Raw genomic sequence first — 55742 nt, forward strand, 5'->3', positions numbered from 1 at the left:
TGGGAGACCCGCACCGAAGCCGCCGCCATGATTGGCAAGGTTGGCCTGTCCATCACCGCTTACAACGAGCGTACCGGCTCCAAGGAGAGCCAGGCACCCGCCGGCCGTGCCGTGCTGCGACACAAGCCCCATGGCGTGGTGGCGGTGTTTGGTCCCTACAACTTCCCCGGCCACCTGCCCAACGGCCACATAGTGCCGGCGCTGATCGCCGGTAACACCGTGGTGCTCAAGCCCTCGGAGCAGACCCCCAAGGTGGCGGAGCTGATGCTCAAGCTGTGGCTGGAAGCGGGCCTGCCCGCCGGAGTCATCAACCTGGTTCAGGGTGAGCTGGAGACCGGCAAGGCCCTGGCGTCCCACCAGGAGATCGACGGCCTGTTCTTCACCGGCAGCTCCCGCACCGGTCACCTGCTGCATCAGCAGTTCGGTGGTGAGCCCGGCAAGATCCTGGCCCTGGAGATGGGCGGCAACAACCCGCTGATCGTTCGCCAGGTGGCGGATGAAGCGGCGGCGGTGCACGACATCATCCAGTCCGCCTTCATCTCTTCCGGCCAGCGCTGCACCTGCGCCCGCCGTCTCTACCTGCCCCGCACCGGGCAGGGAGACGCCATTCTGGCCCGTCTGGTGGAGGCCACCAACAAGATCCGTGTCGGCCAGTTCGACGCCGATCCTCAGCCCTTCATGGGGTCGATGATCTCCGCCGCTGCCGCCCAGGCGATGGTGGAGGCTCAGACCAAGCTGCGTGAGCTGGGGGGCGAGCCACTGGTGGTGCTGCGTCAGCTGGAGGCGGACACCGGTCTGGTGAGCCCTGGCATCATCGACGTCACCGCCATCGGCGAGCTGCCTGACGAGGAGTACTTCGGTCCCCTGTTGCAGGTGATTCGCTACGACGAGTTTGATCAGGCCATTGAGCTGGCCAACCGCACCCGCTACGGCCTCTCCGCCGGCCTGCTGTCTGACAGCAGGGACGAGTGGGAGTACTTCCTGGCGCGCAGCCGCGCCGGCATCGTCAACTGGAACAAGCAGATCACCGGCGCTGCCGGCTCCGCCCCCTTCGGTGGCATCGGCGCCAGCGGTAACCACAGGGCCAGTGCCTACTACGCGGCGGATTACTGCGCCTACCCGGTCGCTTCCGTGGAAGCGGATCAGGTTGCCATGCCTGCCACCCTGGCCCCGGGCCTGGAGATCTAAAAGGAGCAAGATGGAAATGGATATTCAACACCTGTTTGGCCAGCTTTGGCAGGACTACCTGAAGCAGTGCCCCAGCGCCGACAAGGTACACCAGCTGCTGGGTCGTGGTGAGACCATCATCAACGACCACGTGGCGTTTCGTACCTTCCGTGCCCCGGGCCTGGGGATCGACAACCTGGCCCAGCACTTCCTGGCTCTGGGGTACGAGCAGAAGGGGGAGTACCAGTTCGAAGCCAAGAAGCTGTATGCCCGCCACTACGAGCACCCGGACAGCACCCAGCCCAAGGTGTTTATCTCTGAGCTGAAGCTGGAGGAGTGCAGTGCCCAGCTGCAGGAGATCGTGGCGTCTTTGGTGGCGCAGATGCCCCAGGGGCTGACCCAGGATGTGGCTCACGCCTACGGTGGCGCCCCCTGGAAGGCCACTCAGGAGCAGTACCGCACCCTGCTGGAGGAGAGCGAGTACGCCGCCTGGCTGGCGGCCTTCGGTTTCCGCGCCAACCACTTTACCGTCAGCGTGAACCACTTGAGCGAGTTTGGCACCCTGGAGAGCGTCAACCAGGCGCTGAAAGAGGCCGGTTTCGATCTCAACAGCTCCGGCGGTGAGATCAAGGGCAGCCCGGAAGTGCTGCTGGAGCAGTCCTCCACCCTGGCAGACAAGGTGGCGGTGAGCTTCGCCGACGGCGAGATGACCATCCCCGCCTGCTTCTATGAGTTTGCCCTGCGCTACCCCATGGCAGACGGTGAGCTCTACACCGGCTTTGTGGCAGCGTCGGCGGACAAGATCTTCGAGTCCACCAACGTACGCTGACCGGCAGGCTGAAACGAGAAAAGGGCGCCCAGGCGCCCTTTTTTATTTCTCAAATCTCAGCCATTAAAAAACCCCGCATTGGCGGGGTTTTTCGATTCTGAGCTAAGTCCTTAACGGGTGCCGTAGACCACGATGGTCTTACCGTGCGCCTGGATCAGGTTTTGCTCTTCCAGCATCTTCAGGATGCGGCCCACGGTCTCACGGGAACAGCCAACAATCTGGCCGATCTCCTGGCGGGTGATCTTGATCTGCATGCCGTCTGGGTGAGTCATGGCGTCGGGCTGACGGGCCAGGCTCAGCAGAGTCTGGGCGATGCGGCCAGCCACATCCAGGAAGGCCAGGTCGCCCACCTTCTGAGAGGTGTTTTGCAGGCGGTTGGCCATCTGAGCGGACAGCTTCATCAGAATGTCAGGGTTTACCTGGATCAACTGACGGAATTTCTTGTAGGAGATCTCGGCGATTTCACAAGGAGACTTGGCACGAACCCATGCGGTCCGCTCAGGCTGCTCTTCGAACAGGCCCAGCTCTCCAATGAAGTCACCCTGATTCAGGTAGGACAGGATCATCTCCTTGCCCTCTTCATCCTTGATCAGTACCGCGACGGAACCCTTAACGATGTAGTACAGGGTATCGGACTCTTCACCGGCGTGGATCAGAGTGCTCTTGGCAGGATACTTGTGGATGTGGCAATGGGAGAGGAACCACTCTAGAGTTGGATCCGGTTTTGGCTTGCCGATTAGCGCCATAAGTGCTGTCCCTCAGTTTGGTAAGGAAAAGATAAACAACTCAGAATTCTAGGTTCAAATGTTAAATAGGTCTAGCCCAAAGCTCTATGACCTTGATCCAAGTTTTTTATATCCGCAGAAAAAAAAGCTCGGATAAAGAGGATGATCTGCCCGAAAAGACCCAATTTGGTCAAACAAAATTACTGCTGACGGGATCCTGGGTTATTTCAGGTTAGCTCAGCTCTCCGTTGTTGCCCTGTTCAAATTGTTCCTTGATCAGGGTTTGTTTACGCTGCTGTATCAATTTTTTGATCACCGGCGTCAGAATCAGCTCCATGGCCAGGCCCATTTTGCCGCCTGGCACCACCAGGGTGTTGATCCTGGACATAAAACTACCCTGAATCATCCTCAAATAGTAGGGGAAATCCACATCTTTCAGTCCCCGGAAGCGGATCACCACGAAGCTTTCGTCATCGCTGGGAATATCCTTGGCACTGAAGGGGTTGGAAGTATCTACCGTGGGCACCCGCTGGAAATTGATGTGGGTGCGGGAGAATTGCGGGGTCATGTGATTCACATAGTCGTCCATGGAGCGGACGATGCTGCCCATCACCTTCTCCCGGCTGTGGCCCCGGTCACCGGTGTCGCGGATGATCTTCTGAATCCACTCCAGGTTGACGATGGGCACCATGCCGATCAGCAGGTCCACCTTCTTGGCCACGTTCACCTCATCGATCACCACCCCGCCGTGCAGCCCTTCGTAGTAGAGCAGGTCGGTGTCTGTCTCCAGGGGTTGATAGGGGGTAAAGGTGCCGGGCATCTGGTTGAAGGGCACCGCCTCATCAAAGGTGTGCAGGTATTGCCTTACCTGGCCCTGACCGGACTGGCCATAGGTCTCAAACAGGTCGCCCAGGGCGGCGAAGTCGTTGGCCTCGGGGCCGAAATAGCTGATGCTCTTGTTCTCTTCCCTGGCCCTGCGGATCGCCAGTTCCATCTCCGCCCTGGTGTAGCGGTGGAAGCTGTCCCCCTCCACCAGCGCTGCCTTGACGCCCAACTGGCGAAAGATGTGCTTGAAGGCTTTGGTGGTGGTGGTGGTGCCGGCGCCACTGCTGCCGGTGACCGCGATGATGGGGTGCTTGGCTGACATATCCTTTGGCCCTTCCCTGTAATTGATCTTTTGTTATAAGAGTGTTGACCCCGCCGGGTCAAGCGGCAGGGTCATTCGAAGGCGCTGGCGGTCACCTGATCCGCCGGGCGGATCGCCACCGATTCCTCCTCCTCGCTGAACTCCACCACCAGCTCGCCCCGTTTCAGGGCGGCCTCCACCTGGGGCAGCGCCTGGGACAGGGCCTGGCTGTCGGTCTGGTCAAATCCCTGATCGGTGATCTGCTGCAGCAGGAACTCCCGCATCAGGTTGGTCAGAGCCTCGGCGGAGAGACTCTGCTTCAGTTGGTCGTAGGGGATCAGCATGATCAGAACTTATATCGAATCTTGGCCACCAGGGCCACGTCGGCACTGTTGTCCGGGTACTTGATGTTCTCCATGATAACCCCTTCCAGGGCCAGATTGCGAACCTGGTAGCGGTAGCCCAGGCTGATCTCGTGAACCGATTTGGCGAACTCCCCCAGGTCCGGCAGTATGCCGTCGGCGGCGTTGTACTCCAGCAGAAGCTGGTGACGATCACCGAACTGGCGGCGGTAGCCCAGGCCCCAGTGCCAGCTCGAGGTCTCCAGCTCGAAGCCGAACAGGGCGTCGCCGTCGGTCCAGGCCATGGCCCCCATCAGGTAGGCGGTGTTGCTGCCCCAGGCATACTGATAGTCCAGCTGGACACTGCCGTCCCAGCCACCACCGCTGCGGGGGTTGGTGTCATCCTCGTAGGCCAGCACCGCCGTGGTGCTGAGATCATGGCGGTGGTGGCGGTAGAGGGAGTAGCCCACAGAGAGTTCCAGCTGACGGCCGATGGCCTGGCCGCTGAAATCTTCGATGAGCAGGTCCGCTTTGGGGATCTCCAGGTAGCTGCGATGCTTGGGGACCTTGGTTCGGCCGTTCTGGTCGATGCCAAACAGCTTGTGGAAGGAGAGGGTCAGCTGGTCCAGGTGGGCGTCGTCTGTGGTGTGGCTGGCGATGGAGGCCCCCAGTTGCCAGCGGTCCGACGGACTCCACAGCAGGCTGAAGCGGTATTGGACCGTGTAGTAGTCCATCACATACTCATCGTCGATGGCCCAGATGCTGGCGGCGTAGATGGCGGCGTCGGCGATAACATCGCCCTGGGTGTAGCTGGCCGGCCGGAAGATGGGGCTCAGAACCAGGGACTTCAGCGGCGCCTGGGAGCGCACCATCATCGGCCCGTCGGCCCAGTAACGGCCATGAGCCGGGGCCGCTGCCAGCATCAGGCCTCCGAGGATCCAGACAACTTTCATCTCCACCTCCCGCACACACTCTCAAAGTCTCAGTGTAGGAGGCACCAGGGCAAAGTGCCGGATTTATAAGGATTCGTTCAGGAAGTTGATTGCCCTGGGTTCCAGATAGAAGGCCGGTCGCCACAGGGGGCCGCCACTGATAAAACCCACATGGCCGCCGTAGGGACAGAGCTCCAGGGTGACGCTGCTGGCCAGCTCATGGGGGGCGGGGATCACCGCACCGGTCATGAAGGGATCGTCGGCGGCGTGCAGCACCAGCAGGGGACGGCGCACCCCCTTGAGGAACTGCTTGCCGCTGGCGCGCCGGTAGTAGTCGTCGGCACCGTCGAAGCCGTGCAGGGGGGCGGTGACCCTGTGGTCAAACTGATAGAAGGTGGTGAGCTTGTTGCACTCTCCCGGCCCCACGGGCATGGCCCCGGCGTGGGGGCCGGCCAGCTTCTGATGAATCTTGCCCCTGAGGCGGGTCAGCAGGTGGCGCTGATACACCCGTGAGAAGCCCCGTTCCATGCGCCGGGCACAGGCGGCCAGATCCAGGGGCGGAGAGACCGCCACGGCGCGCTGAATCAGGCTGTTGGCGCCCTGTTCGCCCAGATACTTGCACAGCACATTGCCGCCCAGGGAGTAGCCGATGGCCAGGATGGGCCGGCCGGGGAAGCGTTGGGTCAACTGGCTGAGCAGCTGGCCCAGATCGGCGGTTTCGCCGCTGTGGTAGGTGCGGGGCAGGGCGTTCATCTCACCGCCGCAACTGCGCTGATGCATCACCACCGCCGCCGCACCCTGCTGGTCCAGGCGATGCAGCATCCGCCTGACATAGTGGGAGTCGGAGCCGCCCTCCAGGCCGTGCAGCAGCAGGTAGAGGGGGCCCTGTTTCTCCGGGTTCAGCCAGTCCAGGTGCAGGTGGTCGCCATCGCTGAGGGTGAACCTCTCCCGCTTCAGGGGCGGGGCGGCGGGTTTGACCATCAGCGGCCAGATGGTTTGCAGGTGGGGGTTGCGCCACCAGCGGCTGGGGGAAAAGCGGGTCGTCATCCGTGTCATCAATGTCCGTGGGAATGAGGCTTCAGGGTAGCGGAACTTTTCCCTTTGGGGAAAGGGAAAGAGAAAGGGCCCCGAGAGGGGCCCTTTGTGACTCAGTGGTCCTGGGTTATTGCACCGCCCGCAACTGGGGCTGGTTGATCATCTGGCTGGCCAGGTCGAACAGCTCCGACAGCTGACCCAGAAGCTCAGAGGGCAGGTCCCCGGGATTGAGGTCATGGGCCTGCAGGCAGGCGGTGAGGTTGTCCCCCTCCTGCTCCACCTTGAGGTGTTGCAGGGCCTTGACCATCAGGCGCTGGCTGCGTTTCTCCATCACCAGCTCCACCTCCAGCATCTGCCGGTAGCTGTCGTCCGGCAGGCTGGTTTTGGCCAGCTTGCGCAGCTGGCGGTAGGGGCCAACCATGCGCTCTTCCCACTCATCCTTGGCCTTGCGCAGCGTGGTGAAGCGCTCGCCATCCAGGAACATGTGCTCATGCTCCATCAGGATGGCCAACAGCAGCAGGTTGGGATCGATGCTGTACTGATCCTGCATCAGCAAACAGATCTGGCGGGCTTGTTCCTGCTGCCAGATTTTGTCGCTGAACTGCCACAGGCTCTCGTGACTGATCATCTTGTTATTGCTCCTTCGCGGCGTCCCGAATGGCTTCCATCTGCTCCTGGATATCCAACCACTCCAGCTCAAACTCTTCAAGCTGGGATTGCAGTTCGCCTCTCTCCATCAGCAGGCCATTCAGTTCTGATTTGCACTCATCGGTGTAGAGGCGACTGTCAGACAGCGACTCTTCAATGATGGTCAGACGAGTGTGCAACTTTGACATCCGTTTATCGATGTCAGTTTCGATTTTTTTGAGGGGGGACAGCTTTTGGCGAAGTTCCGCTTCCAGGCGCTTGCGGTTTCGCTTCTGTTCTGACTGGGAAGGACCACTCTCTTCCGATTCGCTGGTTCTGGCTTGCTGAATCAGCCACTGGTGGTAGTCCTCCAGGTCCCCTTCGAAGTCGTTCACCCGGCCACCGTCCACCAGGTAGAACTCACTGCAGGTGGCCCGGAGCAGGTGACGGTCGTGGGACACCACCACCATGGCGCCGTCGAACTGCTGCAGGGCCAGGGTCAGGGCTTCCCTGAGCTCCAGGTCCAGGTGGTTGGTGGGTTCATCCAGCAGCAGCAGGTTGGGGCGCTGCCAGATCAGCAGGGCCAGCACCAGCCGGGCTTTCTCCCCGCCGGAGAAGGGGGCGACCACCTCCTTGGCCTTGTCGCCGCTGAAGCCGTAACCGCCCAGGTAGTCCCGCATCTGCTGCTCGGTGGCGTCCGGGGCGATCAGCGCCAGGTGCTGCAGCGGGCTCTGCTCCGGATGCAGGGTCTCCAGTTGGTGCTGGGCAAAGTAGCCGATCTGCAGGGCAGGGTTGGGGGCCAGCTCACCGCTCATGGGCTGGAGCTCTCCCGCCAGCAGTTTGATCAGGGTGGACTTACCGGCGCCGTTGCGCCCCAGCAGGCCGATGCGGCTGCCGGGCACCAGGTTGAGCTTTATCTGCTCCAGCACCGTCTTGTCACCGTATCCCCCTTGGACCTGATCCATCTGGATCAGCGGGTTGGGCAGGGCCTGGGGCTCACGGAAGCGGATGTTGAAGCTGTTCTGGGCGTGCAGGGGGGCCAGCTCGGTGAGCTTCTCCAGGGCCTTGAGCCGGCTCTGGGCCTGACGGGCCTTACTGGCCTTGTAGCGGAAGCGATCCACGAAGGACTGCATATGGGCCCGCTGGCGTTGCTGCTTCTCGAACTGGGCCTGCTGCTGGGCCAGTTGCTCGGCACGCTGGCGTTCAAACTGACTGTAGTTGCCCTTGTAGTGGTTCAGCTTCTGGTGCTCGATGTGCACCACCTCGCCGGCCACCTGATCCAGGAAGTCGCGGTCGTGACTGATGAGGATCAGGGTTCCCGGGTAGCGTTTGAGCCACCCCTCCAGCCAGATCAGGGTGTCCAGATCCAGGTGGTTGGTGGGTTCATCCAGCAGCAGCAGATCCGAGGGCACCAGCAGGGCCCGGGCCAGGTTGAGGCGCATGCGCCAGCCACCGGAGAAGCTCTTGACCGATTGCCCCTGGGCGCTCTGGTCAAACCCCAGGCCGTCCAGCAGTTCGGCGGCGCGGGCCGGCACCTGATAGCCATGATAGGCCTCGAAGGCGTCGTGGGCGGCGGCGATCGCCTTACCCTCGCCGGACTCCTGAGCGCGCCCCAGCTCCTGCTCCAGGGCACGGAACTGGCGGTCTCCGTCGAGTACATAATCCAGGGCGCTGACCGTCAGGGCCGGGGTTTCCTGGTCCACGGTGGCCATGCGCCACCCTTTGGGCAGGCTCAGATCCCCCGCATCCGGGCTGACCTGACCGGTGAGCATGGCCAGCAGACTGGACTTGCCGCTGCCGTTGGCGCCCACCAGGGCCACCTTGTGGCCGGGATAGATGGTGAGTGAGGTGTTATCCAGCAGCCGCTTGGCGCCGCGGATGAGTTGCACCTGATTTAGCGTTATCATGGGTTCGATAGTCAGATAGGAAGTGGCCGAAGTGTACCACAGGCCAAAGGAGAAGATTGATCATGGAAGCAACCCGCAAGAAGCGGTTTATTGCCGGGGCCAGCTGCCCAGAGTGTCAGGCGATGGACAGCATCATGCTGTTCGCCGAGAACGGCGTTGAGGTGATGGAGTGTGTGGAGTGCGGCCATCAGCAGAGGCAGGCTGAAGCGCCTGCCCAGAAGCAGGCAGGCGCCGGTCAGATCATCGGAGTGTTTACCCCGGAATAATCCTGTTTCTTAGAGCCCCAGGAAGGAACGGTTCTTCTGTTTGCGGATCTCTTTCTCGTCCGCCCACTCAATCAGCCCGCTCTCCAGATCCATCAGGCGCATGGTCATCTTGTAGTAGACATCCTTGGTGGAACCGTCCTGCTTCACGATGCTGGAGAGGTTGCCGTACAACATGTACTGGGCGCCGATCTGGCGGCCGAACTGGATGGCGGTCGCCGGATTCACCAGGCCACCGTTGTTCTGGAAGTCCAGCTGTTTGCGTACCGACTCCACCTTGGTCATGTCCACGAAACGGAACTGGCCGCTGCGCAGCAGGCGGGTGCTGATGGTGTCGGTGATGGACTCGGTATCGATGTGCTCCGAGGTCTTGTTCTTGATCTTGTCAACGAACACCACGGGACGGCTGTCGCCGGTGAGGCGGATCACCGAGGGGGTGGTCAGCATGGAGTCCACCATCTTGGCGGCCACGGACTGCAGATCCGAAGAGCCAAAATCTACGGTGACGGTCTCGGTTTCTGTGGCATCCCGGTACTCCACCTTGGACTGACAGCCGCCGAGCAGGGCGATGGCCGCAACGGCCACGATCAGTTTTACGCTTTTCATCTTGGGTCTTCCTCTTACAAAATCACTGAGTGCATCCGGATCCCCGGGCCGGTCTTCACCGCCCAGACCAGGGTGGTTCGTCCCGCTTTGACTTCCACCGGCTGCGGGGGGCCGTCGATGGCCAGCTGATACTGGCCCGGAGTGACCGCCTTGGGCCACATCCACGCTTGGCGGGGCAGGGTCAGCCAGCTGCGCCGGTCCGCCTGCTCCGTCAGGGCATTGAATATCTGCATGGCGATGGCACCCACGTCACCGCCCTTCTTTTCCGCCCACTCGTTGGTGCCCGCCTTGGCGGCCACCCTCAGCGCCTGGCGCAGGACGATGGCGGGATACTGCTCCTGCAGGGCGCGCACCGCCAGGGTGTCGATCTCCCCTATCAACTGGGCTTCCCCCTGATAGGAGTCAGCTCCCTTCAGGCTCAGCTTGACCCCTGAGTTGGACGCAGGCAAGCCCCGGTAGGTAGGCAGAGAGATCTGCTGATAGTAGCCATCGATGGTGAAGGGGATGGTGACCGACTCCCGGGCGGGCACATAACCGGTTTCCAGCAGGACGATGACCCGCCCCTGGTCCGGGGCAAATTCGGCCGGGGCACCAAACTGGCGACGGGCGCCTTCGCAGTCGATATCCAGCTCGCAGGAGAGGCGCACATACTCGGCCCCCAGCAGGCTGTTGTCCGGGTAGGCCTGCAGCGCCTTGCGCAGGTCGATGAGGGCGTCGTTGTCCTCTCCCTGAGCTTCAAACAGAATGGCGTTCTGATACAGGGTGTAGCTGTTGATGAAGGAGTTGGTGGCGTTGCCTCCCAGGGAGTCCAGCTTGGCCAGTTCCCGGTTGAGGCCGGCGCTGCGCAAGGTCTTCACCTCATCCCTGTCTTCGTAGGCCCTCAGGGCCAGGGTCTGGGCCTGGTCGGCCCGCCTCGCTTCCACCGTGGCCCCGGTGAGATCGCCACTGAGCAGGTAGTTCAGGGACTGATACTGGTGAACCAGCACCCGCTCGTAGGCCTGGCCCCGGTAGGGGATCAGGTTGTCGGAGATGGTGGCAGCGGCGGCCTGGCTGGTGAGGTCGCTCAGGCTGACCAGGGCCTTCCAGTCGCGCTGATCATACTGGCTCAGGGCCTGTTCAAAGTAGCGGCGGCTGGCGTCGAAATTGCCTTGCAATTGGGCGACCCGTCCCGCCTCCTGGGCGTACAGCAGCCGGTCCTGACCCTCCAGTCCGGCCTCCAGGGGTTTCAGAGCCTGGCCCTTGCCGTTGTCCAGCTGGGCCTTCACCTCCCCCATCTGCGCCGGATAGGGCAGGAACAGTGAGTTGGAGGCGCAGCCAGCCAGAATCAGGCTGGCCAGGGCGGCCATGGCGATGGGTTTCATCATCGCTGTCCCTCCCTGAGCCACACCTCGGTGGCCATCAGCTGGCGGTTGTCCTCGACCCGGTCGAGGAAGGTCAGGCCGCACAGGTGATCAAACTCGTGGCAGAAGATGCGCGCCACGAACCCCTCGAGGCGACGCCGGTGTCGTTGGCCAGCGAGATCATCGAAGCTGACCTCCACCCACTGTGGGCGGGCGACCTGTCCGCGAATGCCAGGTACCGACAGGCACCCCTCCCATCCCATCTCCAGGTTTGTGGACTGGGCCTCGATGCTGGGGTTGGCCATCACCACAGGATCCATCTGCGGGGCGTCCGGGTAACGGGCGTTGGGCCGTGAGGCGATGATCATCAATGCCAGGCTGTGGTGTACCTGGGGGGCGGCGATGCCGACCCCTCCCAGCTCATCCATCTTCTGGCGCATGGCCTGGGCCAGCTGCTCTGTTTGTGGATCCGGCAACCGGACAGCGCCGGCGTGCTGGCGCAGCACCGCCTCGCCCAGCAGGGCGATGGTGAGAGAGTCCGGGGAGAGGGTGGTCTGGCTCATATCAGTAATGGGGTGGTGGGGTCTCTTCCGCCTGAGAGGCGATCTGGCTGGGGCCGGTGGCCATCACCTTGTCCGCCAGCTGTTTGACCTGGCGTTGCATCAGGTCCAGCCGCTGGTTCAGTTCCACCACGGTCTGGTTGAGGCTGTCGATGGTCTCCTCCTGGAACGCCACCTTGGTTTCCAGCTCGCTGATTCTTTGTTCGGTTAGGGACATACTGCTGTGCTCAATAAGAGATGACTCACTATCATAGAGGAATGCCCCCTGGGTTTCATGTGTGGATGCGCAGGGATTGGACTGCGGCCCCCGGCACCCTGGGTTACACTTTAGGTCGCGATTCTGAGATTAAGACCCTGATATGGAATATGAGTTCAAACACGGCCTCACCGGAGAGCGGGAGGCAAGGCTGTCCATGGGCCATGAGGCCTTTGGTCAGCTGTTGACGGAGGAGCTGGGCCGGCGTGAACTGGTTGACCAGCTGCTGGGTCAGTTGCGTCAAGCCAACGGGCTGGCGGAGCGCCGTTTCGGCCTGGGGGAGTGGACCCTGGTCCTGGAGCAGGGTGAGGTGATGCTGAGCCACAATGCCCTGGGCATGGAGCAGGAGCAGGAACTGGATCCGGACGTGGAGCTCTACGACCAGGAGAGTGAGTCCAGCTGTGGCCTGGAGGATCTGTGCCAGCTGCTGGAGAGCTGGCACCAGTTTCTGGGGCGCTAGGGCCCACAGAGTATCAACCTGCCCAGGCGTGTTTCAACCGGGCAGGGAACCCTGGGATTACTTCTGCAACACCTTCACCGCCAGCTCCACCCGGGAGCGGCAATCGGTTTTTCTCAGCAGGTTCTTCACATGCACCTTGACGGTGCCCTCACTGATGAACAGTTTTTCCGCCAACAGCTTGTTGCTCATCCCCTCGGCGATCAGCCGGGCGATCTCCTGCTCCCTGGGGGTGAGTTCCTGCCACCAGCTGTCGTCCTCATCTCCTGAGCTTTGCAGGTAGGATTGCAGACGCTCGGTGATCACCTGCTTGCCGGTGATCACCTGTTCCACCTGATCCAGAATCTGTTCCGGTTCACTGTCCTTGAGCAGGTAGCCGTCGGCACCGGCCTGGATCAGGGTGCGCACATCCTCGGCGGCGTCGGACACGGTCAGGATGACGATGTGGCTGGTGACCTCCTCCTGGCGCAGTGCGTTGAGGGTATCCAGACCCGACATCCCCTTCATATTCAGATCCAGCAGGATCAGGTCAGGCTCATCGTCGGCCACCGCCGCCAGGGCATCCACGCCCGAGCCAACTTCGGCAAACAGGTCGTAGCGCTCATCCAGGGTCAGCAGCTGACAGATGCCTCGTCGCAGCAGGGGATGGTCATCCACGACCATCACGCTCCAGGGCTTACTCATGCTTATCGTCCTCTTGTGGTCTGAATATTACCTTCACGCACAGGCCGCCGCCGGGGTTGGAGATGAATTCCAGCTCGCCGCCCAGCTTGCGTGCACGCTCATGCATGATACCAATTCCGAAATGGTTTTCTCTCTCTTTCACGTTTTCGATACCTATGCCCGTATCGCACACGCTGAGCTCGATGCGGTCATCCTCCAGGGAGAGGGCACTGAGGGTGATGGTGTCGGCCCCGGAGTGCTTGATGGCATTGAGTACCGCCTCCCGGCTCAGCTGCAGCAGGTGTACATGCTGCTGAGGGGATAGGGACGGGGTATTGAGCTGGTAGTTGAGCACCAGTTTGCTCTCTGACCTGGACTCCAGCTGCTCCAACATCTGCTCCAGACTGGCCTTGAGATCCTGTTCGGAGATGGTGAGGCGGAAGGTGGAGAGCAGCTCCCTCAGCTGCTGGTAGGCCTGGTTGGTGCCGGAGACGATCTCCTCCATCGCCTGGTCCCTCAGTTCCTGATTGTTGGCGGCGATGGCCCGCTTCAGCAAAGAGGTCTGAATCTTCATGTAGGCCAGCACCTGGCCCATGGAGTCGTGCAGCTCCCGGGCGATGGTGCCCCGCTCCTCCATCAGGGTCAGCCGCTCCCGCTGTTGGCTGGCGCGGTTGAGCAGCACCGCCCGGGCGACGATGATGGCGAAGTTGTGCAGCATCTGCGGTGGCAGCGGACCGTGGCCAATCAGCGACAGGGTGCCCAGGCGCTCATGTTCAAACACCAGGGGCTCGGCGGTGGAGATGGGGGTGTTGCGGCTGGGATCCCCCAGGGTCATGGTCAGGTCTTTGCGGCCGTCGATGGTCAGGGTGACCCCATTGGCGCCGGTGTGTTTCTGCAGGCGCTCCAGGGCCTGTTGCATGGTGTCTGACCCCAGGCGGTCCCGGTGGAACCACAGGGAGGTCTGATACAGCAGCAGCAGACCGGCGTTGGCCTGTTCCAGCTCCCGGGTCTTCTCTTCTACCTGTTGCTCCAGGTTGCTGTAGAGGGCTTCCAGCTCGGCGGCGGTCTCCTTGAAGGTGTCACTCAGGGTCTGCAGTTCGTGGTATTCACTGTCTGGCAGATCCAGATCGAACTTGCGCCGGCTGATGGAGAGGGCGGCCTCCTCCAGTTGATGCAGGGGCCGCAGCACCCGCCCGCCCACGGCCCGCATCAGCAGGAAGCCCATGGCCATCACCGTCAGCAGCCCCAGCAACTGGGTGGCCAGCAGCAACATGGTCTTCTTCTCCGCCTGGCTCTCCAGCATATCCACCAGCATGTCGATCTCATCCACAAACTGGCGCACCTCATTCACATAGGCGCGGGAGTTGCCGTTGAGGGCATAGAGTTTCATCTGGTGCCAGTTGGCGATCACCTGATCGTACTGCTGATGGGTGGAACCCGGGTTGTACCAGCTGCGCGCCTTACCCAGTTCGTCGGAGTAGAGGATCTCCTCAAATTCGGCGATCTTGCGGTCCACCACAGTGCTGCCGGCGTTGGCCAGGAAGATCAGCTGGTAGGAGCGCATTCGCAGGGAGCCGGAGGCGTTGATCGCCTTGGCGTCATCCACGCTGTACATCAGGGTGATCACCGAGAAGACCGCCAGGCCGCCAAAGATGAAAATCACACTGACAATCAGTGACAACACTGTGGTGGATAGGCTTTTGTTACGGCGCATGACGGGCTCTGTTCCTGAGGTTTGTTGCAAGCCTATCGCCAAGCTCCGGTGGATGACAAGAGAAGTGAGTGATTCGCGGGCGAAATCGGTCAGGTTATCTATCCTTAGATGGCAGCCTTAGGGTGGGTTGGCCTTTGGTGTGAGCAACATCGTTGCCGAATGACCGAGCTGCCCCGGTTGCCATCTAAAACAGCAATAATGGAGCGCAATCGTGAACAGGATGAAACTCATTGCAGCACTGTTGTGTCTGGCCGCGCCTTTGACCATCGCCAAAGAGGTGACCGAAGCGGACAGCAGCAAATTCGCCAAATTCAAGAAACAGTATGCCAGTTGGCAGCAGACCGAGGAGAGCAAGGAGCTGGTGGATGCCCTGGCCGAAGACCCCAGACTGGTGGTGCTTTGGGCGGGCTACGGCTTCGCCAAGGATTACAACAAGGCCAGGGGCCACCACTACACCATCACCGACCTGCGCAACACCCTGCGCACCGGTGCGCCCACGGGCAAAGAGGATGGTCCCATGCCCATGGCCTGCTGGTCCTGTAAGAGTCCGGATGTGCCCAGGCTGATCGATACCCTGGGTGAGAAGGAGTACTTCCACGGTAAGTGGGCCAAGCGGGGTGATGAGATCACCAATGAGATCGGTTGCGGCAACTGTCACACCAACAAGGGCAAGCTGAGGATGTCCGTTCCCTTTGCCGAGCGTGGTTTCGCCGCCATCGGCATGGACTGGGAGTCCGCCTCCAAGTCGGACCGTCAGAACATGGTCTGTGCCCAGTGCCACGTGGAGTACTACTTCTCCAAGCCGGACATCATGGTGACCTTCCCCTGGAACAACGGCACCTCGGTGGAGGATATGGAAGCCTATTATGATGCCCTGGAGTTCAAAGACTGGACCCATGGTGTGTCCAAGGCACCGATGCTGAAGGCGCAGCACCCAGGTTTCGAGACCGCCCGCACCGGCCCTCATGGCCGCAATGACGTCTCCTGTACCGACTGTCACATGCCCCGGGTGACCAATGCCGAGGGTAAGAAGTACACCGACCACAATGTGGGCAACCCCTTCGATCGCTTCGAGTTCACCTGCGGCAAGTGTCATGAGCAGAGTAAAGAGGATCTGGAGAAGGTGGTGGCTGACTACAAGAAGATGGTCACCGACCTGAAGATTCAGGCGGAAGACCAGTTGGTCAAAGCCCACTTCGAAGCCAAGGCGGCCTGGGATGCCGGGGCCACCGAGGCGCAGATGAAGGACGCCCTGACCGCCATCCGTCACGCCCAGTGGCGTTGGGATTACGCCATCGCCTCTCACGGGGTGCATGCGCACAACCCGGCCGAGGCGATGCGGGTGCTGGGCACCTCCCTGGAGCGCAGCGCCGAGGCGCGAGCCATGTTGGCCCGCATCCTGGCGGTGAACGGTGTGACCGCCGAGGTGAAGGTGCCGGACATCTCCACCAAGGCCAAGGCCCAGGCGGTGGTGGGACTGGACATGGATAAACTCCGTGCCGACAAGGAGACCTTCAAGAAGACCCTGGTGCCCGAGTGGGACAAGAACTACCCGGGTAAGACCGAGTAGCCGGTACACACCCAGACAAGCCCCGCCCTCTGCGGGGCTTTTTTTGTGCTGCTTTTTTGCGCACCAAAACAGGGCGAAACCGGAATAAAAGCGCACCTAATGGTGCATGGTTAGTCAGTGTGAATGAGCGGCTTTTGGTTAAGGGCATGATTTAAAAGAACAATAAAAATTGGCACAAGAGTTGAATTAGCTATGCCATCAGCACTGGATGAGGGATTGGGAAGATGAAATTGGTAAGCGTCATTATCAAGCCGTTCAAACTGGACGATGTCCGGGAAGCGATCGCAGACCTGGGGGTGGATGGACTGACGGTCACCGAAGTGAAGGGCTTTGGCCGCCAGAAGGGGCACACCGAACTCTACCGTGGCGCCGAATACCAGGTGGACTTCCTGCCCAAGGTGAAGCTGGAGATCGCCACCGCCGCGGACAAGGTGGACCACCTAATTGAGGTGATCAGCCAGGCGGCCCACACCGGCAAGATCGGCGACGGAAAAATCTTTGTATATGACCTCGAGCGGGCGGTGCGGATTCGTACCGGTGAGCTCGACGCAGAAGCGATTTAAGGGGGACGAGAGATGGAAGAGTTAACCAAACTGGGCACCACGGTGTCGGAACTGAGATTTGCCCTGGACACCTTTTACTTCCTGATGTCCGGCGCCCTGGTGATGTGGATGGCGGCGGGGTTCGCCATGCTGGAGGCGGGCCTGGTCCGCTCCAAGAACACCACCGAGATCCTCACCAAGAACATCTGCCTCTACGCCATCGCCTGCGCCATGTTCCTGCTGGTGGGTTACAACATCATGTACGTGGATAACCCGGAAGCGGGCTGGCTGCCCAGTCTGGGCGGGCTGATTGGCACCCAGGCCTCTGACGCAGACCACGCCCTGGAATCGGACTTCTTCTTCCAGGTGGTGTTTGTGGCGACCGCCATGTCCATCGTCTCAGGTGCCGTGGCGGAACGTATGAAATTGTGGGCATTTCTGGCTTTTGCTGTTGTCCTTACCGGCTTCATCTATCCAGTTGAGGGATATTGGACCTGGGGGGGTGGCTTTGTTTCTGAGCTGGGCTTTGTGGACTTCGCCGGATCCGGCATCGTACACATGGCCGGTGCGGCAGCAGCAATCGCCGGGGTGCTCCTCTTAGGCGCCCGTAAGGGCAAGTACGGTGCCGACGGCAGCGTGCACCCCATCCCGGGTTCCAACATGCCGATGGCGACCCTGGGAACCTTTATCCTGTGGCTGGGCTGGTTCGGCTTCAACGGTGGCTCTCAGCTGATGGTGTCTGACGCCGAGAACGCCACCGCCGTGGCCAAGATCTTCGTCAACACCAACTCCGCGGCCGCCTTCGGTGCCATTGCGGCCCTGATTGTGTGCAAGCTGATGTGGGGCAAGGCGGATCTCACCATGATCCTCAACGGCGCCCTGGCCGGCCTGGTGGCCATCACCGCCGACCCGCTGTCGCCCTCTCTGGCCCTGGCCGGGGTGATTGGCCTGGTGTCCGGTGGTCTGGTGGTGTTCTCCATCGTGGCCATGGACAAGGTGAAGATCGATGACCCTGTGGGAGCCATCTCGGTACACGGCGTGTGTGGCTTCTTTGGCCTGATGGCGGTGCCTCTGTCCAACGGCGACGCCAGCTTCGGCACTCAGGCCCTGGGCGCCCTGATCATCTTCGCCTGGGTATTCGCCACCAGCCTGGCGGTGTGGTACCTGCTGAAGAAGACCATGGGCATCCGGGTCAGCGAAGAGGAGGAGTACCGCGGTATGGACATTGCGGATTGTGGCATCGATGCCTACCCTGAGTTTGTCACCGTCAAGGGAGCGAACTGAACTCCATAATAAGAACTACAACTCTCTCTACTGCAGTTGCGCCCTCCATCGGAGGGCGCTTTTTTATGAGTGGCTGATATTCATCCTTTTTCACTCAAGGCATGAGGCAGAGCAAGATCTCAGGCCCTGCCTTGGGGCAGACTGATGGGCGGCGATTGCACCATGGGAGATCGCCGGGTATTTTGTATTGTTATCGGAGTTCGGAGTCATCATGACCACAGACACAGGGAGCGCTATGCCTCGGGAGCAAGCAGGGGTATGTGCAGAGGGCAACCTTCATGGGTTGTATCTGCTGTTTAACGCAGAGGAGCAGGCGGAGCCCGCCCTGAGAGGGGTGCTGGCGGAGATCGCCGCCTGGTTGCAGGCCTCGGTGGATCAGAACGCGGACAGTGCCTTTAACGGCTTTGTGGCCGTCGGCGCCAACTACTGGGATACCCTCTACCCCGATGCCCGTCCCGCCAAGCTGCGTCCCTTCCCCAGCTTCGAGCAGGACGACCGCAAGGCGCCGGTGCAGCCGGTGGACCTGTTTATCCACATTCGCTCCGACCGGGTAGACATCAACCATGTGGCCGCCATGGAGGTGTGTCACCGCCTCAGGGGGCTGGTGCAACTGGTGGAGGAGGTGCGCAGCTTCCGCTACCTGGACAACCGGGATCTGACCGGCTTTGTGGACGGCACCGAGAACCCTCAGGGGGTGCACCGCCGCGAGGTGGCCCTGGTGGGCGACGAGGACACCTCCTTCCGCGGTGGCAGCTACATCCACATCCAGCGTTACCAGCACAACATGGACCGCTGGAACGGCATCAGCCTCAAGCAGCAGGAGGACACCATTGGCCGTACCAAGATGGAAAACGTCGAGTACGCCAGCCAGGACAAGCCCCTGACCTGCCACATCAAGCGCACCAACCTCAAGGATGACCAGGGCAAGTCCATGGAGATCCTGCGTCAGAGCATGCCCTACGGCACCATGAAGGAGCAGGGTCTGTTCTTCATCAGCTGCTGCAGCACCCCGGTCCACTTCGAAGCCCAGCTGAAGTCGATGATCCACGGTGACGGCCATGGCCACTATGATCACCTGCTGAACTTCACCCAGGCGGTCACCGGCGCGGCGTTCTTCGCCCCCTCTCTGGACTTCATGGAGTCCGCCGTCGGCTAAACAGCCTGACAATAAAAAAGGTTCTTCGCACATTAGCGGGAACTAGATACGAAAACGGCTGGAAAGGTTATTGTTTAGTCGCCAAACACAAACAATCACCACCAGCCGTTCTCGATGCAAAAGCTTACCTTGCCTATCTTACCGTGGGAAGGGTTTTCCCCCACTCATACTGAGCTCCACCACGATACTCTTACCATCCATTTAACCCCCACGGGCCCCGGTCAATGTCGCTGTGGCCAAGCTGTCAGTCGGGTTCACGATGTCACTCTCCGCACTGTTCAGGAGCGTGATATTTTTGGCTACCAGACTTTGCTGTCTGTACCACTGCGCCGACTACGCTGCCCTGACTGTGGTGTGGTCACTGAGTGCCTTTCCTGGCTGGAGCCCCATGCTCGCCAGACCAACCGACTTATCCTGTACGTCGAGCAACTGCTTAAGCGGATGCCCATCAAGCACGTTAATGAGATGACCGGTTTGCACTGGCACACCCTCAAACGACTGGATAGACGGCGCCTGGCTCGGGAAGTCACCGAGCCGGACTGGAGCAAGGTACGACGGCTGGTGATGGACGAATTTGCCCTGTTCAAGGGCCACCGCTACGCCACGGTCATCGCCGATGCCGACACCCACCAGGTGCTGTGGGTTGGCGAGGGCCGTAGTCGAGAGGCGATACGACCGTTCTTCCTGACGTTGGGAGAGCACTGCCAGCATATCGAAGCGGTAGCCATGGACATGAATACCGCCTTCGACCTTGAGGTGGTGATGCATTGCCCCAATGCCGCAGTGGTCTACGACCTTTTCCATGTGGTGGCCAAATATGGCCGGGAAGTGGTGGACCGGGTGCGAGTGGACCGAGCCAATGAACTGAGGCAGGACAAACCGGCGAGACGAAGGGTGAAACGAGGTCGCTGGGTGCTGCTGAAGAACCGGGAGAACATGACCGACAAGCAGCATGCCTATCTGGAGGAACTGCTGGCCGAGAACCGGTCGCTGATGGTGGTGTATCTAATGCGGGAACAGTTGAAAGAGTTGTGGTATGCCGACTGTCCCGATGCAGCGCTAAGCCAGTGGCGGTTATGGTGGCAACAGGTCACCGAGAGCGGCATCGAGCCGCTGATTCGCTTCGCAAAGAAGCTCAAACCCTACCTCAAAGGCATTCTCGCCTCGGCTACCTACCGGCTGCACACCTGTAAGCTCGAGGGAATGAACAACAAGATAAAGGTCATCAAACGCATGGCTTACGGATACCGGGACAGCGACTACTTCTTCTTGAAGATACGAGCCGCTTTTCCCGGTAATGCGCGATGAACCATAAAAAAGGCCCGCTCAGTGCGGGCCTTTCTGTTTTCTGCGACTGGGTATCAGCCCTTGTAGTTGAACAGGTCCTTGACCGTCTGCAGCGCCTTATCGATGTTGTCCGCCTTGGTGGGGGCAATAAAGATGGTGTCGTCACCGGCGATGGTGCCCAGGATCCCTTCGGGCTTGCCGATGGAGTCCAGCAGGCGGGCGATCAGCTGGGCGGCGCCCGGGCTGGCCTTCACCACGATCATGGCGCCGTTGTGGTCCACGTCCAGCACCAGGTTCTTCAGGGGGCTGGTGGCGGTGGGGACACCCAACTCGGCGGGCAGGCAGTAGACCATCTCCTGCTTGGCGTTGCGGGTTCGGACGGCGCCGAACTTGCTCAGCATGCGTGACACCTTGGACTGGTTGATGGTGCTGAATCCGGCAGCCTGCAGGGCATTGACGATCTCGCCCTGGGAGCCAAAACGCTCCTCTTTCAGCAGGGATTTGAAAACGCGGATTAGCTCATCCTGATTGCGGGTCGACTTCATTCTGGCAGCTCGTTGTTTCTAGAGAGTTATTCATTTTGCCTATTTGCCTCTGGATAGGCAACCACAGGCCCAGAAGGGCAGTGGAGCAGAGCTCGGGTTAAGGGTCAATAAGAGATTGGTAAAATTGCCTTTAAACCCGTGTTTGGGTATGGTGAGCGCAGACATTCAAACGCGATCCATGTCACATCAAAGGATAGATGGAGAACCCCATGAAAGTAGCAGTACTCGGCGCGGCCGGCGGGATTGGCCAGGCTCTGGCACTTTTGTTGAAACTGAACCTGCCCAAGGGCAGCGACCTGGCTCTGTATGACATCGCCCCGGTAACCCCAGGCGTTGCCGTGGACATCAGCCACATCCCCACCGCAGTGAACGCCAAGGGCTATGCGGGTGAAGATCCTACCCCCGCCCTGGAAGGCGCCGACGTGGTGCTGATCTCCGCCGGTGTGGCTCGTAAGCCCGGCATGGATCGTGCGGACCTGTTCAATGTGAACGCCGGCATCATTCGCAACCTGGTGGGCAAGGTGGCCGAAGTGGCGCCCAAGGCCTGCATCGGCGTGATCACCAATCCGGTGAACACCACGGTGGCCATCGCCGCCGAGGTGCTGAAGAACGCCGGTGTCTACGACAAGCGCCGCCTGTTCGGTGTCACCACCCTGGACGTGATCCGTTCCGAGACCTTCATTGCCGAAGCCAAGGGCCTGAGCCCCGAGCAGGTGAAGATCAACGTCATCGGTGGCCACAGCGGCGTGACCATCCTGCCTCTGCTGTCTCAGGTTGAAGGCGTAACCTTCTCCGATGAGGAGATTGCCTCCCTGACTCACCGCATCCAGAATGCGGGCACCGAAGTGGTGGAAGCCAAGGCCGGTGGCGGCAGCGCCACCCTGTCCATGGCTCAGGCGGCCTGCCGGTTCGGTACCTCCCTGGTGCGCGCCCTGCAGGGCGAACAGGGTGTGGTGGAGTGCGCCTACGTAGAAGGCAATGGCGAGCACAGCCGCTTCTTCGCCCAACCGGTGCTGCTGGGCAGCGAGGGTGTGGCCGAGGTGCAGAGCTACGGCGCCCTGAGCGAGTTTGAACAGAAGGCCCTGGACGGCATGATGGAGACCCTGGTGGGCGACATCGACAAGGGCGAGGCCTTTGTGAACGGCTAAGCCGTCAGCCAGACAGAGAAAAGGCCCCGATTGGGGCCTTTTTTGTCTCTGGCACCTGGCGCAGTGAGCCAGCCTTAGCTGCGGCGGTCCACGGCGATGCGGGCCAGGGACTCCAGGGCCACCTTGGCGTCGCTGTCCGGCAGCGGGGCCAGGGCGGCGATCGCCTTGTCCGCTTCCTCGTTGGCGCGGTCCATGGTGTACTCCAGGGCGCCACAATGGTTGAGGGCGGCCAGGATGGGGTCGATCTCCTCGGTGCCGCCATTCTCGATGGCGGCGCGGATCAGCTGACGCTCCTCCTCGCTGCCTTTACCCATGGTATAGATGAGGGGCAGGGTAGGCTTGCCTTCGGCCAGGTCGTCGCCGATGTTCTTGCCCAACTCGTCCGCTTCGGCGGTGTAATCCAGTACGTCATCCACCAGCTGGAAGGCGGTACCCAGGTAGCGGCCGTAATCGGACAGCGCCTTCACAATCACCTCATCCTGGTTGGCCACCACCGCCGCCAGACCGGTCGCCGCTTCGAACAGCTTGGCGGTCTTGCAGTAGATCACCTGCATGTAGCTCTCTTCGGTGGTGTCGGGGTCGTTGCAGTTCATCAACTGCATCACTTCACCCTCGGCCAGTACGTTGGTGGCCTCCGCCAGGCCTTCCATCACCTCATGATTCTTCATGTCGGTCATCATCTGGAAGGAGCGGGTATAGAGGAAGTCACCCACCAGCACACTGGCCTGGTTGCCGAACAGGGCGTTGGCGGTCTCCCGCCCCCGGCGCATGGTGGACTCGTCCACTACGTCGTCGTGAAGCAGGGTGGAGGTGTGGATAAATTCGATGATGGCAGCCAGGCGGATATGGTTGTCCCCCTCGTAGCCTACGGATTGAGCGGCCAACAGAGTCAGCAACGGACGCATCCGTTTCCCGCCACCGTTGATGATATAGAAGGAGAGCTGGTTGATCAGGACAACATCGGAGTGGAGTTGCTCGTAGATCATCTGGTTGACCAACTTCATATCGTTGTCGGCCAAGTCTCGGATGGCGTTCAGGTCCATAATATATCCGGCTGTAGGCTGCCAAACTCGGCAGCTGTAAGTATAATGTGCACAGTATGGAAGCGAATTCTACCCAAATTCCACGCGCATAACAGCCGCATTTGCCCATTGATTGAGGTGTCGCTCAATTCGGTCAGATCCTTCCGCGATCTTTTTTATCCTGGGTCTTGCCTGTTTTGTGTCCTTGGCGTAGAATGCCCGGCCATTGTCAACAAGTTTTAAGCCACACCCTGACCCCAACATGGCGCGGTCGGCGTGTGAAGCGGAGTTTTTACTATGTACGCGGTTTTCCAAAGTGGTGGTAAGCAACACCGTGTTAGCGAAGGCCAGACTGTTCGTCTGGAGAAGCTAGACGTTGAAACCGGTAGCACCATTGAGTTCGATAAAGTTCTTCTGGTTGCGAACGGCGAAGACGTAAAGGTCGGTGTTCCTTACGTAGATGGCGGCAAGATTGTTGCTGAAGTTGTGACCCACGGTCGTGGCGATAAAGTTAAGATCGTCAAGTTCCGTCGTCGCAAGCACCACCGTAAGCAGATGGGCCACCGTCAGTGGTTCACTGAAGTTAAGATTACTGGCATCAACGCCTAATTACGGAGTAACGAGAAATGGCACATAAAAAAGCTGGCGGTTCTACTCGTAACGGCCGTGATTCAGAAAGCAAACGCCTTGGTGTTAAGCGCTACGGCGGCGAGTCTGTACTGGCAGGCAACATCATCGTTCGTCAGCGTGGCACCAAGTTCCACGCCGGTGACAACGTAGGCGTAGGCCGCGATCACACTCTGTTCGCCACCGCGAACGGCAAGGTGAAGTTCGAAGTGAAAGGCAAGCAAAACCGTAAATTCGTGAGCATCGTTGCCGAGTAATTCGTTCACCGAACGATCTGCAAGCCCCGCCATCGGCGGGGCTTTTTGCGTCCAAGGGGGAGAGGCGATCCCTGATGATCCCATCCTTGGTATACTATTAGCTGTTTTCCTGACGGGTTAGAGCGATGAAATTTGTAGATGAGGTGCTGATCCGGGTTGAAGCCGGAGACGGCGGCAGCGGCGTGGTGAGTTTCCGCCGTGAAAAGTACATCCCCAAAGGGGGCCCGGACGGCGGTGATGGCGGCGATGGTGGCGATGTCTACCTGATCGCCGATGAGAACCTGAACACCCTCATCGACTACCGCTTTGAGCGTTGCCACCGTGCCACCCGCGGCTCCAATGGTGCCAGTGCCAACTGCACCGGTCGGCGGGGTGAGGATAAGGTCCTGTCCGTGCCCGTGGGCACCCGGGCGGTGGACTCCGACACCCAGGAGCTGATCGGCGACCTGACCAAGCACGGTCAGAAACTGCTGGTGGCCAAGGGCGGTTACCACGGCCTGGGTAACACCAGGTTCAAGAGCTCGGTCAACCGCACCCCAAGGCAGAAGACCCTGGGGACTCCTGGTGAGCACCGTGAACTCAAGCTGGAGCTGCTGCTGCTGGCGGACGTGGGCATGCTGGGTCTGCCCAACGCAGGCAAGTCCACCTTCATCCGTGCGGTCTCTGCCGCCAAGCCCAAGGTGGCCGACTACCCCTTTACCACCCTGGTGCCCAACCTGGGTGTGGTCCGGGCCAACGCCTCCGAGAGTTTCGTGGTGGCGGACATCCCCGGCCTGATCGAAGGGGCCGCCGACGGCGCCGGCCTGGGGGTTCGCTTCCTCAAGCACCTGGAGCGCTGCCGTGCCCTGGTGCACCTGGTGGACGTGGCCCCCATTGATGAGAGCGATCCTGTCGAGGGTGCCAAGGCGATCATCAAGGAGCTGGAAACCTACTCGCCCAAGCTGGCGGCCAAACCGAGAATCCTGGTGCTGAACAAGCTGGATCTGGTGCTGGACGAAGAGAAGGATGAGCTGGTTCAGCGCATCGTCGACGGCCTGGAGTGGGAAGGGGAGGTACGCACCATCAGCGCCCTGTCCCGCACCGGCACCGATGATCTGATTCAGGAGCTGATGGCGATGCTGCGCGATATGCCTCGTGAAGAGGAGCAGCAGAGCGAAGAGGATGAGGTGGAGTTCAAGTGGGAGCACCACCATAAAGAGCAGATGGATCAGGCGGTTGTCGAAGAGGACGACGATGACTGGGACGACTGGGACGACGACGACTACGACGTCGAAGTGGTTTACCAGCGTTAATCTGAACAGTGAAAAAGGGGCCTCGTGCCCCTTTTTGCTGGCCGAAAAAGAGTATTATTCGAAGAATACACCTGTTTGTGAGACGTGTTTTTGGGGAGTCTGGGGTTGGAACTCGCTCAGCAGAATGAGATCACCCGGCTGGCGGTCAGAGCCGCTCAGCTGATGTTGGCCTGGGGGGCCGAAAGTGAACTGGTGGAAGACGTGGGCCAGCGTCTGGGGGTGGCCCTGGGGGTCGAGAGCGTGGAGTTGTCCATCTCCTCCACCTCCCTGGTGCTGACCACCCTCTACCAGCAGCGCTGCGTCACCACCACCCGTCGCCTGCGGGACCATGGCCTGAACATGGACATGGTGTGTGAAGTGCAGCGCATCTGCGTCATGGCGGAGAAGGGCCTGCTGGACCTGGATCAGGTGGGCCGCAAGCTTCGTCAGCTCAAACCCAAAACCTGGAACCGCTGGCTGGTGGTGGCGATCATCGGCCCCTCCTGCGGCAGCTTCGCCTACCTCTTCGGCGCCGACGATACCGCGGTGATGCTGACGGTGCTGGCCTCCTGCATCGGCATGGTGGTGCGTCAGCAACTGGCCAAGGGCCATTTCAACCTGCTGATCAACTGGGCGGCCACCGCCTTTGTCACCACCTTGGTGGCCCGGCTGGCGGCCATGGTGTGGCCCACCCCGGACGCCGAGGTCGCCATGGCGGCGGCGGTGCTGATGCTGGTGCCCGGTTTTCCTCTGCTCAATGCCATCGCCGATATGGTCAAGGGGCATTACAACGTCGGCCTGGCCCGCTGGGGGCAGGCGACCCTGATGACCGCCTCCGCCGCCATCGGCATCACCCTGGCGATGCAACTGACCGGGATGGGGTGGATATGAACCTGCTGCAGTTGCTGATCAACGGTGCCATCGCCGCCATCCCGGCGGTGGGCTTTGCCATGGTATTCAACGTGCCCGGGCGCTTCCTGTGGCGCTGTGGCCTGGCCGGTGCCGTCGGCCACATGGTCCGAGGCCTGTGTATGACCTGGGGGGCTCCCATTGAGTGGGCCACCTTTGCCGCCTCGGTGACGGTCGGTTTCCTGTCGGTACGTTGGTCCAGGGAGACCCTGGCGCCGATGCAGCTGTTCGGAGTGGCCGCCATCATTCCCATGATTCCCGGCACCTTCGCCTTCAACACCGTCATCGGCCTGGTGGAGATGAGCGCCCTGGGAGTGACCGCGGAGAGCCTGATGCCCGTGGTGTACAACGCCCTGAAGACCTTGTTTATTCTCGGTGCCCTGAGTGTGGGTCTGGCGATGCCCGGCCTCATCTGGTATCGGAACAAACCCATTATCTAGGGCATGTTGACCTTTGCTGAATGTTTTTGCTTCAGCATCTGGTACTTGTGGCATTAAGATGCAAGGAGTCCGCTGCAACAGAGCCGTCACTCTGGAAGAGGGCAGCGCCCTTCGGGGCCGGACTGACGACAACCACTCAGCGTTGTTCGACTTCAACATAACACCACTATGTCTGCAGTCGAACGCCTTGATTGGTTGCCGTCATCCTCGGCCAAAGACTAATCACCAAAGATAAACACGCCCTAGGAACTACGGATGCGCCTTTCCATGATTGCCTGCATGGCCTTTGATCGGGTCATCGGCAAAGAGAACCAGATGCCCTGGCATCTGCCCGCCGATCTGAAACACTTCAAAGCCATTACTATGGGCAAGCCCGTGGTGATGGGCCGCCGCACCTTCGACTCCATCGGTCGCCCCCTGCCTGGGCGCCGCAACGTGGTGATCTCCCGCAACCCCGAGTACCGACCCGAGGGAGTGACCCGGGTGGCCAGCATCGACGAGGCCCTGGTGCTGCTGGCCGATGAGGAGGAGGTGATGATCATCGGTGGTGGCCAGCTCTACGCCAGCCTGCTGCCGAAGGCGGATCGGCTCTACCTGACTCTGGCTCAGCTGCAGGTGGAGGGGGACACCCGCTTTCCCGATTACCAGCAATTGCAGTGGCGTGAACTGGAGCGGCAGATCCGACCCGCCGACGACGCTAATGCCTGTGATCTCCATTTCGTTACCCTGGAGCGGGTGCGCGACTGAATCACGCTTCTAACCACTTGTTATGGTTCCATATGCTCCAGGTTTGCATCGTTAAGCATCTGGGGTAAGCTGTCGCTGTTACCCTATGTAAATCTTTTAATAACGATAAGTAACAAGGAGTGGTGCGATGAAGACCCATCTGAGTCTGGCGGTGGCGGCAGCCCTGGTTGTAAACATGGCGTGGACACCGCAGGTTCAGGCGAACGACCAACTGATCGCCAACATCTGCCAGTACGTACATGACGACAACAAAAGCCGGCTGCGCAAGAAGCTGAAAGAGTCCAATGTTAAGGTACGCAACATCTACGACGGTATTCGCTGCAACGGTGAGACCATGATTCGCAGCGCCATCACCAACAACGCCAACGATGTGGGTGTGTTCCTGGTGAAGCGTCTGTCCGCAAAGAGCCTACAGCAGCCGGAGTTTGACGGTAAGACGGTGCTGGACTGGGCCACCACCAATGGCCACGACGGCTCCCAGATCGTCGGCGCCATCCGCGAGCGTATCGGCGGCTAATACCCGACGCAATCCATAAAAAAAGGCGACCCCAGGGTCGCCTTTTTTGTTGTCCGAATTTCGCGGCTCAGACCACCTTGAAGCGGCGCACCTGCTGCTGCAGCTCCTCGGCCAGCTGGGCCACCTGCTGACTGGAGGAGGCGGTCTGAATGGCCCCGGAGGAGGTCTGCTCGGAGATGGTGGCGATCTGCTCCAGCTTCTCGGAGATGGTCTGGGAGACGGTGTTCTGCTCCGCCGCCGCCTGGGAGATCTGGTTGCCGGCACTGACCACTCCTGCCACGGAGCGGGTGATGGCTTCCAGAGCGGTGTTGGCCTCCTCCGTGGTGGTGACGCTGCGACGGGCCTGTTCCTGGCTCTTCTGCATCACCTCTTCCGCTTCCTGGGCTCCGGCCTGGACCACCTCGATCATCTGCTGAATCTCTGTGGTGGACTCCTGGGTGCGGGAGGCGAGGGAGCGGACCTCGTCGGCGACGACGGCAAAGCCGCGGCCCTGCTCACCGGCCCGGGCGGCCTCGATGGCGGCGTTCAGGGCCAGCAGGTTGGTCTGCTCGGCGATGCCGCGGATCACATCCAGGATGCTGCCGATGGCGGCGGTGTCGCTGTTGAGCTTGTTGATCACCTGGGCGGTGCGCTCCACTTCGTCCGCCAAATTCTGGATGATGGCGCCGTTGTTCTCCGACAGGCTGCGGGCCTGGCGGGTCTCATCGTCCGCCTGCTGGGTTTCGCCCAGGGCGTCGTTGGCGTTGGTGGCCACCTGGTTGGCGGAGCTGGAGAGCTGATTGGTGGCGCTGGCCACCTGCTCGATCTGGCTGGTCTGCTCCTGGATGCCGGAGGTGGTCTGGGCGGTCACCGCAGAGGTCTCCTCGGCGGCGGCGGCCAGCTGATCGGCCCGCTCGGTGATGGAGCGGATCAGCTCCCTCAGGGCGTCGGACAGGGCATTGATGTTGCCCGCCAGCTTGCCGAATTCGTCGTGGGCCGGCAGATCCAGTCGCTTGGTCAGGTCACCGCTGGCCAGCACCGCCAACACCTCATTGACGTGGTCCAGTGGCTGGGTGATCGACTTACGGGTGCGCAGGCTGATCAGGGTGGCCACCAGGATGGAACCCAGCATCACCACCATGGTGAGGGTGCGGGTGGAGGCCAGGGACTCCATGGCCAGGTTGCCGGTGTCGTCGCTGATGGTGGCCAGCTGCTGTTGCAGGGTCTGGGTCAGGGCGATCAGGGCGTCGTACTGGCCGCGGGCCTCATCCAGCTTAGTATCCACCAACTGAGCCTGGCGCAGGTTGGCGCTCTGCAGGTCGATGAGGTTGCTGTCGCCGCGCAGGAAGCCGGTGAGGACAGTCAGGTTGTCGGTCAGCTCCTGCACCAGGTCTTGCTGGCCGGTGGCCTCACCGTCGGCGACCATGGCTTCTATGCGGTAATCCAGGCTGCGCAGCAGAAACTCGGTTTCCCCTCTCAGGGTCTCCAGATCCGCCAGGGAGCCGATCTTGTTCAGCTCCAGGCCGATGGCCACCATGCTGGCCACGGCGCTGTCCATGTTGTTGGCCTCGCCCGCCATCTGGCGTTCGGTGGCGTTGTCGGAGACTTCCAGATCCATCAGGTCCAGCAGGATGGCGCTGGCATCGTCACCGGCCATCTCCATGGTGTCGATCTGCTCGGTCAGGGCTGCCTGGCCCTCGCTCAGAGCCTGTTTGGCCTGGAGCATCTCGCTCCAGGCTTGCTGGAAGGCGGTGTTGAAGCCGCTGGCCTGGCCGGCGTTCAGGCCGAAGTCGGGACGGGTCTGCAGCAGGGTGTCCAGGGAACGAATCTGGCCGTTGAGCTGATTCTGTTGCTGCTGAAGCTGTTGCTGCAGCGGTGCCAGGGCGTCGGCCTGATCCGCGTCGTGGGCGGATTGAATGGTGATGAACTGCTGATTGAGTTCCAGGCTGACCTCATTGACCTTGTCCTTGGCCGGTACCGCGAACTTCTTATAGGTATTGGTGTGCTCTTCCACCGTGTTGATGCTGGACAGGGACAGGCCGCCGAGAATCAGCAGCAGCAGGGTGACGAAGGTGAACCCTCCGATGATGCGGAGTGAGACGGTGAGTTTCATTATTAGTATGGTCCTTGGTGTGTGATCCCCCAACGCACACCATGTTATCAAGCTGGCAACCAGTTTGCAGCAGCCATCATGCCGTTTTATGCAACAATAAAGGGGCGAAAAGTGCCCCTTCTAACCCCAGACTTTGTCTGCGTGCTGAGTAAATCTCGCCCCCGTTTCCAGTTGCCAGAATGTCAGCCAGTGACCCCAGCAGGCGCCGGTGTCCAGGCTGATGGCATTTCGTGTTCGGGTTTGGCCCATCAGTGCCGCCCAGTGGCCAAACACCAGGCGATACTCCTGCAACAAGGGGTGGGGCAGACGGAACCAGGGCACCAGGGTGCCTTCGCCGGCGGGGTTGCCCTTGGCGTAGAAATCCAGCCGGCCATCCGGGTAGAGCAAGCGCATCCGGGTCAGGCAGTTGATGGTGTAGGTTTGGCGCCGGTAGGGGCTGGCGTCCGGGTCGTCCAGATCCGGCTTATCGCCGTACATCTGGCCGACGAACTCCAGGTAGTGATCCGACTGCAGGGTGGCGCTGACCTCATCGCCGCGGCGGATCACCTCATCGACGCCCCAGTGTGGCGGCACCCCGGCATGGGTCAGGATCAGCTTGTGCTCCGGCAGGTGCCGGTACAGGGGCTGGCACCGCAGCCACTGAATCAGATCGTCGCTGTCCGGGGCGTCGAGGAACGCCTGCAGCCTGTCCTTGGGCTTGGCCTTCTTCAGCCTGGCATGCACCGCCAGCAGGTGGAGATCGTGATTGCCCAGAACGGTGCGGCCGGCGTCACCCAGTTCGCGGAACAGCCTCAGCACCTCGAGTGAGCCGGGACCGCGGGCCACCAGATCGCCGGTGCACCACAGCACGTCCTCGGCGGGATCGAAGCCCACCTGGTCCATCAGTTTCCGCAGTTCGTCGTAGCATCCCTGAATATCGCCGACAAAATAGTTGGCCATGCCTAGTGGAGGCTCCTGGGATTTTTCAGAGGGAAGCGGTCGATGGGGCTCTGCAGAACCTGACCATCTTCGCTGAGGAGGGTGTAGAAGCCCGCCATGCTGCCCACCGGAGTGGCCAGGGTAACGGCGCTGGAGTAGCTGAAACGCTCGCCGGGCGCCAGGGTGGGGGTCTGGCCCACCACCCCTTCACCACTCACCTCATTGAGGCTGCCGTTGCCGTCGGTGATCTTCCAGTGCCTGTGAGTCAGGGTCAGAGTCTGATCGTGCCGGTTTTCCATGGTGACCGTGTACTGAAACAGGAACTGCTGTTTCTCCGGCTGGGACTGCTCGGCGACGTACTGACTTTCAACCTCAATCTGCAGGGGCGGAAGACGCATGATGGCCTCAGTGACGGCAGAGGTAGTTGGCGATGGCGATAAAGTCGGACACCGGCAGTTGCTCGGGGCGCAGGCCGGGATCGATGCCAAGCTCTTCGAAAGCGGCCGCATCCAGCTTGCCTTTGAAGCTGTTTCTCAGGGTCTTACGACGCATGTTGAAGGCGGTCAGGCACACCTGGCTCAGCACTTCGACGTCGTCCACCGGGTAGGGCTTCTCCTTGTGGGGCACCAGGCGCACCACGGCGGAGTCGACCTTGGGCGGCGGGGTGAAGGCACCCGGGCCCACTTCCAGCACCGGCAGTGCCTTGCAGTAGTACTGGGCCATCACCGTCAGGCGACCGTAGTTCTTGTGACCCGGTCCGGCACACAGACGCTCCACCACCTCTTTCTGCAGCATGAAGTGCATGTTCTCCACCTTGTCGGCGTACTCGAACAGGTGGAACATCAGCGGGGTGGAGATGTTGTAGGGCAGGTTGCCGAAGATCTTCATCTTCTTGCCCTCTTCCATCAGGGAGGTGAAGTCGAACTTCAGTGCGTCCCCCTGGTGGATCTTCAATTTGTTGCCCCAGCCAGGTTGCTGGGTCAGGCGTTCAGCCAGATCTCTGTCCAGCTCCACCACGTTCAGGCACTCAACCTGCTCGGCCACCGGCTGAGTCAGGGCGCCCAGACCCGGGCCAATCTCCACCAGGGTATGGTCGTCGGTGGGATGGATGGCGGCAACGATACGATCGATCACCGTCATGTCGTGGAGGAAGTTTTGGCCGAAGCGCTTACGGGCGCGGTGGCCCATATGAACATTGTTGCTCATCTATTTTGTTTACTTGTCAGTTCAATTGCTTTGTTTAGGGCGACCAGGAAACTGCCGGGATCCGCCTGGCCGGAGCCAGCCAGGTCCAGGGCAGTGCCGTGGTCCACTGAAGTGCGGATGAAGGGCAGTCCCAGGGTGATGTTGAGGGACTTGCCGAACCCCTTGTATTTTAGCACCGGCAGACCCTGATCGTGGTACATCGCCAGCACCACATCGCAGTTGTCCAGGTACTTGGGCTGGAACAGGGTGTCCGCCGGCAGAGGGCCGGTAAGATCCATCCCTTCGGCGCGCAGGTGGCTCAGGGTGGGTTCGATCACCTCGATCTCCTCCTTGCCCAGGTGGCCACCTTCGCCGGCGTGGGGGTTGAGGCCACACACCAGGATGCGTGGCTTCTCCAGGCCGAACTTGTCCTGCAGGTCCCGGTTGAGGATGCGAATGATCTGCTCCAGGCGCTGTGGGGTGATCGCCTTGGACACATAGGCCAGGGGGATATGGGTGGTCACCAGGGCCACCTGCAGGCCTTCGGTGGCCAGCACCATCACCACATCCTGACAGCCGGCCTGCTGAGCAAAGTACTCGGTGTGACCGGAGAAGGGGATCCCCGCCTGGTTGATGATCCCCTTGTGCACGGGGCCAGTCACCACGGCGGCGAAGTCGCCACTGATGTTCTTCTCACTGGAGAACTTGAGGGTCTCCACCACGTAGGCGCTGTTGGCGTCATTGAGCTCGCCGCACACCACCGGGGCGTCCAGGGAGAAGGGGGCGATGGTCAGGGTGCCCGCAGCCTGAGGCTGGGGCTCCTTGCCGGGCTGATAGGGCTGCAGCTTGATGGGCAGCCCCAGCATCTTGGCGCGGTCGGTGATCAGCTGGGGATCGGCACAGACCACCAGCTCAACAGGCCAGGCCTGCTGGGCCAGCATCACCACCAGATCGGGGCCGACGCCTGCCGGCTCCCCTGGCGTTACCGCGATCCGGAACGTCATTTGGCTTCCACCATCTCGATGTACGCCTTGGCGCGCATCTCCTGAGACCAGGCCGCCGCCTGCTCGTTGAACTTACGGCGGAACAGCAGCTGGTAGGCGCGGTCGGTGTTCATCTTGTCTGTGGTGTCCGTGGTGCGACGGTCGGTCAGCTGCACCACGTGCCAGCCGTGGGTGGAGCGGAACGGCTTGCTGTACTCACCCTTGCCCAGCTTGGCCAGGGCGTTTTGGAACGCGGGCACATAGATGGAGGGATCGGACCAGCCCAGATCACCACCCTTGAGGGCGCTGCCGGGATCCTCGGAGTGCTCCTTGGCCAGCTCGGCAAAGTCGGCGTCACCCTTCTCCACCTCGACCAGGAAGGTGTCCAGCATCTGCTTGGCCATGTCTTCGCTGAGGATGGGTGAGGGCCGCAGCAGGATGTGACGGGCACGCACCTCTTCCACTTCCTGCAGCTGCTGACCACGGGTCTCCTGGATCTTAACGATGTGGAAACCGGCGCCACTCTTTACCGGACCTATGATGTCGCCGGGCTTGGCGCCCTTGACCAGTTCGGCAAACAGGGTGGGCATCTCGTTGATGTTCATCCAGCCCCAGTCGCCCCCTTCCAGGGCCTTGGGACCGGCGGAGGCGGCGATGGCGGTCTTGGCGAAATCCGCGCCTTCGTTGAGCAGACCCAACACCTTTTCGGCGCGGCCACGGGCTTCTTCCACCGTCTTGGTGTCGTTGTCACGCACCTCAATGAGGATGTGGCCAACGTGGAACTCGGCGTCCTGCAGACCCTGCTCCTCAATCATCTTCACCAGGGTGTCGATCTCCTGGGGGGAGATCTGAACCCGGCGCTGGACCTGGAAGCGCTGGACCTGACCCAGGGTGATCTCGCGGCGGACCTGCTCACGATACTGGGCGTAGTTGTCGCCTGAGGCTTCCACTTCGGTTTTAAGCTGTTCCAGGGTCTGGTTCTGCTCCTGGGCCATGTTCTCCAGGGTCTGGTCCAGCTGGATGTCGCTGATCACCAGGCCCATGCGTTCGGCCATCTGCAGCTGCAGGCTTTCGTTGATCAGACGGTCAACCACCTGGGTGCGCAGGGCGGCATCCGAGGGCAGGGACTGTCCGGAGCGCAGGGCGCCACGCTTGATGTTGGCGATGCGATCATCGATCTCGCTCTGCAAGATGATGCCGTTGTTTACCAGCACCGCTACCCGGTCGAGGGTCTGAGGCTGAGCCATCAGGGAGCCGGCCATGGCCAGGGAAGCCACGGCGCCTAAAAGAATATTGCGAACCTTCATCCTCTAATCCATTTCTATGGTGCAGTTATCGCTTAGAGCGTCAGGCTCGGCGACGGTTCCTGCACTGTAACACATTTGTTTCCTCAGTTTCTGAGGTAGTAGGGGCGGCGGTAGTTGAACAAACCCTCATCCAGCATGTCGCTGACCCCCAGCGGGCCTGAGGATCCCAGCCCCTTCAGTTCGAAGGTGAGGGACCAGCTGGTGTCGAAGTCATTACGCTGGCTGATGTTGGTGAAGCCGCTGTCGGTGTAGTTGGTGTTCAGGTGGCGATCGTAGCTGAGGCGAATGGCCCAGCAGCAGGATTCCCACTGGATGCCGGCAAAGGTCTCCACCGAACGGTTGAGATTGGCATCGTAGTAGTAGTTCCCCACCAGGTAGGTGTTGTCGGCGATGGGCCAGGTGGCCCGCATGCCGAACTGGTTGATGTCCACCGACTCGCCGGTGTCGGCGTCGATGGCCAGTTCCGGCACGTAACGGTGGGACAGCTGCAGCAGCTTGTCCCGCCCCGGACGGTAGTCCAGGGTCAGTTCCGACTTGTTGGTGGTGTTTGAGTTGGTGTCCAGCTGCAGGGAGCCGGCCAGGAACCAGTTCTTGGCGGCCTGCATATCCAGCTCCATCGCCAGGGCGGAGCTGGACTGCTGAATCTGGTTGGACTGGTCCGGCAGGCTCACATCACTGTCGGACAGATAGAAGATCTGGCCCAGGGCGAAGCGCAGCTTCTCGTTGTTGCTGTCGTCGTACACCCGGGTGGCCACACCCAGGGTCAGCTGGTTGGCGTCGGCGATGCGATCCAGGCCGGAGAAGCGGCGGTCGCGGAACAGGCCGGAGTAGTCGTCCTGCAGCAGGGCGGTGTCGTAGACGCCGATGTCACTCTGATCCTCATGGGGGATATAGAGGTACTGGGCCTGGGGCTCCAGGGTCTGACGGAACGGCTGGCCCTGGAAGCTCAGCTGCCGCTCCAGGTTGATCTGGCCGTGCAGGCGCAGCTGGGGCAGGGTACGGCTGACAAAGTCATCCAGGTTCTGCTCCAGGGGATCCGTGGTGCCGGTGGGCACGTCCTGCTGATAGAAGGTCTGCATCAGCTTGACCTCACCCAGCAGGCTGGCCGCCGGGGTCTGGTAGGGCAGGCTCAGGGTCGGCTCCATGTGCCAGCGGATCGCTTCCAACTGGTTGCTGCCCTGACTGGCAAAGTGGGTCAGCTCGGTGTCGAAGGCGAAGTCCAGGCCGCTGGAGACCTCGGGCCTGTGGTACTGGAAGCTCAGCTGAGGCAGCACCTGGAAGGGGGCATCCTCCTCACCCAGCACCTTGATGTCCTGCACCTTGATGGCGAAGTTCCAGTCACGCTGGAAGAACGCCGCTTCTCCCACCCGGCTCAGCTGGTTGTCGGTGCTGGTGCTGATGGCGGAATCGAAGTCGTTGAAGTAGTTGTCGTCGCTGATGTCGGCGATGTCGGCGTGCAGGCGCCAGCCGTTGTCCAGGCGGGCGGTGTGTTCCCAGGAGTAGGCCCAGCGGCTGGGGCTGCCCTTGAGGCTGTCCAGGCGATCGTTGCCGATGTACTCCAGGTTGACCAGGCCGAAGTTGTTCTCATGCAGGTAGCGCCCTTCGGTGCCCAGCCACAGGCCCCGGGAACTCATAAACTGCGGGGTCAGGGTCAGGTCATAGTTGGGGGCGATATTCCAGTAGAAGGGGGTGGTGACGTCCACGCCGTTCTTGGTGCTGGTGCTGATGGCCGGGAACAGGAAACCGGTCTTGCGCTTGTCGGAGACCGGGACCGTCATATAGGGCACATAGAACACCGGGGTGTCGAACAGGCGCACTTGGGCACTGTAGATGTGGCCCCACTCCTCGCTGGTGTCGATGACGATCTTCTCCGCCTTCAACTCCCAGTCCGGCACCTCGGCGGGACAGGTGGTGAAACTGCCGCCCCGCAGCACCAGGTCATTCTCGTTGGTGATCTCCAGCTGACCGGCGTCGCCGTGCACCTGCTGACCATGCAGCCAGTACTGGGCCTGGTTGAGGGTGGCGCTGTACTGGGTCATGTCCGCGTCGAGATCGTCGGCGGTGATGGTGATGCTGGGATCCTGATAGACCAGGTTGCCCTTGGCCAATACCTTCTGCTCCTGCTGGTGCACCTCGGCGCTGTCGGCGGTGATGGCGCGGTTGCCCTGCACCAGCTTGACGTCGCCCTGGAAACGCGCCGCCTCGCCGGCGATCGCTTCGCTGCGGTCCGCCCGCACGGTCACAGGATCTTTGGAGGCGTCTTTCGACAGGGGAGCATTGGGATCCACCATCAGGGGCACGGGAAGCTTGATGGTACACTGGTTGTCAGGCACCACCACCTGTCCCTCCTGGCTCCAGGCGGCAAAAGGCAGGCAGCAGCACGCTAAGGCGAGTTGAAAACGCATTATTATCCTTATGGATTGTACACGGTCGCCGGGCGGACTGTTGCCGCCGCGACCGCTGCCGTCACCGTTCCCCAATGAGTGACGCCCATGCCGGTTATGGTCCGGCTTGCGGCGTGTCCGTTGACCCCATCATCGGTGGTGTGACCCCTGGTGAACAGAGACGGACTCGATTCGGTCTGAGAGCCTAATTTTCAACGCGCCGAACAAAACCATTTTTCGCTGGCGCAAAAGACGTATGATAAAGCAATTTTTCCGTTTGGGCTACGCGGAGGAGAGAGATGAGCGACAGCCGTCAGGCAGCGCTGCAGCAATGGTTAAACCGGCAGTTTACCTCCCCTGTCGAGGGGCTGGTGTTGATCTTCGGCGACGCCAGCCACAGGCGCTATTTTCGCTTCTTCCATGAGGGAAGCAGCTACATTGCGGTGGATGCGCCGCCGGATCTTGAGGACAGTGCGCCCTTCCTGGCGATGACCCAGGCTTATCAGAAGGTGAGTCTGCCGGTCCCCGAGGTGATCCACGCCAGCCTGGATCTGGGGTTCATGTGCCAGAGCGATCTGGGGGACAGTCACCTGCAGGGGTATCTGGCCCCGGACCAGCTGCCCCTGTGGTATGGCCGGGCCCTGGCCCTGCTGCCGGCCATCGCCTCGGTCACCGAGCGCGCCGGCGAGCCTCTGCCCCCCTATGATGAGGCCTTCCTGCGCCAGGAGCTGGCGTTGCTGCCACAGTGGTTCATCCAGGTGCACCTGGACCGGGATCCCCAACAGCTGGCCCCTTGGTGGGCGCCCCTGTGTGAGCTGCTGGTGACCAATGCCCTGGAGCAGCCCCAGGTCGGGGTACACCGCGACTTTCACTGTCGCAACCTGATGGTGACCGGCGACGCCCTGGCCCTCATCGATTACCAGGGGGCCCTGCTGGGACCGGTGACCTATGATCCGGTGTCCCTGCTTAAGGATTGCTACGTCAAGTGGCCCTGGGCACAGCTGGAGCCTCTGCTGCACAATCATTTCCTTACGCTCAGGCAGCAGGCGCTGATACCGGAGAGCACCTCCTGGGAGCAGTTCCAGCGCTGGTACCACCTCACCGGCCTGCAACGCCATCTCAAGGTGCTGGGGATCTTCGCCCGGCTCAGCCACAGGGATGGCAAGCACCACTACCTGGCGGACCTGCCCAGGGTGTTGGAGTACGTCATCGAGGCCGCCGAGCTCTATCCGGAGACCGCTGAACTGGCCCGGGCGGCCCTGGAGTGGCGTGCACAGTTGGAGGCAGGCCGATGAAGGCGATGATCCTGGCCGCCGGCCGCGGCGAGCGGATGCGGCCTCTCACCGACACCACGCCCAAGCCGCTGCTGCCCCTGCAGGGGCGGCCGATGTTGGAACACCACCTGGAGCGCCTGGCCCGGGCGGGCTTTCGCGACGTGCTGATCAACACCGCCTGGCTGGGAGAGCAGTTTCCCCAGACCCTGGGAGATGGCCGCCGCTTTGGCCTCGCCATTCACTACCAGCATGAAACCCAGGCCCTGGAGACCGGAGGCGGCATTCAGCGGGCCCTCTCCTGGCTGGGCCCCGACCCCTTCCTGGTGGTCAATGGGGATGTTTACTGTGAACTTGAATTTAACGCGCTGCCTCAGCTGGGGCAGCAGGACCTGGCCCACCTGTGGCTGGTGGCCAATCCCGCCCACAACTCCCAGGGGGATTTCGCCCTGAATCAGGGGCGGGTGCAGGCACAGGGGGAGGCAAAGCTTACCTTCAGTGGCATCGGCCTCTACCGTCCTGAGCTGTTCGCCCGCTGCGCGCCCGGACGTTTCCCCCTGGCGCCTCTGCTCAGGGAGGCGATGGCCCAGGGCAGGGTGGGAGGCACCGCCCTTGAAGGACACTGGTGCGACGTGGGCACAGAGCAAAGATTAATCGAACTGGAGCAAAGACTTAATGCAAATTTGGGGTAAGGTGTTCGGCGCACTCCTGGGCTTTTTCTTCGGCCGTTTCGCGGGGATGATCCTCGGGGCCTGGCTGGGTCATATCCTGGTGGACAAGCGCCGCACCCCGAAAGCCGGTCCCCGGCAGAACCTGTTCTTCCATACCACTTTTGCGGTGATGGGCCATGTGGCCAAGGCCTCGGGCCAGGTCACCTCGGCGGACATCGCCCTGGCATCGGCGGTGATGGATCAGCTGCGCCTCTCCGGCGAAGCCCGCCGGGCCGCCCAGGAGGCGTTTCGCGAGGGCAAAGCCTCCGACTATCCGCTGCGGGAACGACTGAAGCAGCTGAAGCTGGTGATGGCCTTCCGTCGGGATCTGGCGCGGATGTTCCTGGAGATCCAGATTCAGATCGCCCTGTCCGACGGCAGCATCGACAGTCGTGAACAGGCGATTCTGGCGGAGATCGCCAGCCAGCTGGGGTTCAGCCAGGAGGAGCTGACGCAGATCATCTCCATGATCAAAGGGGGCAGCCACTACCACAGTAGCGGCGCCCAGGGGCCCAGCCTGGAGGATGCCTACAAGGTGCTCGGGGTGGACGCCTCCGACGATGAGCGCACCATCAAACGGGCCTACCGCAAGCTGATGGCCCAGCACCACCCGGACAAGCTGGCCAGCCAGGGTCTGCCCGATGAGATGATGGCCCTGGCCCGGCAGAAGAGCCAGGACATTCAGGCGGCCTGGGAACGGGTGCGTCAGGAACGACAGATGAGGTGATCCCATGTGGAGTCGCAAGGAAGCCGAAACCATACGCCGGGCCCTGCAGGGCTGGCAGCAGCAGGGAGAGCTGACCCCTGAGCAGGTGCAGCGATTGGAGCAGGGGCTGGAGGAGCGCCGCTTCGACTGGCTGAAACTGGCCAGGTACAGCTTCTATGTGGCGGTGGCCTCCCTGGTGCTGGCGGTGGCCAGTGTGCTGGTGGACCAGAGGGTGATCGACTGGATTACCGCCATGTTCAACGCCCCGGTGCTGGCCAGGGCCCTGGCCCTCACCCTGCTGGGCATCGGCCTGTTGGCGGTGGGGCTGTGGCGCCGGGGAGACGGAGCCCGCCCCTACCAGGTGGAGGCCCTGTTTCTGGGATCGGTGCTGGCGTTTTCCGGTGCCCTGGCCTACCTGGGGGACTACCTGCATCCGGACAGCGACAGCTGGCGTTGGTACCTGCTGGCGGCCACCTTGCTGTATCTGTTGATGGGCCTGACTCTGCGCTCCCTGCTGATCTGGGGCATCGCCCTGCTCAGCCTGATGCTGTGGCTCTGCGTGCACAGCGTCGAGGTGGCCGGCTGGGAGGGGTTGTGGTTTGGGATGAACCTGCCCCTGCGCCTGGCCCTGCTCGGCGGCCTGATCGCCCTGGCGGGACAGGCAATGGAGGGGAGGGCGCCTGCGTTGGCGCCCCTGACCCGGCACTTCGGTTGGCTCAGCGTCCTAGGGTTCCTGTGGCTGGTCTCCATCTTCGGTAACCACGGCAACTGGGATCATTGGGCCGACGTGCCCCAGTGGCAACTCTGGCCCTGGGCCCTGGGGGCCATGCTGGTGTGTCTGGGAGCCATCTGGGCCGGCATCCGCTGGTCGATACCGGCCCTGCGCCTGTATGGCCTGCTGTTCCTGATTCTCCATCTCTACAGCCGCTACTTCGAGCAGCTGTGGGACAGCCTGCACAAGGGGGTGCTGTTTGCCATCGCCGGACTGGGCTTCTGGTTACTGGGGACCCAGGCGGAGCGAATCTGGTCCAGGCAACGGGACAACACCGAAGGTTTGTAAATGCGAATTATTTGCATTATCTCAAATTTGGTGTAGAGTAGGTTGTGGGTCAGCCAAGGATGACCCTCTCTCATCATCTCCTGCACGATCTCTCCTTCGGGAGACCCCATGCCCTCCGCGCACCATCGGAGGGCATTTGCGTATCTGGGGCCTTGTTGTGTCTAATGACCTGTAGTGTCAACACGCCCTAGTGACAAGCGGAGAGCAGCGATGAAATACCTGGTGGTCCTGGACGGCTATACCCTCAACCCCGGCGATATCGACTGGCAGCCTATGGAGCGCCTGGCTCAGTGCCGGGTGTACGACCGAACCGACGATGCCGACATCCTGGCCCGCGCCGCCGGCGTGCCCCTGCTGCTGACCAACAAGACTCCCCTGACCGCCGACACCCTGGCCAGGCTGCCGGATCTCAAATACATCGGTGTGCTGGCCACCGGGGTCAATGTGGTGGACCTGGACGCCGCCCGCGGCCTGGGGATCACCGTCACCAATGTGCCCGCCTACGGGCCCGGCTCCGTGGCCCAGATGGCCATGGCCCACATCCTTCATCATGCCAGCCGGGTGGCCCATCACCACCAGCAGGTGGCTCAGGGGCGCTGGACGACCAGCCCGGATTTCTGCTTCTACGACGGTCCGCTGATCGCCCTGGAGGGCAAGACCCTGGGGCTGGTGGGCTATGGGGAGATCGCCCGGCGTCTGGCCGCCATGGGCGAAGGGTTCGGCATGAAGGTGGTGGTCACCAGTGCCACACAAAAGCGCGACCTGCCCGAGGGGCGACGCTGGTTGCCCCTGGAGTCGTTGCTGCAGCAGGCGGATGTGGTCAGCCTCCATTGCCCCCTGACCGCCGACAACCAGCGGATGATCAATGACCGCACCCTGGCGCTGATGAAGCCGGGCGCCCTGCTGGTCAACACCGCCCGCGGCCCCCTGGTGGATGAGGATGCCCTGGCCCAGGCGCTGATTCGCGGCCACCTGGGAGGGGCCGGGCTGGATGTGCTCTCCAGCGAGCCACCCCTGGCGGATAACCCCCTGCTCAGCGCGCCCAACTGCAGCATCACCCCCCACAACGCCTGGGCTACCCGGGAGGCCAGGATGCGGCTGATGCAGATCGCCGCCGACAACCTGCAGGCGTTTCTGGCGGGCAACCCGAAAAACCGGGTCTAAAGGGTGAGGAAGGGCGTTCATTGGCCGTGGTGATCCCTGCCGCTATCCCTTACACTTGGGCCAACTCGCCGCCTTAAGGCGGCCACTCTTTTGATGATGATGGAATGGAGAGATGTTCCAGGACAATCCGCTGCTGCAGCAGCTTAAAGCACAGATTCGCGAAACCCTGCCCACGGTAGAGGGCCAGATCAAGGCCACCGAGCGGGGCTTTGGCTTCCTCGAGACCGACAAGGGCGGCAGCCACTTCATTCCGCCCAGTTACATGAGAAAGGTGGTCCACGGTGATCGGGTCACCGCGGTGCTGCGCACCGAGAAGGAGAAGGAGGTGGCCGAGCCCGACTCCCTGCTGGAGCCCGGCCTGGGGCGTTTCATCGCCCGGGTGAAGTTCATCAAGGAGCGCCTCAACGTCATTCCGGATCACCCGCTGATGAAGGAGCCCCTGCGCGCCAAGTGCAAAGGGGTCAAAGGCTCTGAGCTCAGCAATGGCGACTACGTGGTGGCCCATCTGGTGAAGCACCCCCTGCGTGAAGGGGAGCAGCACTTCCAGGTCGAGGTGACCCAGTTGGTGGCCACTCACGACGATCCCCATATCCCCTGGTGGGTGATCCTGGCCAAGCACGACCTGGCCAAGGTGGAGCCGGCGGATCCTCAGGGCTGGCAGGCGCCGGCCGAGGTGGAGCGGCGGGACCTCACCGACCTGCCCTTCGTCACCATAGACGCCGAGTCCACCAAGGATATGGACGACGCCCTCTATGTGGAGCAGACCGACGCCGGCTGGAAGCTGTGGGTGGCCATCGCCGATCCCACCGCCTACGTCAGTGCCGGTGACGAGGTGGACCAGGAGGCGCGCAAGCGGGCCTTTACCCAGTACCTGCCCGGTTTCAACGTGCCCATGCTGCCCCGTCAGCTGGCGGACGAGCTCTGCTCTCTCCATCAGGGGGAAGTTCGTCCGGCCCTGGTGGCGGGCATCGAGGTGAAGGCGGACGGGGAAGCCGGCGACACCGAGTTCTGCCTGGCCAACATCCGCTCCCACGCCAAGCTGGCCTACGACAAGGTCTCCGATTACCTGGAGCAGCAGGGGGAGTGGCGTCCAGAGGATGAGGCGATCGAGGCCCAGGTCAAGGGGCTGCATCAGCTGGCCCTGGCCCGCATCGGCTGGCGTGAACAGCACGCCCTGGTGTTCCCGGACCGCCCCGACTTCCGTTTCGAGGTGGACGATGCCGGTAACGTGCTGGCGATCCACGTGGATCACCGCCGCATCGCCAACCGCATCGTCGAAGAGAGCATGATCCTGGCCAACACCTCCGCCGCCACCCTGTTGGCAGAGAAGGTGGGCCAGGGGGTATTCAACGTCCACGCCGGTCTGGACAGCGAGCGCCTGGAGGGGGCCCGCGAGATGCTGGCGGAGAACGGGGTGGAGTTCACCAGCGACCAGCTGCAGACCCTGGAGGGCTACTGCCAGTTGCGCCGTGCCCTGGACGCCCAGCCCGACGGCTACCTGGATGCCCGTCTGCGCCGGATGCAGGCGTTTTCCGAGATGGCGGCGACGCCGGGTCCCCATTTCGGCATGGGGCTCATGGGGTACGCAACCTGGACCTCCCCCATCCGCAAGTACGGCGACATGGTGAACCACCGCCTGCTGAAGGGGATCATCGCCGGCGAGTCGGCCCAGGGGCCGGACGCCGAACTGATCGATCACCTGGCGGCGATGCGCAAGCTGCACCGCATGTGTGAGCGTGACGTGGGCGACTGGCTCTATGCCCGATTTATGGCCCCTCTGGCAGGCACCCCCCAGCGCTTTACCGGGGAGATCATCGACATCAACCGGGGCGGGGTGCGCATGCGCCTGAAGGAGAACGGTGCCGTGGTGTTCATGCCGGCGCCCTTTATTACCGATGACAAGGCGCGCCTCAAGCTGAGTGCCGAGCAGGGCCGGGCCCTGTTCGATGACCAGCCGGTGTTCCACCTGGCCCAGGAGCTGGAGGTGACCATCAATGAGGTGCGCGTCGCCAGCCGCAGCATCGTGGTGCAGCCGGTGATCAAGCTGGACTGAGTGCCGCGTTGAATGAAAAAGGTCGCCCTGGGGCGACCTTTTTTTGTGCTAGATGGGCGAGCCCGGCGGCATCGGCAGGGGTCGCTCGATCACCCGCACGCTGGCATCGGTCAGGCCCGCCTTCAGCGCCTGGGCCAATTGGCGGTAGTGGCCGGCGGTCATGGCGTCGGAGCGGCGGGCGCGGCGCTGCAGTTTGTCCTGCAGGTCCAGCAGCTGCCGACCCAGCAGGGCGCGCAGCTCAGGATCGCTGTGATCACTGTGGATCACGGCCAGCAGGGCATCCACCGCCACCGCATTGACCCGCATCCTCAGGCCGGCCAACTGGCCCTCCTCCAGATCCTCCAGCAGCAACCTTTCCTGGAGCTGCTCCACCACCCCTTCCACACTGGGCAGCTCATCGTCCTCCCTGTGCTGCTGCATCATGCGGTTGAGCCGCTGCGGGGTCAGCATCAGGCTCAGGGTGTGGCGGGCAGCCACCTCGGCCATCCCCAGAGGGTCGGTGATGACGCCCTGGCGAGAGCCAAAATACTCCCGGTCGGGCTGGTAACCCAAGGCCGGTGGCAGCAGCTGCTCCTGCAAGGAGGGCGGCAGGGCCAGAAACTCCGGGGTCAGGGTGGCCCACAGGGCCTCCAGTGCCTGACGCTGCTGGTCGCCACTGACCCAGCGGCGCTCGGCGGCTTCATTGATGGCGTAGTGGTACTCCACCCCGCCCAGCAGGGTGGCCGCCGCCTCCACCTGGTAGCGATGCAGCAGGTAGAGGGGCACCAGGGCGCGGCCCAGCTCGCTGTTGGGTTCCCCCTCCAGCAGCATCTGCGGGCCCAGGCCGGTCAGGGCCAGGGAACGGATCTGCAGCAGTTGATTCAGCTCGGTGACAGGCTCATCGCCGTTGTCCCACAGGTGGGCGTTAGGGTGGGCGCTGTGAGCCCCTCGGGCATCCGGGTCGCCGATGAGCTTAAGGCCCTGCTCCCTGGCCTGGGCGGCCAGGGCGCTCTGGCGCTGAGGCTCACCATAGCCAAACAGGATGGCGTGCCTGTCCCACGCCCCCAGGCCGGTGTCGTAGGCCTGGTCGATGGCGATGACCTCATCCTTCAACGCCAGCCTGGGGTGAGGGTAATCCATCACCGAGCCCCCCTGGACCGCCGAGGCGGCGAAGTTATGGGCCAGGCCCAGGGTATGGCCCACCTCGTGAGCGGCCAGTTGCTTGAGGCGCCCCAGGGCAAACAGCCTGGACTGGGCATTGGCCTGGGCGCGGTCGCTCCAGCCTGAGGTCAGCCCCCGGGCGATCAGCTGGTCCTGACGCACGCGCAGCGAGCCCAGGGTGACGTGGCCCTTAAGGATCTCGCCACTGCGGGGATCGATCACCGCATCACCGAAGGACCAGCCGCGAGTAGCCCGGTGGACCCATTGGATCAGGTTGTAGCGGCTGTCCTGGGGATCGGCACCTTCGGGCAGCAGTTCCACCCTGAAGGCGTCCAGATAGCCCGCCTCCTCGAACGCCTGGGCCCACCAGCTGGCCCCCTCCAGCAGGGCGCTGCGCATCGGCTCGGGCACGGCATTATCCAGGTAGTAGACAATGGGCTTGACCACGGCGGAAGGGGCCGCGCCCGGGGTGATCTTCTCCAGCCTGAATCTGGGCAGCCAGCGCTGGGTCAGCGGACGATCCAGTGGCTGGCCATAGTCGTGAAATCGGTAGTCGAAGAAACCGGACTGAGGATGGTAGGGCACCGGCTCCATGGGCACCTCGGGCAATGCCATAAAGGAGAAGCGCACCCTCAGGCCGAGCCGGTAGGGATCCGCGGCCACCTGCCACAGCTGATCCCCGGGGCGCTCGCCGCGAAGGCTCAGCTCCATGTCGATGTCGCTGTTGTTGGGGAAGCCCTTGAGGCCGTTGTTGGGGATGAAGCTCAAGCCCGGCTCGACCGTGTACTGCCCCTGGCCGGTGCGCCTCAGCCGGGCGGCGATGCCGTGCAGATCGTCTTGCAGCAGTGGGGTCAGATCCGCCCTGCCACCCTCGAGGCGTCCCCGCCACAGGATGGCGCCGGCAAAGGCCTCGGCGGCGGCGCGCCCCTCTTCCGGGTTGGCCGAGGCGGCCCGGTAGTCCGGGTTGAGTTGGCGCAGTACCAGGGCGTTGCCGTGACGTTCAAACTGCACCAGGCGCCGTTGCCCCAGTTGACCCCGGTCCAGGCCCACGTCGTTGGATCCCAGGCCGGCGGGCAGGCTGGTGAGCAGCAGCATGGGGGTGTCCAGGACAGGCTCAGCCAGCAGCAGCCGGCCGTCGCGCTCCAGGGTCAGTGGCAACAGTGAAGCGGGGTCGGCACGCAGGGGCAGGGCCAGCACCAGGGCAAACACCCAGAGGGCCAGGCGCAGAGAGGCTTTGAACATGGGGCATCCTTGTCGCGGTGAACATGGGGCTAAGCCCCGGATTTTCCCAGTCTATGTGGCTTTTCTACCTGGCTCAACCCAGGGCGGCACTGCCGGCGGGCGCCAGGCGGCGCCACAGGTGCAGGCTGACCCCGAGGCCGATGCCGGCCAGGGCCAGTTTGACCAGCACCAGAGGGGCCAGGAGGATCGCCAGGGTCATGCCCAGCCACAGGCTGCCCAGGGTCAGGGCCAGCTGTCTCGGAGTCACAGGCCGACGGTTCAGGTAGGCATCCAGGGGCGGACCGAACCAGGGGTGATTCATCAGCCAGCGTTGGCAGGCGGGATGGGCCCGGCTGAAGCAGACGCTGGCCAGCAACAGGAAGGGCACCGTGGGCAGCAGGGGCAGGGCGATCCCCAGCAGCGCCAACAGCAGGCTGAACCCCCCGGGGATCAGCCAGGGCCAGTTGATCTCATGCACCAGCGCAACCGACTGTAACTGCGAGGCGGTTGCAGCAGTTTTCACTGAAGTAACTGGGGTTTTACCTCTGTTCATCATTTGCGCAACACTCCTTGATCCGGATCATGGGGGTCATTTTTTCGCTGAGTTAGGGTGGATTTCGAACAATTTTGCATCAACAAGGAGTTCCCCCATGTCACATTGGCTGTCTCTGATCATGGAAAGCCCCATCGGATGGATGTCCCTTCTGGTGATTCTGGCCACCTGCGGCATCGTGGGTTACATCGGCTGGATGTTCTGGAAAAAGTCCGAGCTGCCGCCCACCCAACATCAGTAACGAGAATTATTCTCATTTAATTGGGTGAGATCAAGGGGAGGCTCTCCGGGAATCCGGAGCGCGTGATCCGAGTCACTGTTCTGAGGGGTCAGTCGGTGAGTCTCGGCAATCGGGCCAGATGGATGGAGACCCCCAGACCTATGGTGGCCAGCAGGATCTGTACCGCGGGCACCGGCGCCAGGTAGATGGCGATGCCCATGCCTACCCAGATGCTCACCAGGCTGCCCAAGAGCTGGCGCAGGGTCAGCCCGCGCCGCTCAAGGTAGTTGCGTATCACCGGCCCCAGCAGCCTGTGGTTGAACAGCCAGGCCTGCATTCGCGCGGATGAGCGGCTGAAACAGGCGGCCGCCAGCAGCAGGAAGGGCACTGTGGGCAGCAGCGGCAGGAACATCCCCACCAACCCCAGGCCGGCGCACAGGGTGCCCAGGCCAATCAGCAGGTAGCGGGTCAGGGGCGCGCGTCGGTAGGTTTTCACCTTGGCCGACGCGGTGTCGGGCTGCTGCTTCATCCCCGCACCTCTTCACCCAGCCAGCGCTTCACTGTGGCGAACAGCTCCGGCAGGATGATCGGCTTGGTGATGTGGTCGTTCATGCCCGCCGCCAGACTCTTCTCCCGGTCGCCGGTCATGGCGTGGGCGGTCATGGCGATCACCGGCAGGGTCTGGGCGTCGGCGAACTGACGTATGGTCTTGGTGGCGGTGAGGCCGTCCATCACCGGCATCTGGATGTCCATCAGCACCAGGTCGAAGGGTTCCGCCTTGGCCAGGTCCACGGCGATCTGGCCGTTTTCCGCCACGGTCACCCGGTAGCCGGCGCTCTTGAGCAGTTCGGTGGCCACCTGCTGGTTGATCAGGTTGTCCTCCACCAGCAGGATGTGGGCCTGGGTCTCCGGCGTGTCCTCCTTCTCCTCTTCGACCTTGGGTCGGCTGGTGTCATCCGGACCCAGGGTCAGGGCCAGCTGGTCATAGAGGTAGGAGGCGTCAAACGGCTTTTGCAGCACCGCGTCGATGCGGCCATCCTCCACCAGGGCGGTAAGGGAACTGCCGGTGTAGGCGGTCATGATCAGTATGATGGGACGCTTCTCCAGGGTGCCGTCCGCCACCATCTCGTCGATCCGCTTCACCACCTCGATGCCATCCATGTCCGGCATCATCCAGTCCAGCAGCAGCAGGTCCGGTGCCTGTTTGGTCAGGCTGGTGACCGCCTGCTGACCGTTCTGGGCCAGCTCCACATTGAACTGGAAGCCGCGCAGGTAGGTGGAGTAGATCTGCAGGGCGGTGGGGTTGTCGTCCACCACCAGGGCGGTGAACTGACCGCCATGGGGGGCCCGCAGCCGGGTGTCCTGGGGAGGCTGTTCCACCCGTTTGGCGTCGATGGTAAAGCTGAAGGTGGAGCCCTGGCCTGGGGTGCTGCGTACCGACAGGTCGCCGCCCATCAGGTTCACCAGGTGCTTGCTGATGGAGAGGCCCAGGCCGGTGCCACCGAAACGGCGGGTGGTGGAGCCGTCCGCCTGGTTGAAGGCGTCAAACAGGTGCTTCTGCTTCTCCTCCTCGATGCCGATGCCGGTATCCCGCACCCAGAACTTAAGACGGATGCGGCCATTGTGCTCCTTGAGATCCTCACAGCCCAGTTCCACCTCGCCGTTCTCGGTGAACTTCACCGCGTTGGAGAGCAGGTTGATCAGCACCTGCCCCAGTCGCAGGGGATCGCCAATCAGGTGCAGGTTGGCACTGACCGAGGAGAACAGCTGCAGGTCCACCCCCTTCTCCTGGGCCTTGATGGCGTTGAGGCTGACCGCGTGCTCCAGCACCTGGTCCAGGCTGAAGCGGGTCTGCTCCAGCTCCAGCTTGCCCGCCTCGATCTTGGAGAAGTCGAGGATGTCGTTGATGATCCTCAGCAATGACTCGGCGCTGTACTTGGCCTTCTCCAGGTAATCCTTCTGCTTGGGATTGAGCTCGGTGCGCAGGGCCAGGTGCATCATGCCGATGATGGCGTTCATCGGCGTGCGGATCTCGTGACTCATGTTGGCCAAAAATTCACTCTTGGTGACGTTGGCCAGCTCCGCATCCTGCTTGGCTTCCAGCAGGATAACCTCGTGCTCTTTCTGCTGGGTGATGTCCTTGTGGGTGCCCAGCAGACGCTTGGGTTCGCCCTCTTCATCCCGCTCCACCAGGCTGCCCCGGGAGAGAATCCAGCGGTAGTGGTCATCCTTGCCCTTCATCCGGAACTCGATGTTGAACGGGGTGCTGGAGTCATCCAGGTAGGCGTCGATGTAGCTCTCCACCCGCTGGCGGTCGTCCGGGTGCATCAGCCGGTAGTAGGTTTCGATCAGCAGCGGGAATTCGCCGGGCTGATAGCCCAGCATGGTGTAGTAGGCCGGGTTGCAGATCAGCTGGTTGGCGTCCAGATACCAGTCCCACACTCCATCTTCCACCGAGTCCATGGCCAGGTGGTAACGCTCCTCGGACTGCTTCAGCTTCTCCTGCTGCTCCGACTCACGGGTGACGTCGCGCCAGACGATGATCAGCCCCAGCAGTTCGCCGCGGCCGTTGTAGAAGGGCAGTTTGAGGATGTCCATCAGCAGGGTGCGGCCGTTGTGCTCGCTCTGTTCGCGATAGCGCAGGGGCACCCGGTCCCGCAGGATGCGGGCGTTCTCTTCGGCGATGCGCTTGCCTTCGTCGCCGCCGAGGATGTCGTTGACCGTCAGCCCCAGCAGCTCGCTCTCCTTGTGACCCATCAGGGTCTCGGCGGAGCGGTTGCAGCCGAGGATCCGCCCCTCCACGTCCTTGAACATGATCGCTTCGGGCATGGCGTCGATCAGCGAGCGCATCAGGGAGAAGTCCCGCTCACGGCGTTCGTTGGCTTCCCGCAATCGGGCGGTGCGCTTGGCCACCAGCTTGTCCAGGCGCCGGTTCTGGGCCGCCAGGTGTTGGGTGTACTGCTGGTTCTCTTCGAAGGTGCGGGAGATCAGCTCAAACCAGGGCTCCCAGCCCTGGACCACCCGCTCCGGCGGCGGCGTGGGCTGATGGGCGCAATCCTCCAGGTGGTTCAGCAGCTTGGACGCCGGGCTGACGAAGGCGCGCCGGGTCAGCCAGTGGACCACGGTCACCAGCAGGGAGAGGGCGATGATCACCATCAGGAAGGTGGACTCCAGCTTCTCCCAGGCGTCCGCCACCACCTCCTGCTCAGGCTGCAGGTAGAGCAGGGACCAGGGGGCGTTGCTCAGCTTCACCGCCCGCACATAGTAGCCGTTGATCAGCCTGGCCTTGCTGTCGTCCAGCAGCTGATCCAGGGGCACATTGTGCAACTGGGCGGGGATCCGCTGACTGAGGTGATAGGTGCGGGGCAGCTCGTCCAGGTGCATGTCCGGGTAGGAGAGCACGTTGTTGGCCCGGTCCAGCAGCAGCACGGTGCCGGGCAGGTCGAAGTAGCGCTCGATCTGCTCGGTCAGGGTGGACAGCTTCAGCTCCATGTAGATGGCGGACAGGAAGGTGTCCCCGACGTACACAGGAATCCCCACCGTGGTGGCCAGCTTGTCGTCCGTGGTGCGGTGAGCGTCGGACCAGAACACCTTGCGTTCCGGATTGAGCTCCGGCCCCGCCATGTCGAACAAGGGGTTCTCCAGCATCTGGGGCTCAAACTGATGGTCAGGCCCCGGCCAGGGGTAGATGGACATCATGTGCTGCTTGGACAGGTAGTAGATGTTGGCACTCTTGGGGGCCATCTGCTTGGTCACCGGCATGCTCAGGGACATCTGATACAGGGTGTCCAGCTCCCGGTAGAACAGGGGGGAGCGACCATCCAGTGGCCCCTCACCGGAGATGTGGCCCTTCTCGGCAAAGGTGTGCCGGGCGTTGCGGTAGTCGGGTCGCAGGGAGAAGCGCTCTCCCTCGAGGATAAACTGGTTGTGGGAGGAGATCTGGTTCAGCTGGGTAGCGTCGGAGTTGCGCATGTGGATGGCGGTGAACTCCTGCAGCGCCTGCACCGCCCGGATGCTGGCGTCCAGCAGCAGCTCCACCTGGTGGGAGTGCTGGGTCACCTGTTCCACCTTCTCATCCAGCAGCTGCTCCTTCTGCTTGGTGAATACGCCGGCCGCCACCAACAGGGAGAGCACCACCACCCCCAGGTAGGTGTAGAACACGGCTTTGTTGTAGTTGTTGAGAATCGGCGTCTTCACTGTGCGCTTTTCCAGATGCGAACTTGCTGAGAAGGCACCAGTGTAACAGAGGTGAGGGTTATTGATCTTCTAGAAGGAAGCTGAGGCGCCTGCATCATACAGGCGCCATCCAGAGTGACTGCCGTTACATCTCCTGTTCGGCAAACTTGGCCAGCCGCGAGCGCACCACGCCATTGAGGTAGACGTTGGCGCTGCCCTCGAACATCTTGAAGCGTTCGACCACATAGGTGAGCCCCGAGGTCACCGCGGTCAGGTAGTTGGAGTCGATCTGCGCCAGGTTGCCGGAGCAGACCAGTTTGGTGCCTTCGCCCATGCGGGTGATGATGGTCTTAAGCTGAGACGGGGTCAGGTTCTGGCACTCATCCAGCAGGACGAAGGCGTTCTGGATGGAGCGGCCGCGCATGAAGTTGATGGACTTAAACTGGATGTTGGCCTTGTCCATGATGTATTGCAGGCTGCCTGCGGGGCTCTCATCCTGTTTGTGCAACACCTCCAGGGTGTCGGTGACCGCCGCCAGCCAGGGGGCCATCTTCTCCTCCTCGGTGCCGGGCAAAAAGCCGATGGACTCGGCGATCTCCGGGGTGTTGCGGGTGACGATCACCTTGTCGTATAGCCGCTGCTCCACCACCTGCTCCAGGGCGGCAGCCAGGGAGAGCAGGGTCTTACCGGATCCGGCGGGGCCGGTGAGGATCACCATGTCGATCTCCGGGTCCATCAGCGCCTGCAGCGCCATCCCCTGATAGATGTTCTTGGGGCTGATGCCCCAGGCGTGGTAGCTCATCAGCCTGTCCTGGCCGAGATCCCGCAGCACCACCTGGCGGTCGTTGACCGATTTCACCTGGCCGCAGAAATCCTTGGTGTCGTCGATCAGGTACTGGTTGAGATAGAGAGATTCCTCCTCCAGGGCCTCTCTGGGCAGGGTGTGGTACACCTCCCGGCCAAACTGTTCACTGGTGACCTCCTTAATCCGCTCCCACAGGCTACCTTTAAGTTCGGCAAAGCCCTTGGCCAGGAACTGGATGTCGTCCACCAGCTGATCGGTGCGGTAGTCCTCCACCTTCTCCAGGCCGGCCCCCTTGGCCTTGAGGCGCATGTTGATGTCCTTGGTGACCAGGACTATCTCGTCGTTGCCACTCTGCTGCAGGTAGAGGGCGGAGTTGATGATCAGGTTGTCGTTGTTGTCGCCGGGCAGGGCCACGGGGTTGGTGAAGGTGATCTGGTGGTCGGGGAAGATGGACAGGGTGCCCAGCTCCTCTTCTGGTGCGTTGGGGTGGTTGAGGGGCACCCCCTTGAGAATCTGTTCCGGGGAGGCGTCGCTCAGGCAATCTTCCAGGGTGCGGATGGCGACACGGGCGTCTCGGCTGACGTCTTTACGGCGGTCTTTGATTTGGTCGAGTTCTTCGAGGACGGTCATGGGAATGACCACGTCGTGTTCTTTGAATGAGTATATGGCGAGGGGTTCGTGCAGCAATACGTTGGTATCCAGCACAAAGCGTCTTTTGTTCTCTAAACCCATGGCACCTCCACTATGTCGTATGGAATTTAGGCTAGGCTCGACAGATAACAGTTCTATGACAGCTTCAACCCTAACATGGCAGATGGGCGGCGATTTGACCAGTACAATTTGAGGGTGAATCACCGGGCCTCTTCCGGTAACATACGCCCCCTTTTCAGCCCACTAGCCGAAATAATTAGGAGTCAATTCATCCATGTCATTTGCTCTCGGACAACGTTGGATCAGCGACGCTGAATCTGACCTGGGCCTGGGTACCGTGGTCGCCATCGAAGGGCGTATGGTCACGGTGCTGTTCCCCGCTACCGGAGACAACCGCATGTTCGCCAGGGAGGACGCCCCGCTGACCAGGGTGGTGTTCAATCCCGGCGACACCATCACCAGCCACGAGGGATGGACCCTGGAGGTGGAAGCGGTACACGACAGGGATGGTCTGCTCTCCTACGAGGGCGTCCGTGGCGACACCGGTGACAACGACACCCTGCGCGAGACCATGCTGGATCACCAGATCCGCTTCAACAAGCCGCAGGACAGGCTGTTCGCCGGTCAGGTCGACCGCATGGAGTACTTCGTTACCCGTTACCTGAGCCAGCGTCAGCGCCACGCCATGCTGAAAAATCCCCTGCGTGCCCTGCAGGGCCCCCGTGCCGGCCTGATCCCCCACCAGCTCTACATCGCCAACGAAGTGGGCCGCCGCCATGGGCCGCGGGTGCTGCTGGCGGACGAAGTGGGCCTGGGTAAGACCATTGAGGCGGGCCACATCCTGCATCAGCAGCTGCTCTCCGGTAAGGCGCAGCGGGTGCTGATCCTGGTGCCCGAGACCCTGCAGCACCAGTGGCTGGTGGAGATGCTGCGCCGCTTCAGCCTGCGCTTCTCCCTGTTCGATGAGGAGCGCTGCATCGAGGCCCTGGCCGATTGCGACAACCCCTTCGAAACCGAACAGCTGGTGATCTGCTCACTGGACCTGCTGCGCAAGAAGAGCCGTTTCCAGCAGGCCCTGGAGGCCGAGTGGGATCTGCTGGTGGTGGATGAAGCCCACCACCTGGAGTGGAGTGAGTCCGCCCCCAGCCGCGCCTACCAGGTGGTGGAGCAGCTGGCACAGGCGGTTCCCGGCGTGCTGCTGCTGACCGCCACCCCGGATCAGCTGGGCCACCAGAGCCACTTCGCCCGCCTGCGTCTGCTGGACCCGGATCGTTTCTACGACTATGACGCCTTCACCCAGGAGGAGCAGAGCTACCAGCAGGTGGCCGACGCCGCCGACGCCCTGCTGGCGGAGCGCCCCCTGTCCCAGGACGAGCAGCAGGCCCTGGCCGCCCTGCTCAAGGAGAGCGACATCTCCAGCGAGCTGACCACCATCCAGAGCGGTGAGGATGAGGCGCGCAGCGCCGCCTGTCAGGCCCTGGTGAAGGAGCTGCTGGACCGTCACGGCACCAGCCGGGTGCTGTTCCGCAACACCCGCAGCGGCGTCTCCGGTTTCCAGGGGCGTGAACTGAACCTGCACCCCATGGCGATGCCCAAGCAGTACGCCACCGCCATGCGGGTGAACTCCATGCTGGGGGGCGGCACCGCCAACCAGAAGTTGATGAACCAGCTCTATCCTGAGAAGCTCTACCAGGAGTTCGAAGGGGCCAACGGCACCACCAGCTGGTGGCAGTTCGACCCCCGTGTCGAGTGGATGATGGAGTTCCTCAAGGCCAACCGCAGCAAGAAGGTGCTGGTGATCACCTCCAAGGCGGCCACCGCCCTGCAGCTGGAGGAGGCGATGCGCACCCGTGAGGGGATCCTGGCGTCGGTGTTCCACGAGGGGATGTCCATCCTGGAGCGCGACAAGGCCGCCGCCTTCTTCGCCCAGCAGGAGGGCGGCGCCCAGGTGCTGATCTGTTCCGAGATCGGTTCCGAGGGTCGCAACTTCCAGTTTGCCCATCAGCTGATCATGTTCGACCTGCCCCTGAACCCGGACCTGCTGGAGCAGCGCATCGGTCGTCTGGACCGCATCGGCCAGACCAGCACGGTGCAGATCCACGTGCCCTACATCGAAGGCACCGCCCAGTACGCCCTGCTGCGCTGGTACCACGAGGGGATGAGTGCCTTCACCGAGACCTGCCCCAGCGGTCACCTGCTCCACGGCGAGTTTGGCGAACAGATGCTGGAGCTGCTCTCCGGTGAGCAGGATGAACAAGCGCTGGGCGCCCTGATTCAGGCCACCGCCGAGCGCAACGCCGAGCACAAGGCCAAGGCGGAAGCGGGCCGCGACAAGCTGCTGGAGCTCAACTCCCACGGCGGCGCGGCGGCCGATGCCCTGGTCACTGCCCTGGAGGAAGCGGACGAAGACACCGATTTCATCAGCTTCATGCTGAAGCTGTGGGACGTGATTGGCGTGGCCCAGGACGACAAGGGGGAGAACGCCGTGGTGCTGCAGCCCACGGAGCAGATGCTGTTCCCCAGCTATCCTGGCTTGCCGGAAGATGGCCTGTCGGTCACCTTCGACCGTGACACCGCCCTGTCTCGGGAGGATTTCCAGTTCCTGACCCCGGCCCACCCTCTGGTGGCCTCCGGCATCGATCTGGTGACCTCCAGCGACACCGGCAGCACCAACGTGGCGCTGCTGAAGAACAAGGCCCTGCCCGCCGGCACCCTGTTCCTGGAGATGATCTTCCTGGTGGAGGCGGTGGCCCCCAGCGAGGTGCAGATCGGTCGCTTCCTGCCCCCCACCCCGGTGCGGGTGCTGCTGGACAAGACCGGCAAGGATCTGGCGGCCAACGTCAGCTTCGACAGCTTCAACCGTCAGCTGACCCCGCTGAACCGTCACACCGCCACCAAGCTGGTGAGTGCCAGCCAGGCGCTGCTCCATGGGCTGATCAAGCAGGGTGACGAGCTGGCCCAGGCTCAACTGAGTGGTCTGGTGGCCGAGGCGGAGCAGGAGATGACCCGTCAGCTGGGTGGCGAGCTGAGCCGCCTGGAAGCCCTGAAACGGGTCAACCCCAACATCCGCGACAGCGAACTGGATGCGGTGCGTGAGCAGATCAGCCTGGTCAGTGCCCACCTGGGCCGGGCCCAGGTGCATCTGGATGCCCTGCGGATGATAGTGGTCACCCCGGAATAACAACGAAAAAGGCTGCCAATGGGCAGCCTTTTTTTCTCACGGGCAGGCGGTTAATCCCGCCGCTCGACCACTTCGCCTTCGATGATCACCCC

At 62.1% G+C, this 55742-nt stretch carries 53 protein-coding genes (2 of these 53 only partly in view); 25 read left to right on the top strand and 28 right to left on the bottom strand.

Annotated elements, in window-relative coordinates; genetic code table 11:
* Positions 1 to 1188 carry the 3' portion of a succinylglutamate-semialdehyde dehydrogenase gene (gene astD / locus QUE41_RS01690; protein ID WP_286341248.1) on the top strand. It extends 273 nt beyond the left edge of the window, so only the last 1188 of its 1461 coding nucleotides appear in the window; its start codon lies beyond the left edge, outside the window; it ends in the stop codon at positions 1186 to 1188.
* 10 nt (positions 1189 to 1198) lie between these two features.
* Entirely contained in the window at positions 1199 to 1996 is a 798-nt protein-coding gene (locus QUE41_RS01695; protein WP_286341249.1) for a DUF1338 domain-containing protein, read from the top strand.
* A gap of 110 nt (positions 1997 to 2106) precedes the next feature.
* On the opposite strand, the gene crp is transcribed toward QUE41_RS01695, so the two are convergent.
* The 7 genes from crp to QUE41_RS01730 all read right to left on the bottom strand — a co-directional run bounded on the left by crp (position 2107) and on the right by QUE41_RS01730 (position 8689).
* The gene (gene crp / locus QUE41_RS01700) at positions 2107 to 2742 is read right to left on the bottom strand and encodes a cAMP-activated global transcriptional regulator CRP (RefSeq protein ID WP_028109677.1); all 636 of its coding nucleotides are present in this window, start codon (positions 2740 to 2742) and stop codon (positions 2107 to 2109) included.
* Between the two features lie 211 nt (positions 2743 to 2953).
* Positions 2954 to 3868, bottom strand: a complete 915-nt coding sequence (locus tag QUE41_RS01705; RefSeq protein ID WP_286341250.1) for a phosphoribulokinase — start codon at positions 3866 to 3868, stop codon at positions 2954 to 2956.
* A 71-nt stretch (positions 3869 to 3939) separates the two neighbouring features.
* Positions 3940 to 4191 carry a YheU family protein gene (locus QUE41_RS01710; protein WP_286341251.1) on the bottom strand — a complete coding sequence of 84 codons (252 nt, stop codon included), beginning with the start codon at positions 4189 to 4191 and terminating at the stop codon, positions 3940 to 3942.
* Positions 4192 to 4193: 2 nt separating this feature from the next.
* A complete protein-coding gene (locus tag QUE41_RS01715; protein ID WP_286341252.1) occupies positions 4194 to 5141 on the bottom strand; it encodes a DUF3187 family protein in 948 nt (315 codons plus the stop codon).
* A 63-nt stretch (positions 5142 to 5204) separates the two neighbouring features.
* Positions 5205 to 6167, bottom strand: a complete 963-nt coding sequence (locus tag QUE41_RS01720; protein ID WP_286341253.1) for a hydrolase — start codon at positions 6165 to 6167, stop codon at positions 5205 to 5207.
* A 115-nt stretch (positions 6168 to 6282) separates the two neighbouring features.
* Positions 6283 to 6783 (bottom strand): TIGR02444 family protein, encoded by a 501-nt coding sequence (locus QUE41_RS01725; protein WP_286341254.1) that lies wholly within the window; start codon positions 6781 to 6783, stop codon positions 6283 to 6285.
* Between the two features lie 4 nt (positions 6784 to 6787).
* Entirely contained in the window at positions 6788 to 8689 is a 1902-nt protein-coding gene (locus QUE41_RS01730) for an ATP-binding cassette domain-containing protein (RefSeq protein WP_286341255.1), read from the bottom strand.
* Between the two features lie 62 nt (positions 8690 to 8751).
* Here QUE41_RS01730 and QUE41_RS01735 point away from each other — a divergent pair, with 62 nt between their 5' ends.
* Positions 8752 to 8955 (top strand): YheV family putative zinc ribbon protein, encoded by a 204-nt coding sequence (locus tag QUE41_RS01735; RefSeq protein WP_286341256.1) that lies wholly within the window; start codon positions 8752 to 8754, stop codon positions 8953 to 8955.
* A gap of 9 nt (positions 8956 to 8964) precedes the next feature.
* On the opposite strand, the gene lpoB is transcribed toward QUE41_RS01735, so the two are convergent.
* From lpoB to QUE41_RS01755, 4 genes are read right to left on the bottom strand one after another with little or no spacing between them, the layout of a single operon-like run.
* Entirely contained in the window at positions 8965 to 9558 is a 594-nt protein-coding gene (lpoB, locus tag QUE41_RS01740) for a penicillin-binding protein activator LpoB (protein ID WP_028109684.1), read from the bottom strand.
* 14 nt (positions 9559 to 9572) lie between these two features.
* Positions 9573 to 10922: a COG3014 family protein gene (locus tag QUE41_RS01745; RefSeq protein ID WP_286341257.1), complete on the bottom strand. Its 1350-nt coding sequence runs from the start codon at positions 10920 to 10922 to the stop codon at positions 9573 to 9575.
* Positions 10919 to 11461 carry a peptide deformylase gene (def, locus tag QUE41_RS01750; RefSeq protein WP_286341258.1) on the bottom strand — a complete coding sequence of 181 codons (543 nt, stop codon included), beginning with the start codon at positions 11459 to 11461 and terminating at the stop codon, positions 10919 to 10921. The genes QUE41_RS01745 and def overlap by 4 nt, the downstream gene beginning before the upstream one ends.
* 1 nt (position 11462) lies before the next feature.
* Complete coding sequence (locus QUE41_RS01755; protein WP_286341259.1) at positions 11463 to 11675, bottom strand: SlyX family protein; 213 nt, start codon at positions 11673 to 11675, stop codon at positions 11463 to 11465.
* 142 nt (positions 11676 to 11817) lie between these two features.
* Between QUE41_RS01755 and QUE41_RS01760 the strand changes: the two genes are divergently transcribed.
* Positions 11818 to 12174: a YacL family protein gene (locus QUE41_RS01760; RefSeq protein WP_286341260.1), complete on the top strand. Its 357-nt coding sequence runs from the start codon at positions 11818 to 11820 to the stop codon at positions 12172 to 12174.
* Positions 12175 to 12231: 57 nt separating this feature from the next.
* On the opposite strand, the gene QUE41_RS01765 is transcribed toward QUE41_RS01760, so the two are convergent.
* Both QUE41_RS01765 and narQ read right to left on the bottom strand, forming a co-directional pair.
* On the bottom strand, positions 12232 to 12855 hold the full coding sequence (locus tag QUE41_RS01765) for a response regulator (RefSeq protein ID WP_286341261.1): 624 nt from the start codon (positions 12853 to 12855) through the stop codon (positions 12232 to 12234).
* Complete coding sequence (narQ, locus tag QUE41_RS01770; RefSeq protein ID WP_286341262.1) at positions 12848 to 14548, bottom strand: nitrate/nitrite two-component system sensor histidine kinase NarQ; 1701 nt, start codon at positions 14546 to 14548, stop codon at positions 12848 to 12850. Before narQ ends, QUE41_RS01765 begins: the two co-directional genes overlap by 8 nt.
* A 220-nt stretch (positions 14549 to 14768) precedes the next feature.
* Between narQ and nrfA the strand changes: the two genes are divergently transcribed.
* From nrfA to QUE41_RS01795, 5 genes are all read left to right on the top strand, one after another.
* Positions 14769 to 16118 carry an ammonia-forming cytochrome c nitrite reductase gene (gene nrfA / locus QUE41_RS01775; protein WP_286342890.1) on the top strand — a complete coding sequence of 450 codons (1350 nt, stop codon included), beginning with the start codon at positions 14769 to 14771 and terminating at the stop codon, positions 16116 to 16118.
* 224 nt (positions 16119 to 16342) lie between these two features.
* Positions 16343 to 16681, top strand: coding sequence for a P-II family nitrogen regulator (glnK, locus tag QUE41_RS01780; RefSeq protein ID WP_028109692.1), 339 nt, complete (start codon positions 16343 to 16345; stop codon positions 16679 to 16681).
* Between the two features lie 12 nt (positions 16682 to 16693).
* Positions 16694 to 17944, top strand: coding sequence for an ammonium transporter AmtB (locus tag QUE41_RS01785; protein WP_286341263.1), 1251 nt, complete (start codon positions 16694 to 16696; stop codon positions 17942 to 17944).
* 211 nt (positions 17945 to 18155) lie between these two features.
* The gene (locus QUE41_RS01790; RefSeq protein WP_286341264.1) at positions 18156 to 19100 is read left to right on the top strand and encodes a Dyp-type peroxidase; all 945 of its coding nucleotides are present in this window, start codon (positions 18156 to 18158) and stop codon (positions 19098 to 19100) included.
* A 114-nt stretch (positions 19101 to 19214) separates the two neighbouring features.
* Positions 19215 to 20408 (top strand): ISL3 family transposase, encoded by a 1194-nt coding sequence (locus QUE41_RS01795; protein ID WP_286340972.1) that lies wholly within the window; start codon positions 19215 to 19217, stop codon positions 20406 to 20408.
* Positions 20409 to 20461: 53 nt separating this feature from the next.
* Here QUE41_RS01795 and argR read toward each other — a convergent pair whose 3' ends face one another.
* A complete protein-coding gene (gene argR, locus QUE41_RS01800) occupies positions 20462 to 20932 on the bottom strand; it encodes a transcriptional regulator ArgR (protein ID WP_028109695.1) in 471 nt (156 codons plus the stop codon).
* 209 nt (positions 20933 to 21141) lie between these two features.
* On the opposite strand from argR, the gene mdh reads away from it, so the two are divergent.
* On the top strand, positions 21142 to 22080 hold the full coding sequence (gene mdh / locus QUE41_RS01805; RefSeq protein WP_286341265.1) for a malate dehydrogenase: 939 nt from the start codon (positions 21142 to 21144) through the stop codon (positions 22078 to 22080).
* Positions 22081 to 22154: 74 nt separating this feature from the next.
* On the opposite strand, the gene ispB is transcribed toward mdh, so the two are convergent.
* Complete coding sequence (gene ispB, locus QUE41_RS01810; RefSeq protein WP_286341266.1) at positions 22155 to 23123, bottom strand: octaprenyl diphosphate synthase; 969 nt, start codon at positions 23121 to 23123, stop codon at positions 22155 to 22157.
* Between the two features lie 276 nt (positions 23124 to 23399).
* Here ispB and rplU point away from each other — a divergent pair, with 276 nt between their 5' ends.
* The 7 genes from rplU (at position 23400) to QUE41_RS01845 (ending at position 27870) form a co-directional block, all read left to right on the top strand.
* Positions 23400 to 23711, top strand: coding sequence for a 50S ribosomal protein L21 (gene rplU / locus QUE41_RS01815; RefSeq protein WP_028109698.1), 312 nt, complete (start codon positions 23400 to 23402; stop codon positions 23709 to 23711).
* Positions 23712 to 23728: 17 nt separating this feature from the next.
* Entirely contained in the window at positions 23729 to 23986 is a 258-nt protein-coding gene (gene rpmA / locus QUE41_RS01820) for a 50S ribosomal protein L27 (RefSeq protein ID WP_028109699.1), read from the top strand.
* 125 nt (positions 23987 to 24111) lie between these two features.
* The gene (gene cgtA / locus QUE41_RS01825; protein WP_286341267.1) at positions 24112 to 25278 is read left to right on the top strand and encodes an Obg family GTPase CgtA; all 1167 of its coding nucleotides are present in this window, start codon (positions 24112 to 24114) and stop codon (positions 25276 to 25278) included.
* A 162-nt stretch (positions 25279 to 25440) separates the two neighbouring features.
* Positions 25441 to 26148 (top strand): threonine/serine exporter family protein, encoded by a 708-nt coding sequence (locus tag QUE41_RS01830; RefSeq protein WP_502876009.1) that lies wholly within the window; start codon positions 25441 to 25443, stop codon positions 26146 to 26148.
* Positions 26145 to 26606, top strand: a complete 462-nt coding sequence (locus QUE41_RS01835) for a threonine/serine exporter family protein (RefSeq protein ID WP_286341269.1) — start codon at positions 26145 to 26147, stop codon at positions 26604 to 26606. Before QUE41_RS01830 ends, QUE41_RS01835 begins: the two co-directional genes overlap by 4 nt.
* Positions 26607 to 26861: 255 nt before the next feature.
* The gene (gene folA / locus QUE41_RS01840; RefSeq protein ID WP_286341270.1) at positions 26862 to 27353 is read left to right on the top strand and encodes a type 3 dihydrofolate reductase; all 492 of its coding nucleotides are present in this window, start codon (positions 26862 to 26864) and stop codon (positions 27351 to 27353) included.
* Between the two features lie 127 nt (positions 27354 to 27480).
* Entirely contained in the window at positions 27481 to 27870 is a 390-nt protein-coding gene (locus tag QUE41_RS01845; RefSeq protein ID WP_286341271.1) for a DUF3718 domain-containing protein, read from the top strand.
* Between the two features lie 67 nt (positions 27871 to 27937).
* On the opposite strand, the gene QUE41_RS01850 is transcribed toward QUE41_RS01845, so the two are convergent.
* The 7 genes from QUE41_RS01850 to lptD all read right to left on the bottom strand — a co-directional run bounded on the left by QUE41_RS01850 (position 27938) and on the right by lptD (position 36760).
* Positions 27938 to 29962, bottom strand: a complete 2025-nt coding sequence (locus QUE41_RS01850; RefSeq protein ID WP_286341272.1) for a methyl-accepting chemotaxis protein — start codon at positions 29960 to 29962, stop codon at positions 27938 to 27940.
* Between the two features lie 120 nt (positions 29963 to 30082).
* Complete coding sequence (locus QUE41_RS01855; RefSeq protein ID WP_286341273.1) at positions 30083 to 30901, bottom strand: symmetrical bis(5'-nucleosyl)-tetraphosphatase; 819 nt, start codon at positions 30899 to 30901, stop codon at positions 30083 to 30085.
* A 2-nt stretch (positions 30902 to 30903) separates the two neighbouring features.
* Positions 30904 to 31278 carry a Co2+/Mg2+ efflux facilitator ApaG/CorD gene (gene apaG, locus QUE41_RS01860; RefSeq protein WP_286341274.1) on the bottom strand — a complete coding sequence of 125 codons (375 nt, stop codon included), beginning with the start codon at positions 31276 to 31278 and terminating at the stop codon, positions 30904 to 30906.
* Positions 31279 to 31285: 7 nt separating this feature from the next.
* A complete protein-coding gene (gene rsmA / locus QUE41_RS01865) occupies positions 31286 to 32086 on the bottom strand; it encodes a 16S rRNA (adenine(1518)-N(6)/adenine(1519)-N(6))-dimethyltransferase RsmA (RefSeq protein ID WP_286341275.1) in 801 nt (266 codons plus the stop codon).
* Positions 32083 to 33069, bottom strand: coding sequence for a 4-hydroxythreonine-4-phosphate dehydrogenase PdxA (gene pdxA / locus QUE41_RS01870; RefSeq protein ID WP_286341276.1), 987 nt, complete (start codon positions 33067 to 33069; stop codon positions 32083 to 32085). Before pdxA ends, rsmA begins: the two co-directional genes overlap by 4 nt.
* Complete coding sequence (gene surA, locus QUE41_RS01875; RefSeq protein ID WP_286341277.1) at positions 33066 to 34355, bottom strand: peptidylprolyl isomerase SurA; 1290 nt, start codon at positions 34353 to 34355, stop codon at positions 33066 to 33068. Before surA ends, pdxA begins: the two co-directional genes overlap by 4 nt.
* Positions 34356 to 34438: 83 nt before the next feature.
* The gene (lptD, locus tag QUE41_RS01880; RefSeq protein WP_286341278.1) at positions 34439 to 36760 is read right to left on the bottom strand and encodes an LPS assembly protein LptD; all 2322 of its coding nucleotides are present in this window, start codon (positions 36758 to 36760) and stop codon (positions 34439 to 34441) included.
* 278 nt (positions 36761 to 37038) lie between these two features.
* On the opposite strand from lptD, the gene QUE41_RS01885 reads away from it, so the two are divergent.
* From QUE41_RS01885 to QUE41_RS01910, 6 genes are all read left to right on the top strand, one after another.
* Positions 37039 to 38034, top strand: coding sequence for an aminoglycoside phosphotransferase family protein (locus tag QUE41_RS01885; protein WP_286341279.1), 996 nt, complete (start codon positions 37039 to 37041; stop codon positions 38032 to 38034).
* Positions 38031 to 38702, top strand: coding sequence for an N-acetylmuramate alpha-1-phosphate uridylyltransferase MurU (gene murU / locus QUE41_RS01890; protein WP_286341280.1), 672 nt, complete (start codon positions 38031 to 38033; stop codon positions 38700 to 38702). Before QUE41_RS01885 ends, murU begins: the two co-directional genes overlap by 4 nt.
* Entirely contained in the window at positions 38686 to 39447 is a 762-nt protein-coding gene (gene djlA / locus QUE41_RS01895; protein ID WP_286341281.1) for a co-chaperone DjlA, read from the top strand. Before murU ends, djlA begins: the two co-directional genes overlap by 17 nt.
* 4 nt (positions 39448 to 39451) lie before the next feature.
* Positions 39452 to 40486, top strand: coding sequence for a hypothetical protein (locus QUE41_RS01900; protein ID WP_286341282.1), 1035 nt, complete (start codon positions 39452 to 39454; stop codon positions 40484 to 40486).
* Positions 40487 to 40696: 210 nt separating this feature from the next.
* On the top strand, positions 40697 to 41650 hold the full coding sequence (locus tag QUE41_RS01905) for a D-2-hydroxyacid dehydrogenase (protein ID WP_286341283.1): 954 nt from the start codon (positions 40697 to 40699) through the stop codon (positions 41648 to 41650).
* A gap of 112 nt (positions 41651 to 41762) precedes the next feature.
* The gene (locus tag QUE41_RS01910) at positions 41763 to 43703 is read left to right on the top strand and encodes an exoribonuclease II (protein WP_286341284.1); all 1941 of its coding nucleotides are present in this window, start codon (positions 41763 to 41765) and stop codon (positions 43701 to 43703) included.
* A gap of 48 nt (positions 43704 to 43751) precedes the next feature.
* Here the strand turns inward: QUE41_RS01910 and QUE41_RS01915 are convergent, their stop codons facing one another.
* Positions 43752 to 46085 carry a zinc-dependent metalloprotease gene (locus QUE41_RS01915; protein WP_286341285.1) on the bottom strand — a complete coding sequence of 778 codons (2334 nt, stop codon included), beginning with the start codon at positions 46083 to 46085 and terminating at the stop codon, positions 43752 to 43754.
* A gap of 73 nt (positions 46086 to 46158) precedes the next feature.
* Positions 46159 to 46620, bottom strand: coding sequence for a YbaN family protein (locus tag QUE41_RS01920; RefSeq protein ID WP_286341286.1), 462 nt, complete (start codon positions 46618 to 46620; stop codon positions 46159 to 46161).
* Between the two features lie 94 nt (positions 46621 to 46714).
* On the opposite strand from QUE41_RS01920, the gene QUE41_RS01925 reads away from it, so the two are divergent.
* Positions 46715 to 46858 (top strand): DUF3149 domain-containing protein, encoded by a 144-nt coding sequence (locus tag QUE41_RS01925; RefSeq protein WP_286341287.1) that lies wholly within the window; start codon positions 46715 to 46717, stop codon positions 46856 to 46858.
* Between the two features lie 88 nt (positions 46859 to 46946).
* On the opposite strand, the gene QUE41_RS01930 is transcribed toward QUE41_RS01925, so the two are convergent.
* From QUE41_RS01930 to QUE41_RS01940, 3 genes are all read right to left on the bottom strand, one after another.
* Complete coding sequence (locus tag QUE41_RS01930; RefSeq protein ID WP_286341288.1) at positions 46947 to 47366, bottom strand: YbaN family protein; 420 nt, start codon at positions 47364 to 47366, stop codon at positions 46947 to 46949.
* A complete protein-coding gene (locus QUE41_RS01935; protein ID WP_286341289.1) occupies positions 47363 to 51034 on the bottom strand; it encodes a response regulator in 3672 nt (1223 codons plus the stop codon). The genes QUE41_RS01930 and QUE41_RS01935 overlap by 4 nt, the downstream gene beginning before the upstream one ends.
* A gap of 124 nt (positions 51035 to 51158) precedes the next feature.
* Entirely contained in the window at positions 51159 to 52550 is a 1392-nt protein-coding gene (locus QUE41_RS01940) for a PhoH family protein (RefSeq protein ID WP_286341290.1), read from the bottom strand.
* A 193-nt stretch (positions 52551 to 52743) separates the two neighbouring features.
* On the opposite strand from QUE41_RS01940, the gene rapA reads away from it, so the two are divergent.
* Positions 52744 to 55650: an RNA polymerase-associated protein RapA gene (gene rapA / locus QUE41_RS01945; RefSeq protein WP_286341291.1), complete on the top strand. Its 2907-nt coding sequence runs from the start codon at positions 52744 to 52746 to the stop codon at positions 55648 to 55650.
* Between the two features lie 50 nt (positions 55651 to 55700).
* Here the strand turns inward: rapA and QUE41_RS01950 are convergent, their stop codons facing one another.
* On the bottom strand, positions 55701 to 55742 hold the 3' end of the coding sequence (locus QUE41_RS01950) for a hypothetical protein (protein WP_286341292.1). The gene runs 228 nt beyond the window's last position; the window shows 42 of its 270 coding nt (coding positions 229-270); the start codon falls outside the window, past its right edge; the stop codon is at positions 55701 to 55703.

Origin of the sequence: Ferrimonas sp. YFM, assembly GCF_030296015.1 — a bacterium.
In the GTDB taxonomy this organism is placed as follows: Bacteria; Pseudomonadota; Gammaproteobacteria; order Enterobacterales; family Shewanellaceae; genus Ferrimonas.

Excerpts from the sequence above, each read along its gene's own strand:
- argR (WP_028109695.1), bottom strand. The coding sequence starts at position 20,932 with ATGAAGTCGACCCGCAATCAGGATGAGCTAATCCGCGTTTTCAAATCC.
- QUE41_RS01745 (WP_286341257.1), bottom strand. The coding sequence starts at position 10,922 with ATGATGAAACCCATCGCCATGGCCGCCCTGGCCAGCCTGATTCTGGCT.
- QUE41_RS01765 (WP_286341261.1), bottom strand. The coding sequence starts at position 12,855 with ATGAGTAAGCCCTGGAGCGTGATGGTCGTGGATGACCATCCCCTGCTG.
- surA (WP_286341277.1), bottom strand. The coding sequence starts at position 34,355 with ATGAAGGTTCGCAATATTCTTTTAGGCGCCGTGGCTTCCCTGGCCATG.
- folA (WP_286341270.1), top strand. The coding sequence starts at position 26,862 with ATGCGCCTTTCCATGATTGCCTGCATGGCCTTTGATCGGGTCATCGGC.
- QUE41_RS01855 (WP_286341273.1), bottom strand. The coding sequence starts at position 30,901 with ATGGCCAACTATTTTGTCGGCGATATTCAGGGATGCTACGACGAACTG.
- glnK (WP_028109692.1), top strand. The coding sequence starts at position 16,343 with ATGAAATTGGTAAGCGTCATTATCAAGCCGTTCAAACTGGACGATGTC.
- QUE41_RS01720 (WP_286341253.1), bottom strand. The coding sequence starts at position 6,167 with ATGACGACCCGCTTTTCCCCCAGCCGCTGGTGGCGCAACCCCCACCTG.
- djlA (WP_286341281.1), top strand. The coding sequence starts at position 38,686 with ATGCAAATTTGGGGTAAGGTGTTCGGCGCACTCCTGGGCTTTTTCTTC.
- QUE41_RS01695 (WP_286341249.1), top strand. The coding sequence starts at position 1,199 with ATGGAAATGGATATTCAACACCTGTTTGGCCAGCTTTGGCAGGACTAC.
- QUE41_RS01715 (WP_286341252.1), bottom strand. The coding sequence starts at position 5,141 with ATGAAAGTTGTCTGGATCCTCGGAGGCCTGATGCTGGCAGCGGCCCCG.
- apaG (WP_286341274.1), bottom strand. The coding sequence starts at position 31,278 with ATGCGTCTTCCGCCCCTGCAGATTGAGGTTGAAAGTCAGTACGTCGCC.
- lpoB (WP_028109684.1), bottom strand. The coding sequence starts at position 9,558 with ATGAAAAGCGTAAAACTGATCGTGGCCGTTGCGGCCATCGCCCTGCTC.
- QUE41_RS01760 (WP_286341260.1), top strand. The coding sequence starts at position 11,818 with ATGGAATATGAGTTCAAACACGGCCTCACCGGAGAGCGGGAGGCAAGG.
- rsmA (WP_286341275.1), bottom strand. The coding sequence starts at position 32,086 with ATGAGCAACAATGTTCATATGGGCCACCGCGCCCGTAAGCGCTTCGGC.
- QUE41_RS01730 (WP_286341255.1), bottom strand. The coding sequence starts at position 8,689 with ATGATAACGCTAAATCAGGTGCAACTCATCCGCGGCGCCAAGCGGCTG.
- crp (WP_028109677.1), bottom strand. The coding sequence starts at position 2,742 with ATGGCGCTAATCGGCAAGCCAAAACCGGATCCAACTCTAGAGTGGTTC.
- narQ (WP_286341262.1), bottom strand. The coding sequence starts at position 14,548 with ATGCGCCGTAACAAAAGCCTATCCACCACAGTGTTGTCACTGATTGTC.
- QUE41_RS01850 (WP_286341272.1), bottom strand. The coding sequence starts at position 29,962 with ATGAAACTCACCGTCTCACTCCGCATCATCGGAGGGTTCACCTTCGTC.
- QUE41_RS01735 (WP_286341256.1), top strand. The coding sequence starts at position 8,752 with ATGGAAGCAACCCGCAAGAAGCGGTTTATTGCCGGGGCCAGCTGCCCA.
- murU (WP_286341280.1), top strand. The coding sequence starts at position 38,031 with ATGAAGGCGATGATCCTGGCCGCCGGCCGCGGCGAGCGGATGCGGCCT.
- QUE41_RS01845 (WP_286341271.1), top strand. The coding sequence starts at position 27,481 with ATGAAGACCCATCTGAGTCTGGCGGTGGCGGCAGCCCTGGTTGTAAAC.
- QUE41_RS01940 (WP_286341290.1), bottom strand. The coding sequence starts at position 52,550 with ATGGGTTTAGAGAACAAAAGACGCTTTGTGCTGGATACCAACGTATTG.
- QUE41_RS01830 (WP_502876009.1), top strand. The coding sequence starts at position 25,441 with ATGTTGGCCTGGGGGGCCGAAAGTGAACTGGTGGAAGACGTGGGCCAG.
- QUE41_RS01915 (WP_286341285.1), bottom strand. The coding sequence starts at position 46,085 with ATGTTCAAAGCCTCTCTGCGCCTGGCCCTCTGGGTGTTTGCCCTGGTG.
- QUE41_RS01725 (WP_286341254.1), bottom strand. The coding sequence starts at position 6,783 with ATGATCAGTCACGAGAGCCTGTGGCAGTTCAGCGACAAAATCTGGCAG.
- QUE41_RS01785 (WP_286341263.1), top strand. The coding sequence starts at position 16,694 with ATGGAAGAGTTAACCAAACTGGGCACCACGGTGTCGGAACTGAGATTT.
- def (WP_286341258.1), bottom strand. The coding sequence starts at position 11,461 with ATGAGCCAGACCACCCTCTCCCCGGACTCTCTCACCATCGCCCTGCTG.
- QUE41_RS01905 (WP_286341283.1), top strand. The coding sequence starts at position 40,697 with ATGAAATACCTGGTGGTCCTGGACGGCTATACCCTCAACCCCGGCGAT.
- QUE41_RS01910 (WP_286341284.1), top strand. The coding sequence starts at position 41,763 with ATGTTCCAGGACAATCCGCTGCTGCAGCAGCTTAAAGCACAGATTCGC.
- QUE41_RS01835 (WP_286341269.1), top strand. The coding sequence starts at position 26,145 with ATGAACCTGCTGCAGTTGCTGATCAACGGTGCCATCGCCGCCATCCCG.
- rpmA (WP_028109699.1), top strand. The coding sequence starts at position 23,729 with ATGGCACATAAAAAAGCTGGCGGTTCTACTCGTAACGGCCGTGATTCA.
- QUE41_RS01885 (WP_286341279.1), top strand. The coding sequence starts at position 37,039 with ATGAGCGACAGCCGTCAGGCAGCGCTGCAGCAATGGTTAAACCGGCAG.
- QUE41_RS01755 (WP_286341259.1), bottom strand. The coding sequence starts at position 11,675 with ATGTCCCTAACCGAACAAAGAATCAGCGAGCTGGAAACCAAGGTGGCG.
- QUE41_RS01925 (WP_286341287.1), top strand. The coding sequence starts at position 46,715 with ATGTCACATTGGCTGTCTCTGATCATGGAAAGCCCCATCGGATGGATG.
- lptD (WP_286341278.1), bottom strand. The coding sequence starts at position 36,760 with ATGCGTTTTCAACTCGCCTTAGCGTGCTGCTGCCTGCCTTTTGCCGCC.
- mdh (WP_286341265.1), top strand. The coding sequence starts at position 21,142 with ATGAAAGTAGCAGTACTCGGCGCGGCCGGCGGGATTGGCCAGGCTCTG.
- QUE41_RS01930 (WP_286341288.1), bottom strand. The coding sequence starts at position 47,366 with ATGAAGCAGCAGCCCGACACCGCGTCGGCCAAGGTGAAAACCTACCGA.
- QUE41_RS01795 (WP_286340972.1), top strand. The coding sequence starts at position 19,215 with ATGCAAAAGCTTACCTTGCCTATCTTACCGTGGGAAGGGTTTTCCCCC.
- QUE41_RS01705 (WP_286341250.1), bottom strand. The coding sequence starts at position 3,868 with ATGTCAGCCAAGCACCCCATCATCGCGGTCACCGGCAGCAGTGGCGCC.
- cgtA (WP_286341267.1), top strand. The coding sequence starts at position 24,112 with ATGAAATTTGTAGATGAGGTGCTGATCCGGGTTGAAGCCGGAGACGGC.
- pdxA (WP_286341276.1), bottom strand. The coding sequence starts at position 33,069 with ATGACGTTCCGGATCGCGGTAACGCCAGGGGAGCCGGCAGGCGTCGGC.
- ispB (WP_286341266.1), bottom strand. The coding sequence starts at position 23,123 with ATGGACCTGAACGCCATCCGAGACTTGGCCGACAACGATATGAAGTTG.
- nrfA (WP_286342890.1), top strand. The coding sequence starts at position 14,769 with ATGAAACTCATTGCAGCACTGTTGTGTCTGGCCGCGCCTTTGACCATC.
- QUE41_RS01790 (WP_286341264.1), top strand. The coding sequence starts at position 18,156 with ATGACCACAGACACAGGGAGCGCTATGCCTCGGGAGCAAGCAGGGGTA.
- QUE41_RS01710 (WP_286341251.1), bottom strand. The coding sequence starts at position 4,191 with ATGCTGATCCCCTACGACCAACTGAAGCAGAGTCTCTCCGCCGAGGCT.
- QUE41_RS01920 (WP_286341286.1), bottom strand. The coding sequence starts at position 46,620 with ATGATGAACAGAGGTAAAACCCCAGTTACTTCAGTGAAAACTGCTGCA.
- QUE41_RS01900 (WP_286341282.1), top strand. The coding sequence starts at position 39,452 with ATGTGGAGTCGCAAGGAAGCCGAAACCATACGCCGGGCCCTGCAGGGC.
- rapA (WP_286341291.1), top strand. The coding sequence starts at position 52,744 with ATGTCATTTGCTCTCGGACAACGTTGGATCAGCGACGCTGAATCTGAC.
- rplU (WP_028109698.1), top strand. The coding sequence starts at position 23,400 with ATGTACGCGGTTTTCCAAAGTGGTGGTAAGCAACACCGTGTTAGCGAA.